The following is a 57137-nucleotide window of genomic DNA, read 5'->3' as shown; positions in this document are numbered from 1 at the left end:
CCGGCGAGAACCTCCGGCTCGGTCGCGCCCTCCTCGACTCCGAGGGGGTCACGCCGACCACGGTGATGTTCGTTTGCAAGCCGTACATGGAGAGGCGCGTCCACGCCACCGTCCTCAAGCAATGGCCCGAGGTGGAGACCCTGTGCGCCTCGGCCCCTCTCGACTTCGACGCCTACCTGCCGACCGTGGGCGACGACCGGCTGGTCCTGGACACCATGGTCGGCGACCTGCAGCGGGTCATGGAGTACCCGGCACGCGGCTTCGCCGTCCCCCAACCGGTCCCCGAGGACGTCCGGGAGGCCTTCCATGGCCTGGTCGCCGCCGGCTTCGACCGCCACCTGCTTCCCGGCTCCCGAGGGTGACTCGGTGGTCCACTCCCCCGGTGGGCGATAGCCTGCGGCCGACGTCGAAAACGAGAGGTTCCCCCATGGACGAGGTCGAAGCGTTGCCCGAGCGAAGCCGCCGTGTGGTCGAGGTTCTGGACGGGCTCGGTCTGACCGGACGGGTGCGGGAGCTGCCCGCCTCCACCCGTACCGCCGCCGAGGCCGCGCGGGCCCTGGGTTGTGAGGTCGGCGCGATCGCCAACAGCCTGGTGTTCATCGCCGACGACGCACCACTGCTGGTGATGACCAGCGGACGGCATCGGGTGGACGTGGACCTCCTCGCTCTGCGGCTGGGAAGGAAGAGGATCCGCAGGGCCGAGCCGAAGGAGGTGCGGGCCGCGACCGGTCAGGTGATCGGCGGGGGCGCGCCCGTCGCCCACCCGGCGCCGGTGGAGACCGTGGTGGACACCGGTCTGGCCGAATACCCCACGCTGTGGGCGGCGGCCGGCACCCCGAACACCGTCTTCCCTCTCACCCACGGCGAGCTGGTCGAGATCACCGGCGGCGTCGAGGTCGCCGTCAACTGACGGAAGGCGCGCTCACCCGCCCTATCGCGTGGTCGCCGGTTCCGGCAGGGCCTTGCTCACGCCCCAGGCGACCAGTCCGCAGACGGCGCCGACGACGGCACCGGTGACCAGACCGCTCAGGGCCGCGAAGACCCGGATGACGACCTGCTGGACCAACGGGGACAGGTCGGCGAGGTCACCGCCGAGCGTGGGCGGATCACCCTCATGGGCGACGGTCCATAGGAGCTGGTGGCCGAGCATGAGCACCACCCCGTACAGAACTCCCACCACCAGGAGGGTGCGGAAGGGGTCGGGGACGCGGCGCCACAGGACCACCGCGATCCACACCAGGGGCGGCACGAACACGAACAGGGCGTTGACGAAGGTGCCCTCCTGGATGAGACCGAGATCGTGCAGGACCACGCGCGGCGCGGCGATCAGCGCGAGGAGGACCAGGGCCGGCAAGGACAGGCCCGGGGTGGGACGATCATGTACGTTCATGCCGCCATCGTGCGTGGCGGCCATGGGACACCGCGTCGGCCCGGGGTCGCGTTCGGGTACGTCCGATCGCGTATCCGGGGTGGGCCGTGATCATGTGCTCACTCCCTGTGCGGTACCGTCTTCGATGACGCCGGGCGGACGTCCGGCCCCGGGAAGGACCCCCTGCGCATGACCAGAACCGGATGGATCGCCGCCGTGGCCGCGTTGATCGTCGGCTTCGGCGCCGGGTGGATCACCCACGGGAACACCATGGGGCCGCCCGTGGCCGAACCCGAACCCACCGCGCAGGAAACCCTGCGGCCCACCCCCACCTTCGACCCGGTGACCGTGGACCTGGAGGAGACCCACGACTTCGGCGATGGGTTCACCATCGGGCTGAGCGACTTTCGGCGCGAGGTGGAGAAGGGCGGGGTCGACCCGGTCAGCGGCGAGGAGGAGGACCTACCGTACGTGTCCTGGCGGGTGGAGGTCTCCAACGACGGCCCCGAGCCCGTGCAGACCGGCTCGTTGACACGCACCTGCGAGGTGGGCGATCCGCCCCGGGAGTCGGGCGCGCCCGCCCTGGGTTCGCAGGTCAAGCCGCCCGAGACCCTGGAACCGGGGCAGAGCGGTTCCTGGGACGAGGACTGCTGGGCCGAGGAGGACGAAACCCGACTCCAGTACACGGTGGAGTTCCACGACCAGGACTTCGTGCCGCTGTACCCGCCGGTGACCTTCGCCGGTGAGGTGGACTGAGCCGGGTTCCGTAACGCCGGTGCCGCTTCAGCCGGTGAAGAGGGTGGCCGCCTGCAGGGCCGTCTGTGTCACCCCGTATCCCAGGGCCACGATCACGGCCACCCACAGGAGGACGGCGGCGGCCTTGGCCGAGACGTTGCCGGAGCTCTTCTGTTCCATGTGCTTCTCCTCGGGTTGCGGGGCCGGGCTCACGCGGACTGCCTGGACTTCGCCGGCGCGTCGGAGGCGCTCTCGTCGAGCTGACGCTCGCTGAGTGGGCGGACCAGCATGTTGGCGGTGAACCCGATCGCCATCACGATCACCATCAGGTACAGCGACAGCGTGTACAGGTCCGCGCCGGTACGACCCGCGGCGAGCTGGTGGTCGGCGATCACGTTGACGATGAGCGGCCCGGCGACGCCCGCGCACGACCAGGCGGTGAGCAGGCGACCGTGGATCGCGCCGACGTTGAAGGAACCGAACAGGTCCTTCAGGTAGGCGGGGACCGTGGAGAACCCACCACCGTAGAAGGACAGGATGATCCCGGTGACGGCGACGAAGAGCACCACCGAGCCGGTACCCGCGACCGCGATGAGCAGGTAGAGGACGCAGCCGACGCCCAGGTAGCCGATGTAGGTGCGCTTGCGGCCCAGTGCGTCGGAGGTGGAGGACCACACGAAGCGGCCCAACATGTTGCACAACGACAGCACACCCACGTAGCCGGCGGCCTCGGCCGCTCCCACGTCGGCGAAGAAGTCCTGGATCATGGGGGCGGCCTGTTCGAGGATGCCGATCCCCGCGGTGACGTTGCAGAACAGCACGATCCACAGCAGCCAGAACTGGCGGGTGCGGAAGGCCCGTTCCACGCTGACGCCCTCGGTGGCCAGAACGCTCCCGGCGATCGGGGCGGGCGGCTCCCACCCTTCGGGCTTCCAGCCGGGCGGCGGCACCTTGACGGTCATCGCGCCGAGCATCATGGCGACGAAGTAGACCGCGCCCAGGGTGAGGAACGCGGGGACGATCGCGTCGGCCGGGGTGTCGGCGAAGCGCTCCAGCAGTGCCGCGGACAGCGGTGAGGCGATGAGCGCGCCACCGCCGAAGCCCATGATGGCCATCCCCGTGGCCATGCCGGGACGGTCGGGGAACCACTTGATGAGGGTGGACACCGGCGAGATGTATCCGATGCCCAGGCCGATCCCGCCGATGACCCCGTAACCCAGGTAGAGCAGCCACAGTTGGCCGGTGGCCACACCGAGCGCGCCCACGAGGAACCCGGCTCCCCAGCACAGGCCGGAGACGAACATCGCCTTACGGGGGCCGTTGCGTTCGACCCACTTGCCACCGAAGGCCGCCGACAGGCCGAGCATCACGATCGAGATGCTGAAGACCACGCCGATGGCGGTCAGGGTCGTGTCGAACCGTTCCACCAACGGCGTCTTGAAGACGCTGAAGGCGTAGACCTGGCCGATGGACAGGTGTACGGCGAGCGCGGCGGGTGGGATGAACCACCGGCTGTAGCCGGGCGGGGCAACACTCTTCTCACGGTCCAAAAACGACAGCACGAACCATCCTCGCGATCCTCAGGATTGCTTTCCGTTCGGAATACAGGCCTTTTCCACGCCACTTCCGCAACACCGGAAACAAGCATGGAACATCGTCACACCAGGTGTGAGCGGAATCAAATACGAATTTTCTTTCACGCGATAACGGAGGCTTATCGAAGGGGCCGGGGTTCAGCCGGTCAGCGCCGCCCCTCCGGCGGAGTCGCGTCCGGGCAGGTATTCCTCCAGGTCGACCCCGGTGACGCTGTCGAACAGGGCGCGGGCGAGCACCGGTTCGGGATCGCGGTCGGCGATGACCAGCCCGATCTCCTGGCCGATCTCGGGCCGCACCAGGGGGATGGCGCGCATGCCGTCGGGTATGGCGTGCAGGTACAACCAGGCGTGCGGCATCACGGCCGACCACTGACCACCACGGACGTGGGAGCACAGCGCGCTGACCGAGTTGGTCTCGACCCGGGGCACCGGTCGGGTGCCGGCCTGCCGGAAGGCGCCGTCGATGATGCGCCGGTTCTGCATGTCCGGGGTGAGCAGGCACAGCGGCACCTCCGCCGCTTCGGCCCAGCTGATGCTCGCGCGGTGCCCCAGTGGCCCGTCCTCGGCGGTGAGCAGGACGTAGTGCTCCCGGTAGAGGTGTTTTCGGCGCACGTGGTCAAGGGGTTCGTTGGCGATGTAGGTGACGCCGACGTCGATCTGGAAGTCGGCCAGGGCCTGTTCGATCTCGGTGGAGGTCATCGAAACGATCGACAGGGTGACCTGGGGGTGGCGTTCACACAGCCCACGGGTGATCAGGGACAGGGAGCTGAGGGTGGTGGGGATGGCGCCGATGCGCAGTCGCCCGCTCAGCCCCTCGCTCCCGTTGCGCACGCTCTCCATGAGGGAGTCGTGTTCGGCGATGACCCGTTGCGCCCAGGTGACGATCTGTTCGCCCTCGTGGGTGAACCCGATGAACCGGTTGCTCCGTTTGACGATGGGGACGCGGAACTCCGCCTCCAGCTTGCGGATGGCGGAGGACAGAGCGGGCTGGGATACGTGGCAGGCCTGGGCGGCGCGTGCGAAATGACGTTCCTTGGCCAGCGCGGTCAGGTACTTCAGCCGGCTCAACAACATCGCCCGAGCGTACAGGGACCAAGGTCCCCTCAACAAGAACGGTCAATCGCTTGATAGTGATCTCTTCTTTTGGCATACGCGAACGCATCCGCCTCCTGCGCTTCGCTCCGTGGGGTGAAAGAATGGGCGGTGTGAGACACCATGATTCGCAGATGCCCGATCCCGCACAGGACGCGCCGGAGGTCGGATCACCCAAGGAAAGCGCCGCGGGGATCCCCGCGGTGCTCAGCAGCGTGCGTCACGTAGGCGAACAGGCCGGTGTGATGCGCGGGCTGCCGGCGATGCTCGCCGTGAACCAGAAGCGCGGCTTCGACTGCCCGGGGTGTGCCTGGCCGGACCCGGACAAACGGCACACGGCGGAATTCTGCGAGAACGGCGCCAAAGCGGTCGCGGAGGAGGCCACACGCCGCGAGGTCGGCGCGGACTTCTTCGCCCGGAACCCGGTCGGTGAGCTGGCCCGGCGCTCCGGCTACTGGCTGGGGCAGCAGGGCCGGTTGACCGGGCCGGTGTACCTGCCCGAGGACGGCACTCACTACGAGCCCATCTCGTGGGAGGCCGCCCTGGACCTCATCGCCGAGGAGCTGCGCGGGTTGTCCTCCCCCGACGGCGCGGAGTTCTACACCTCGGGGCGTACCAGCAACGAGGCGGCGTTCGCCTATCAGCTGTTCGCCCGGCAGTTGGGCACCAACAACATGCCGGACTGCTCGAACATGTGCCACGAGTCGTCCGGTTCGGCGCTCACCGAGACGTTGGGCGTGGGCAAGGGCAGCGTGTCCCTGGAGGACATGTACGAGGCGGACCTGATCATCGTGGCCGGGCAGAACCCGGGCACCAACCACCCGCGGATGCTCTCGGCCCTGGAGAAGGCCAAGCGTTCGGGGACGCGGATCGTCACGGTCAACCCGCTGCCGGAGGCGGGTATGAAGGCGTTCCGCAACCCGCAGAACGCGCGCGGCCTGGTGGGCCGCGGCACCGAGCTGACCGACCTGTTCATGCAGGTCCGCCTGGGTGGTGACCTGGCGCTGTTCAGCGCGGTCAACCGGCTGCTGTTGGAAGCCGACCAACGTGGCGAGGACGTGCTGGACCACGGGTTCGTACGGGAGTTCACGCACGGGTTCGAGGAGTTCTCCCGGGCCCTGCTCAAGGAGCCCGAGGACGAGTTCTGGGAACGCACCGAACGCGACTCCGGGCTGTCCCGGTCGTTGATCGAGGAGCTGGTCACCATGGTGACCTCCTCCCACAAGATCGTGGTGTGTTGGGCGATGGGTCTGACCCAGCACAAGCACTCGGTGCCGACCATCCGCGAGGTGGTCAACTTCCTGCTGCTGCGCGGCAACGTGGGCCGGCCCGGCGCGGGCGTGTGCCCGGTGCGCGGCCACTCCAACGTGCAGGGCGACCGCACCATGGGCATCTTCGAGCGGCCCGACGAGTCGTTCCTGGACGCCCTGGGCGCCGAGTTCGACTTCGAGCCGCCGCGTGAGCACGGGCACGACACGGTCAACGCGATCCGGGCGATGGGCCGCGGCGAGGTGGGCGTGTTCTTCGCGATGGGCGGCAACTTCGTGTCCGCCTCCCCCGACACCGAGGTGACCGAGGAGGCGATGCGCCGGGTGGGTCTGACGGTGCACGTGTCCACCAAGCTGAACCGTTCGCACGTGATCACGGGTACGCGGGCGCTCATCCTGCCGGCGTTGGCCCGCAGTGACCGGGACGTGCACGAGGGCCGGGCCCGGTGGATCACGGTGGAGGACTCCATGGGAGAGGTGCACGCCTCGCACGGTGTGCTCGCGCCGTTGTCGGAGGACATGTGGTCGGAGGTGGACATCGTCCGCGCGCTGGGCCGGCGGATGTTCCCCGACGGCACGGTGGACTGGGAGGCGATGGCCGACTACGACCGGATCCGCGACCACGTGTCCCGGGTGGTGCCGGGGTTCGAGGACTTCAACGCCAAGGCCAGGCGGCGCGGTGGTTTCCGGTTGCCGCACGCTCCCCGGGACGACCGCAGGTTCCCGACGGCGACGGGGGCGGCCAACTTCACCACCAACGGCACCTACGCGCCCGAGATCCCCCAGGGCCGGCTGCTGTTGCAGACGCTGCGTTCGCACGACCAGTACAACACCACCGTCTATGGGCTGGACGACCGGTACCGGGGTATCAAGGACGGTCGGAGGGTCGTGCTGGTCAACCCCGAGGACGCCCGTGAGCTGGGGTTGGCCGACGGCGCCTACACCGACATCGTGGGCGAGTGGTCCGACGGACGTGAGCGGCGGGCCCCGCACTTCCGGGTGGTGCACTACCCCACCGCGCGGGGCAGCGCGGCCGCCTACTATCCGGAGACCAACGTGCTGGTGCCGTTGGACTCCACCGCCGACGTGAGCAACACCCCCACGTCCAAGTCGGTGGTGGTGCGGTTCGAGCCCTCCGCCGTACGGAACTCTCCCGTTCGCGATTAGGCGACGCCTGAATGGACCGGCCCGGCATCGGGCCGGTCATCCGCGTCCGCGGAACCGGCCGACACGGATGTCGGGCAGGCGCGGTCGCCAGCGCAGCCACGGAAGCCAGGGTTCCTGGGCCGGGGCCGGGATCGTCGGGTCCTCCAGTTCGCCCAACAGGATGTCCTCGACCTCGTCGAAGCGGATCCCGGCGAACACCATGATGTCGGTGGCGACCATCTCCACGGCCAGGTGGGTGGCGTGGGTGACGGGGTCGTCGTCGGGGGTGCCCGCACCGTAGCCGCGCGCCGCCGTCAGTGCCTGGTTCACGGCCTGTTCCCTGGTTTCCCGGCTGCTGAGGTCGTCGGCGAGGGTGCCGAGGACGTCGGCCATGCCCCGCACGATGGGGGCGAGTTCACGGCGTTCCTCGCTGTCCATGGCCACGGTGGTGCGGGCGAGGAACAGGCAGCTCTCGCCGAGCAGGATGAGCCGTTCGATGACCTCGTCCTCGTCGAGGACGGGTCCGGGGTCGCCCCAGCGGATGGTGGAGAGCCGGATCGTGGTCATGCTCGCCTCACGGGCCTTGCTGAGGTCGGCCATGGGTCTGCTCAGGTCACCGAGACGGTTGACCACCTGTGCGCTGGCGTCGTCTCCGTCGGAGGTCAGGGACAGGCCCACCTCGTCGAGCATGCGGGCCATCTCGCCCAGGGCCTCCTCCTCGATGCGCCGCATCATCGCCACGAGGCGGGCGGGGAAGAACAGCTGGCTCAGCAGCAGGGCCACCCCGGCTCCGATGAGCGCGTCGACGAGTCGGTCGATGCCGGGGCTGCCGTCGCCGACGAAGATCGTGGTGAGGATGGCGCTGGCGGCCGCCTGCCCGACGACGGCGCGTTCGGAGGTGATCGCGGCGGCCACGATCATGGCCAGTCCGGTGCCCACCGTCAGGGCGAGCAGGCCTCGGTCGGTGAGCAACAGCGCGGCCTCCCCGGCGAGGATGCCGATGAAGACACCGGTCAGCATCCGGACCGCGTTGACTCCTCGTTCGCTGCCGGCGGCGTTGAGCGCGATGAGCGCGGCGATGGGCGCGAAGAAGGGGCTGTGGTCCTGGACCAGCCCTCCGGCGATCGCCCAGGCCAGGGCGGCGCCGATGACCGCCAGCACGATCTGGGACACGTAGGAGGACAACCGTTTGCGTGCTTCGAGGAAGGCCGTCCGAATCAGTCGCCGCACGGAGGTGCCCCCCGAGAAAAGTGCTCCCATGGTCTCCTCGTCGTGTGGGACGCCGGAGGTCTGGGGGGACCGGCCCTACTTTTCTACCGGCCGGGATGGTCGAAGTGTGTCAACGCCATGCCCGGTGGGTGCACGCGAGGGGCGTCCCCGTACATTGTGCGCATGCCGACGATCTACCTGATCCGCCATGGAAAGGCCTCCCCCGAGGCAGATGACTACGACCTGCTGAGCCCCACCGGGTACGAGCAGTCGCGACTGTTGGGCGCCGAACTCAAGCGACGTGCCCTGTCGGTGGGCGCGGTGGTGACGGGGTCGCTGCTGCGCCAGCGCCAGACCGCCACCACCGTCCTGGCCGAGGCCGGGATCGACGTGGAACCCACCGTCGATGAGCGGTGGAACGAGTACGACCACCTGAACCTGCTGAGCCGTTTCCCGATCGAGGAGGGCTCGCTGCAACAGCGGTTGGACGCCTGCCTGACCTCGTGGACCACCACCGAGGAGGTGGGGCCGGGTTCGTTCCCGCACTTTCGCGAAGGGGTGCGCGCGGCGCTGGCCGACGTGGCCGCGGACCTGGGCCGTGGGCGGACCGCTCTGGTGTTCACCTCCGGCGGGGTGATCGGCGCCGCCTGTTCCACGCTGATGAACGCTCCGGACTCGGCGTTCGTGATGATGAACCGGGTGACGGTGAACGCCTCGGTGAGCAAGGTGGCGCACGGGCGGGGCGGGACGCAGTTGCTCTCGTTCAACGACCACGCCCACCTGGAACAGGGCGGCCCGGAGCTGATGACCTACCGCTGATCCGGGCCTTTTCACGCCCGTGGCATACCGACCGGTCGGTCCCGATCGTCGGGTGCGGCCCTCGGGTGTGGTCAGGCGCGACGTTCGGCGGCGCGGGCCAGGACGGCCCGCAGCCCCAACTCGTAGCCCACGATCCCGCATCCGGCCACGTAACCGGCGGCCACCGGCGCGGTCACCGAGGTGTGCCGGAACTCCTCGCGGGCGTAGACGTTGGAGATGTGCACCTCGACGACGGGCGCCTCGACGGCGTCGATCGCGTCGCGCAGCGCGATGCTGTAGTGGGCGTAGGCGCCGGGGTTCATCACGACCCCCGCGTAGTGGCGGGCGGAGTGGACGTGGTCGACCATTGCGCCCTCGCTGTTGCTCTGCGCGCAGACCACCTCCACACCGAGTTCCTTGCCCAGGGCGACCACGCGTTCCTCGACCTGGGCGAGGGTGGTGGTGCCGTACTGCCCGGGGTCGCGGGTGCCCAGCAGGTTGAGGTTGGGGCCGTTGAGCAACAGGACGGTGGCGGTGTTCTCGGGCATCGGCGGCTTCCTGGTCGTATTCGGTGTTCGGTGGGACCAGCGTAGACCGTTCCCCTCCGGCGGCCCCGAGCGCGCTTGGGGTATTCGGAGGCGGGTAGCATACCGACCAGTCGGTTCTCATCTTGGAGGCATCCCGTGGCGTCCACCCTGCTGTCCGCGCGCGATCTGCGGTTCCTGCTCTACGAATGGCTCGACGTCGAGGCCCTGACCCGGCGGACCCGGTACGCCGACCATTCCAGGGAGACCTTCGACGGCGCCCTGGAACTGGCCGAACGCGTGGCCACCGACCACTTCGCCCCGCACAACAAGACCAACGACGCCGAGGAGCCCCGCTTCGACGGCGAACGCGTCCACGTCAACCCCGAGGTCAAGAAGGCCCTGGAGGTCTACGCCGAGACCGGCCTGTCCTCCATCGCCATGGACGCCTCCGTGGGCGGCGACCAGATTCCCCGGGTCGTCTCCAGCGCCTGCAACGCCTACTTTCAGGCCGCCAACCTGGGCACCTCCGCCTACCCGTTCCTCACCTCCGGCAACGCGTCCCTGCTCATCGAATACGGCACCCCCGAGCAGATCGACACGTTCGTACGCCCCATGGTGGAGGGCCGCTACACCGGCACCATGTGCCTGTCCGAACCCCAGGCCGGCAGCTCTCTGTCGGACATCACCACCCGGGCCGAACCCGCCGGCGACGGCACCTACCGGCTCTTCGGCAACAAGATGTGGATCTCCGCCGGCGACCACGAACTCACCGAGAACATCGTCCACCTGGTCCTGGCGAAGATCCCCGGCGGCCCGCCCGGGGTCAAGGGCATCTCCCTGTTCATCGTGCCCAAGCACCTGGTGAACGAGGACGGCACCCCGGGCGAGCGCAACGACGTCGTCCCGGCGGGCCTCAACCACAAGATGGGCTACCGGGGCACCGTCAACGCGCTGCTCAACTTCGGCGAGGGCAGGCACACCCCGGGCGGCGAGCCCGGCGCGGTCGGTCATCTGGTCGGCGAGCCCCACCAGGGGCTGCGCTACATGTTCCACATGATGGACGGCGCCCGGATCGGGGTGGGCGCCGGCGCGATGGCGGTCGGCTACACCGGCTACCTGAAGTCGCTCGCCTACGCCCGCGAACGTCTCCAGGGCCGCGCCCTGGGGGCGAAGGACCCGCGTGAGCCGCAGGTGCCCATCATCGAACACACCGACGTGCGGCGGATGCTACTCGCGCAGAAGAGCTACGTGGAGGGCGCTCTGGCCCTGGTGCTGTACTGCGCGCGGCTGATGGACGACAAGCTCAGCGCGGAGTCGCCCGAACGGGTGCGCGAGGCCGGGCTGCTGTTGGACGTGCTCACCCCCATCGTCAAGAGCTGGCCCTCCCAGTGGTGTCTGGAGGCCAACAGCCTGGCCATCCAGGTCCACGGAGGCTACGGCTACACCCGCGAGTACGACGTGGAACAGCACTACCGGGACAACCGGCTCAACGCCATCCACGAGGGCACCCACGGCATCCAGGGGCTGGACCTGCTGGGCCGCAAGGTGGTCCAGGACGGCGGGTCGCGGTTGACGCTGCTGGTGGAGACCGCGCGCGCCACCGTGAAGCGGGCACGAGGGTTGGGCGGAGCCGAGGCCGAGTACGCCGAGCTGTTGGACGCGGCCCTGGCACGCACGGCCGAGACGGCCGCCTCGGCCTGGGCCGAGGGCGACCCGGCCGTGGCGTTGGCCAACGCCACGACCTACCTGGAGGCCGTGGGACACGTCGTGGTGGCCTGGCTCTGGTTGGAGCAGCTGGTCACCGCGCACGGCCGGAACGAGGGTTTCTACGACGGCAAGCGGGCCGCGGCCGCCTACTTCTTCCGGCACGAGCTGCCCAGGACCGGGCCCTGGTTCGACCTGGTCGCCTCCCGCGACCGCACCGTCCTGGACGTGTCCCCCGACGTCCTGTGAGCGCGCGAGGGCCCCGCCTTCCCTATGGAGCGCGGGGCCCTCGGCGGGCGGGATCAGCGCGATTCCCCCAGCACGTGACGGGCGTAGTCCTCCATCGCCTCGCACTGGTAGTCGGCCAACCCGGGCGCCACCTTCTCGTACACCTCGCGCCAGGGCCCCGGCTCCGCGTAGACCCGCCCCAGCTGGACGAACGCGTCGGCGTCCGGAGTCCACATCCGGCACACGCCCTCGTAATGAACGGCGACCTCGGCGCGCACGGCCGGGTCGTCGACCGGACGGCCCGCCCTCAGGTGTGCGGCCATGCGCTCCAGCTGGGCCGCGGTCTCCGCGCGCATCCGCTCCCCCTCCTCGGGGGTCAGGTCACGACCGGCGGCAGCGGCCTCCTCCCACTGCTCGGGCCACTGGGTACGGGCACGGTCGTCGTAGTGGGTGACGTCGAAGCCCTCGAAGAGCTCCTCGGGTCGGATGGTGGTCATGCCGTCTCCTTCCATCGTGTCGACGGTGCGTCGCACGGTCTCGATGAGGGAACCCAACCGGTCGCGTTCGGCCTCCAGGTCGAACAGGTGCCGGCGCAACGCGGCGACCTCGTCGCGTTCGGAGTCCAGGGCACGCCGGATGTCGGCCAGCCCCAACCCCAGCTCGCGCATGACCAGGATCCGTTGCAGTCTGCGCAGTTCACGATCGCCGTAGCGGCGCTGCCCTCCGGGGCCCAGACTCTCGGGCTCCAAGAGACCGATGTGGTGGTAGTGGCGCAGGGTTCGGGAGGTCACGCCGCTGACGCGGCAGACCTCGGCCATCGACCAGGACATCGGGTTCCCTTCGTCGGGCCGGTCCGTCCGGCCTCGGCACGACCGTAGGCGTTGACGTCGCGTCAACCGCAAGTCCGGGCCCCGGCCGAACCCGGGTGCGACCGAATCCACTCCGGAGCGAATTCTCGGGCAATGGTCGTGCAAGGTTTCCGCACGATCTCCACTGAGAAGGGATGAAAGCCCTCAAAAGGGAACACAGTGAGGGTGAAGTCCTGCAGAAAGGCGTGACGTGTTGCCCCTTTCGCCCCACGATCCCGACCGAATCGGACCATATCCGCTGACACATCGGCTCGGCACCGGTGGCATGGGTCAGGTGTACCTGGGACGGGCCGACGACGGCGCGCACGTGGTGGTCAAGGTGGTGCGCTCGGCGCTGGTGGAGGACGACCGGCTGGACGGCACCGACTACCGCGCACGTTTCGCTCGTGAGGCCGAACTCGCCGCGCGGGTGGGCGGGCGCTACACCGCCGAAGTGGTCGACAGCGACCCCCACTCGGAACGGCCCTGGATCGCCTACGAACACATCCCGGGTCCGTCGCTGAAGGCCGCGCTGGCCGAACACGGGCCGCTCGACGCCGCCTCGCTGCGGGCGATGGCCACCCTGCTCGCCGAGGCCCTGGGCACCATCCACATCCGTGACCTCATCCACCGCGACATCAAGCCGAGCAACGTCATCCTGGCGCCGGACGGGCCCCGGGTGATCGACTTCGGTATCGCCCGTCCCACCGAGGGCAGCACGATGACCGGCACCGGGCACGTGTTCGGCACGCTGCCGTACATGTCGCCCGAACAGGCGGAGGGGTCGGCGCTCTCACCGTCCTCCGACGTGTTCGCGTTGGGGACCACCCTGGCCCAGTCGGCGACCGGTCACTGTCCCTTCGACGGTCCCTCCGAGCCGCGCATCCTCATGCGGCTGATCTCGTCGCCGCCCGTGGAGGTCCTGTCCGGGCTGCCCGCGGACCTGGAGGCGCTGATCCGGGACTGCTGGGCGCACGATCCCGCGCTGCGACCCACCCCCGCCCAGGTGGTGGAGCGGTGCGCCGGCCCGCGCCTGGAGCACACCTGGCCGCCCCGCCATCTGGGCGTGCCGGAGACCGCGCCGCCCCTGCCCGAACCCGAACCGACGAAGCCTCAGGTCACCCTGCTCAGGTCCGTGCCGTCCCCGACACCGTCCGAGGAGTCGGTCCGGCGGCGCTACCAGGTCACCATCGTGGCCCTGTTGGGTCTGTTGCTGTTCCTGGGTGTCCTGCTGCTGGTCTGAGCTAGATGGCCTCGCGGCGTTGCAAATGGTTGAACGACAGCCAGCCGGGCAGCACCGGGAACCAGAACGTCAGCACCCGGAACAACAGCACCGCGGGCAGCGCCACCGCCGCCGGGACACCCGCCACCGCGGTGAGTCCGCCGATGAGCGCGGCCTCCACCGCGCCCAGACCACCCGGGGTGGGCGCGGCCGAGCCGATGGCGTTGCCGGCCAGGAACACCACGGCGACGGCGACCAGGCTCACCTGGATCTCGGGGCCGGCGAACGCCAGGACCGAGAAGTGCAGGCACAGCACGAACGCGACGGTGAGCAGCAGCGTGCCGCCCACCCCGAGCAGCAGGCTCATCGGGCGCTGGAGCATGTCCAGCAGTCGGGGCAGGACCCCGCGCAGGTAGGGGCGCAGACGTTCGGCGACCGCCCGGCGCATGCGGGGATGCAGCAGGACCGCGGCCACCAGGGCCGTGCCGAGGACGCTGATGAGGGCGACGGTCGGTGAGGGGCTGAAGCCCGTCCAGTAGGAGGTGCCGGTGAGGTAGGCGCAGACCAGCAGCAGGGGGACGTGGATCAGGAAGCCCACCAGTTGGGTGAGTCCGACCGCGGACAACGCGAGGGAGGTGGGCACGCCGGCCTTGATGACGAACCGGCTGTTGATCGCGATCGAGCCCAGCCCCGCGGGGGCCGCGATGCGCACGAACGACGCCGCGTACTGCACCAGGATGGTGCGCCACCAGGGCAGCGGCGCGGGTACGAAACCGATCAGCACCATGGCGGCGGCGATCATGCACGTGGTGGCCATGGCGAACGCGGTCAAGGCCCACAGCGGGTCGGCGTGACGGATGGTGGCCAGGTCGACGCCGGCGAGTTGGTAGACCAGGACCAGTCCGACCACGGTGGCGACCACGAAGCTGACGATGGTGCGCGGCCGCATCCGTTCCAGCCGGGCGGGTTCGGTCGGGGCCTCGGGGGCCAAGGACACCATGCGGTCACGGAGTCGTCCCAGGAGCGCGCGGTCGGTGCGTCGCAGTTCGGCGCGCAGCCGGTGCGGCAGGCCTGGGGGTTGTAGCAGCGGAAGCACGGCGGCGGCGGTCTCCACGTCCAGGGCGCGCACGGCCGAGGCGACGGCGCGTTCGACACCCACGCGCAGCGCGAGCAGGGTGAGCATGGCCGCGTGGTCCAGGGAGGTGCGCAGTTGGGCCGCGGCCACCGAGCCGTGGTCGAACCCGGTCAGGGCGGCGGTGGGTGGATCGTCGGGACCGTTCTCGCGGATGCCGACCGTGGCGCCGTGGAGGTCGCCGTGGACGACGCGGCGTCGGTGCAGCGCGCCGAGGAGTTCCCACAGATCGGCGAGGAGGGTGTCGGTGACCTGTTCGGGTTCGAGGGTGTCCAGGCCCCGGACGTGCGAGCGTTCGCGGGCGAGCAGGACGGTGCCCGGGGAGAGTTCCCCCAGGGCCAGGATCCGGGGAGCGGGGACCCCGGCGTCACGTGCGGCGGCGCTCATCAGGGTGGCGTGTTCGGCGCGTCTGCGGACCCCGTAGAGGATGCGGGGGGCGACCGGGCGGCGCAGCAGGAGCAGGGCGCGCAGTCGTCTCCAGAAGCCGCTGGTGTTCTCGGAGCCGAGGACGGTGAGCTCGATCCGGCGCCCGTCGGTGAGGTCGGCCAGGTGGCGGGGGTCCCCGTCCTCGTCGGTGCCGTCGGGGACGATCCGGTCGGCGGTCAGGTCGAAGCGGGCGAGTTCGTCCAGGATGCGTCCGGTGGCGGGGGGAGGTACCCGCACGCCGATGGCGTAGCGGGCCAGGGCCGCGCAGGTCAGGCCGACCAGGACGGTGAAGAGGACGGCGAGGATGCTGTTGACGCCCGCCGTGACCGCGGTGACGGCGACCATGGAGTTGGTCCCCCACAACAGGGAGCGGACCCTGGGCTGCCCGGCGGGCATGGTGCGGGTGAAGGCGATACCGGCGGCCACGTAGCCCAGGGTGGCGGCGGTGAGGACGTCCTCGGGCAGGCCTGGCAGGGGCGCGGCACCGATGGAGGCGATCTCCATCCGCGCGTTGACCCAGGAGGTCATGCCGTAGGCGGCCACCGCCGCGACGAGGGGGCGCAGCAGGTCGCGCACGCTCCCGACGATCAGGGTGCGCAGGACGACGTAGCAGACCAGGACGAGCAGCAGGAGGTTGGCACCGACCGCGACGGCGAGGAGCAGCCCGGGCGGGATCACCGCGCGCAGTTGGGAGGCGTCGTCGATGGGCCCGCCTTCGGCCAGGGCATCGGTGACCAGGAGCAGGACCACGAAGACCAGCATCAGTCCGGCGAAGCCGACGAGCAGGTCGATGGGTCTGCGCGGAGCGCGGGCGGCGAATCGGCCGGGGGTGGTGGCCGAGGAGTCGGTCGGGGATGTCGTCACCCCACAAGCCTGCCCGATTCGTGGGGATGCGGTGATCAGGGGTGGGGGTGTTTCGTCGGTCGCCGGGTGGTGTGCGGGGTTCGGCGCGTGGGTCGGGGCCCGGGTGAGGGGAGCCGGGTGTGCGCCCGGGCCCCGACAGGTGGTGGACTTTCGGGTGTCCTACTCGGGCAGGGGCAGGAGTCCGCGTTCATAGGCGCGGAGCAGGTTGCGGGGGACTCGGTACTCGCGGCCCCGCAGACGCACCGTGACCAGTTCGGGGGGCGTCGCCTTCCACTGGGAGCGGCGGGTGCGGGTGTTGGCGCGCGACATCCTGCGCTTGGGTACGGCCATTGGTGCGTGCCTTTCCGTGCGGGTGGCGGGTCCGAATCGTGTCCGGGCCGCGCCGCCCGCGGATGGTTTCCCTTTACTTGCGCCCGTAGCGGCGCTGGAAGCGCTCCACCCGGCCGGCGGTGTCCACCACACGGGCGTTGCCGGTGTAGAAGGGGTGGCTCGCGCTGGAGATCTCGACGTCGACGAGCGGGTAGGTGTTGCCGTCCTCCCATTGGATGGTCCTGTCACCGGTCACGGTGGACCTGGTGAGGAAGGCGAAGTCGGCGGCCTTGTCCCGGAAGACGACCGGTCGGTACTCGGGGTGGATTCCCTGTTTCATGCGGGCCTCTCTTCGGGGTGTGTCCGGGTCAGCGTTCCTCTCGGAACTCGACGTGGCGGCGCAGCTTGGGGTCGTACTTGCGCAGGACCAGGCGGTCGGGGGTGTTGCGGCGACTCTTACGGGTCACGTAGGTGGTCCCGGTGCCCTCGGTGGACCTGAGCTTGATGATGGGTCGTGCGTCGTTGCGTGCCATGTGGACCTCCTAGGCCGTCGATCTGCGTCAACCAAATGATAACCGTTTTCATTCCCACTCGGCACCACGGCTTCGCACCTTCGGCCGGAAACCCGCCACGACCGCACGATCCACGCATTCGACTACTTTGCGTGATTACATCGGCACAAACCAACGAAGCCGGTGCTCGGAGTGCCCGGCGCCGAGGAGAGCCATGCCGCCCGTACACAGTCGACGCCGGTTCCTGGTGGCCACCGCGGCCATGAGCGCCCTGACCGGATCCACCCTCCTCGGTGACCTCCTCCGAGGCGGTTCTCCCGCGTCGGCCGACCCGCTCGTCGGCTCCTCCCCCACCTTCACCGAGGTTCCCGTCACCCTCGATGACGCCGTCACCGTCCCACCCGGCCACACCGCCCGTGTCCTGTTGCCCTGGGGTGCGCCCCTGCGCACCGATTCCCCCCGTTGGCGCCCCGACGCCGGGAACACCGCCGAGGAGGCGGCGCGCCAGGTCGGCACCGGCCACAGCGGGATCGGCTACCTACCCCTGCGTCCCGGACAGGCCGGAAACCGTCAGGGGCTCCTCGTAGTGACCCATTCCCAGGTCGACCGCGTGCTGCTGCGCACCGACGGAGGGCGGGCCGGCGACGCCGCCCCGACCGCCAAGGAGATGGCCTCCCTCGGCGCGACCATCGCGCGCGTCGAACTCGTCGACGGGCGTTGGCGGGTGCTGGGGGACGAACTCGACCATCGACTGACCGGCGACTCCCCCACCACCCCGAACGGACCCCTGGTCGGCCACCCCGCCCTGGACACCGGGGCCGACCCGGCCGGGGTCCTGAGCGGCCCCGGCCAGGCCACCACCCCCTGGGGAACCTGCCTGACCGCCGACGCCGCACTCGACCGGGAACTCACCCCGAACGAGGCGCGACGGTCCGGTTGGGCGGTGGAGGTCGACCCGTTCGACCCCGACTCCGCTCCCATGAAACGCACCGCCCTGGGCCGGATGGCGCACCACGGCGCCACCGTGACCGAGTCGCGCGGGCGCGCCGTGGTGTACCTGTGCGACGACTCCCACCTCTACAAGTTCGTCGGCGCCCACCCATGGCGCGAACGCCTGCGCGACCGGGCCCTCGGCCCCCTGGCCGAAGGCGCCCTGTACGCGGCACGGACGGGTTCGGACGGTTCGGGGACCTGGTCGCCCCTGGTCCACGGCGGGTCCGGGCTGGGCGAGGGCGAGGGCTTCACCGACCAGGCCGACGTTCTCCTTCGTGCCGGAGAGGCCGCCGAAGCTGTGGACGCGACGAGGCTCCGCGGGCCGGGCACGCCCGCCGTCCACCCGGCGACCGGGGCCGTGTACCTGTCCGAGGCCGACGGTCAGGGCGGCGGTCGGATCCTCTCCCTGAGCGAAGGGGCCGCCGACCACGGCGCGACCCTGTTCTCCTGGCACGAGTCCACTCGGACCGAGGCACCCCCGGGTGGGCTGCACTGCGGTTCCGACGGCCGGCTGTGGATCCACACGGACACCACCCGGATCACCGACCCCCGAGCGTGGGAGCGCGCGGGCAACAGCGCCCTGCTGTGCGCCGACCCCGACGGCGGGCGGGCGCGGCGCTTCCTCACCGGGCCCCGCGGCTGCGCGATCGCCGGAGTGGCCGCCACCCCGGACGGGCGAACCCTGTTCGTGACGGTGCGGGGACCCGGGTCGGCCACCGAACACCTGGGCGCACCGACCGTGGACGACCCGCGCGCGGTGAGCAACTGGCCCGGGTTCGATCCGCGCGGGCGGCCGCGGTCGGCCGTGGTGGTGGTCCGCAAGGACGACGGCGGCGTCATCGGAACCTGAGCGTCCCGGCCTCGACCTCACCGGTGGTGGGGCTCGCCTGTAGTCGCAGGTGGGTCGTGCCCGCTTCACCCCGCGCCGCCGTTCCCGTAACTTGTCGGGGTGAGTACACCGGCGCCGCTCCCCCGCACCACCTTGGAGGCCATGCGGAGCAAGGGCTTCCTGTGGTCGTCCTGGCCGTGGCGGGGCCTGGGTCACCTGGCCGGAACGATGGTGATGGGGCCCCTGGCCGTGTTGCTGCTGGCCCCCTTCTCGGTACCGCTGATCATGCTCGGCGAGCACGTGGAGGCGCTGGCCCGGGGAGAGCCGCAGGGGGCATGGACCCTGGCCGCCCTGTTGCTGTTCGGGGCGGTCCTGTTGCTGCTCGGCGGGCCCTTCGTCGCCCTGGTGGTCGCGCCGATCGAACGGTGGCGGCTGCGCCTGGTCCACCCACCGATCGACCACGGGCACCGGGCCACCGGCCCCGGCCTGTGGCACCGGGCACGGGTGCGCTACACCGAGGCGGCCACCTGGCGCGAGTTCGCCTACCTGCTCCTGCTGGTCCTGCTGCTGGACAACCTGACGTGGGCGCTGCTGTTCCTCTTCCCCGTCATGGGCCTGTTCCTGGTCGTCAGTCCGCTCATCCCCCTGTTCGGGGAGACCGTCACCCTCGGGTGGTGGCACTTCGAGGACCCGCTCACCGCCCTGCCCCTGGTGGCACCCGGGGTGCTCCTCTTGCTGCTCACGCCCTACGTGTGCACCCCGGCGGCGGGCGTGCACGCCCTGGTCGCACGGGTCCTGCTCGGCGGACGCGGGGAGACCGAGGAACTGCGCTCGGAACTGGTCGAGGTGACCCGTTCCCGCGCCCGCCTGGTGGACGCCTTCGAGACCGAACGCCGACGCATCGAACGCGACCTGCACGACGGTGCCCAGCAACAACTGATCTCCCTGGCGATGCGTCTGGACCTGGCCAGGATGGACGCGCCACCGGGCAGCGGGATGGAACGCACCTTGAGCGAGGTGCACGGCCAGGCCAAGGAGATCATCGGGTCGCTGCGCGAGATCGTGCACGGCATCCACCCCAAGGTGCTCAGCGACCGGGGGCTGGCCGCGGCCCTGCCGGAACTGGCCGATCGCTCCCCCGTCCCCACCCGCGTGCGCGTCGACCTACCGCGCAGGCCTCCCGCGCACCTGGAGAGCGCCGCCTACTACGTGGCCGCCGAGTCCCTCACCAACGTCGCCAAACACGCCGGGGCCACCGAGGTCCGGTTGAACACCCGATTGGAGGAGGACATCCTGGTGTTGGAGACCATCGACGACGGACGGGGCGGCGCCGACCCCGCAGGCGGCACCGGACTGACCGGTCTGGCCGACCGGGTCACCGTCGTCGGCGGCAGGATCCTGTTGTCCAGCCCACCAGGTGGTCCCACGAGATTGAGAGCGGAGTTCCCGTGTCCCCCATCCGAGTAGTCCTGGCCGAGGACGGCGCCCTGCTGCGTGAGGGTCTGTCCGACCTGCTGCGCAGGTTCGACTTCGAGGTGGTCGCGGCGGTCGGTGACGCCGAGGCGCTCAAGGCGACGGTCGCCGAGTACGCCCCCGATCTGGTGGTCACCGACATCCGGATGCCGCCCGACTTCACCGACGAGGGACTGCGCGCCGCCGTGGAGCTGCGCCGGGAACACCCGCGTCTGCCGGTGGTGGCGCTCAGCCAGTACGTGGAAGCCGGTTACGCGTCCGACCTGTTGGACTCCCACGAGGGGGTCGGTGTCGGTTACGTGCTCAAGGAACGGGTGGTGGACGTCGCCGAGTTCTCCGACGTGCTGCGTCGGGTACACGCCGGGGGCACCGTCATCGACCCCGAGGTCGTGCGGCGACTGGTCCGGCGGCGCAGCACCCCACTGGAGCGGCTGTCCGAACGCGAACTGGAGGTGCTGGCGCTGCTGGCCCAGGGCGTCTCCAACGCCCGGATCGCCCGGGAGCTGGTGGTGTCCGAACCCACCGTGGGCAAGCACATCACCAACATCCTCGCCAAGCTCGACCTTCCGCCCGAAGGGACCGACGTGGACCGTCGCGTCATGGCGGTCCTGACCTACCTGCGCGAACAGCCGGACTGAGAGGGCGACCGGACCGGGTGGGCCCACGCGAGGAGGGCGGTCACGGAACCGTGTCCATGACCGCCCTCGACGGGCATATCCCACTCGCCGTCAGGCGACCGCTCCGTCGCGCTCGGCGAAACGCTCGGCGCGCAGCCTGCGGGCCTCGTCGGGGTCCAGGACCGGGGCGGCGGTGAGCAACTGCTGGGTGTAGTCGCTCCGCGGGTTCTCGTAGACCGAGTCGCTGTCGCCCATCTCCACGACCTCGCCCTTGCGCATGACCGCGACGCGGTCACTGACCTGCCGCACGACCGCCAGATCGTGGGCCACGAAGATGTAGGTCAGACCGAAGTCGTCCTGCAACTCCGAGAGCAGACGCAGCACCTGGTCCTGCGTGGACACGTCCAGCGCGGAGACCGGCTCGTCGCAGATGATCAGCTTGGGCTTGAGGATCAGCGCGCGGGCGATGGCGATGCGCTGACGCTGACCACCGGAGAACGCGTGCGGGAACCGGTTGTAGTGGTTGGGCTCCAGGCCCACCCTCTCCAACAGGTCCTGCACCTGACCTCGGATCTTCTTGCCGTCGCGCTCACCCTGCACCTTCAGCGCGGTGCCGATGCTCTCACCGATGGTCAGGCGCGGGTTCAGCGAGGAGTAGGGGTTCTGGAACACCATCTGCACGTCGCGGCGGAGCGGTCGCAGCTCGCGCTCGCGCATGTGGGTGATGTCCTTGCCCTCGAAGTGGACCGACCCCTTCGTGGGCTCCAGCAGACGCATGATCATGCGCGAGACCGTGCTCTTGCCCGAGCCGGACTCGCCCACGATGCCGAGGGTCTCGCCCTTGTACAGGTCGAAGCTCACACCCTTGACCGCCCAGAAGTCGCTGGATCGGCCCCACATTCCCCCACGGACCTTGAAGCACTGGGCGATGTCGCGCACGCTCAGCAGCGGCTCGCTCTCGGAGGTGGCGGGGGTGAAGGCCTCGAAGTCACCGGGCTTGGTGACGGTGCCCTCGCGCTTGTCCCGATCGATACGGTCGGCGCGGTCTCGGGCACGGCGCTGGGCCCGAGAGACCTCCACACGCGGCACCGCGTCCAGCAGCGCCTGGGTGTAGGGGTGCTCGGGCTTGGAGAGGACCTTGCGCACGTCGCCGCGCTCGACGGCCTGACCGTGGCGCATCACCACGACCTCGTCCACCGAACCGGCCACGACGGCCAGGTCGTGCGAGACGAGGATGAGCGCCATGTTCAGGTCACGACGCAGCTCGTCGAGCAGGTCCAGGACCTGGGCCTGGACCGTGACGTCCAGGGCCGTGGTGGGCTCGTCCGCGAGCAGCACCTTGGGGTCGCACATCAACCCCATGGCGATCACCACGCGCTGGCGCATACCGCCGGAGAACTCGTGCGGGTAGGAGTTGATCCGCTTCTCCGGCTCGGGGATGCCGACCCGGCCCAGGGCCTCCACGGCACGCTTGCGCGCAGCGCTCTTGGAGGCCTTGGGGTTGTGCACCTGGTAGGCCTCGATGAGCTGGTTACCGATGGTGTACTGCGGGTGCAGCGACTGCATCGGGTCCTGGAAGACCATCGCGATGTCGTTGCCGCGCATCTGGCGCATCTTCTTGTCGCTCGCGGTCACCACGTTCTGCCCGGCCACCTCGATGGAACCGGTGATCTGGGCGCGGCTGCCCCGGTGCAGACCCATCAGGGCCAGCGAGGTCACGCTCTTGCCCGAACCCGACTCGCCCACGATGCCCAGGGCGCCACCGGCCGGGACCTCGAAGGACAGTCCCTTGACGGCGTGGACGTCTCCATCCATCGTCGGGAACGTCACCCGCAGGTCGTCCACGCGCACGACTGCGTCGGAGGCAGCCGATCCGGTCGAGGCCATGTCACTTTTCCTTCGGTAGAGCTGGTCTGGTGTTCACGCTGACACGCGTCACGCGGTGATCCGCACCCGCGGGTCGACGACCGGGTACAGGAGGTCGACGATCAGGTTGCACACCACGATGAACACGGCGCCCAGGAGCGTGACCCCCAGGATCACGGGCAGGTCCTTGGAGACGATCGAGTCGATCGCGTAGGCGCCCACACCGTTCAGGGAGAACACCTTCTCGGTGAGGATCGCGCCGCCCAGGACCATGCCGATGTCCAGGCCGAGGATGGTGAGGATCGGGGTGAGGGTGGGTCGCAGGGCGTGCTTGAAGATCACCTTGCGCTCGCTCAGGCCCTTGGCCCGCGCGGTGCGGATGTAGTCCTCGTTGAGCGTTTCCAGCATGCCCGCGCGAGTCTGGCGGGCGTACTGGGCGGCGTGCAGGAACGCCAGGGTGATCCAGGGCAGGAGCATGACCTGGTACCAGGCGACGGGGTCCTCGGTGAAGGGGACGTAGCGCGACACCGGGAACAGGCCCCACTGGTGGACCAGGAAGGCCAGGGCCAGCAGACCGGTGAAGTAGATGGGCAGGGACACGCCCGCGAGGGCGGCACCCATGGCCAGACGGTCGAAGATGCTGCCCTTCTTGACCGCGGAGAGGACACCGACGCCGACACCGCCGATGACCCAGATGACCGCCGCGCCCAGACCCAGGGACAGGGTGACGGGGAGACGGTCGAGGATCTGGGGCAGCACCGGAGAGTTGGTGCTGAAGGAGTAGCCCAGGCAGGGGGCCGCGCACTCGACGGTCTGACGGCCGAAGGTGAACTCCTGACCGAAGAGCAGAGTGCGGAGGAACTCCACGAACTGGACCGCGATCGGCTGGTCGAGGCCAAGGCGTTCCACGGTGGCCTGGATCGCCTCCGGGGTGGGCGCCTTGCCCACGTACATCGCCGCCATGCCCTGCGGGGTGACGCCCGCCCACCTGGGCAGGACGTAGAAGATCCAGAAGGTCACCGCGGTAACGACGACGAGAAGCAGAAGACCCGCCCCAAGGCGGCGAAGAATATAGTTCAGCATCGCAGTCGGCGGACGGGGCACCCAAGGGATCACCTCGGGTGCCCCGCCGCTCTCACCTGCCTTTTCGTACTAGTTCAGGCTGGTAGTCAGGACTGCTAGTCCCGGTCGACGCCCAGCGGCATCAGGTCGTACATCATGAACGCGGGCTGGTAGAACACGTTCGTCAGCTCGTCCGAGCGGTAGATCAGCGACTTGTCGAAGACCACCGGCAGGATGGCGGCGTTCTCCATGACGAGGGTGTCGATCTGCTCGTAGATGGCCGCGCGCTCGTCGGGGTCCTCGGTGAGCAGGGCGTCGTCCCAGAGACCGTTGATCTCGGGGTCGTCGAGCTCGGAGGTGTTGAAGTTACCGGTCTCCATGATCGCGTCGCCGTGGGTGATCTTGGAGGCGAAGCCGTAACCGCTGGGCCAGTCCGGACCCCAGCCGGAAAGGCTCAGGCCGATGTCGTTCTCACGGACGAAGTCCTGGGAACCGGCGTACTGACCGAAGAAGTCGGCCGTGGGGTAGGACTCGATGGTCACGTCGATGTTGACGCGGGCGAGGGCCTCCTTGACGGACTCCGCGGTCTGCACCTCGTTGTCGTTCTCGGCGCGGACGGCGAGCGTGGTGCTGAAACCGTCCTCCTCGCCGCAGGCATCGAGCTTGGTCTGGGCCGCGTCGAGGTCACCCTTGCCGTCCTCGGACGGGTACAGGTTCGACTCCGGGTTGGAGCCCGGGATCGCCGGCGGCAGCAGGTTGGTGGCGATGTCACCACCGGGCTCGCCGCCCCAGGCGCGCCACATGCTGTCGCGGTCGACCGCGTACATGATGGCCTGGCGGCAGGCCACGTCCTCAATGATCGGGGTGTGGATGTTCATGTAGCGCAGGGCGCCGGTGTACGGGTTGTCCAGGTTGCCCTGGACGGCCTCGTCGTCGAGCAGGGTGGAGCGCATGGCCGGGCCCACACCGGTGCCGCGAGCGTCGACGTCGATGTCGCCGTTGACCAGACGCTGGTCGATCTCGTCCTGGGCGACACCGATCTCGAGCTCGACGCGGTCCGGAAGAGCCGGACGGACATCGTCGGTCTCGGGGTCCCAGTGCTCGTTGCGCTCAAGGTGCAGCTGGACGCCGGGCTGGTAGTTCCCGTCGAACTTGTACGGACCCGAGGAGAGCACGTGCTCCTGGTAGAGCTCGCCCTTGTCGGCCTCGATCGGCACGGGGGCGGTCTGGAGCTGGGTCAGGACGTTCGGGAACTCGGAGAAGGAGTCCTTGAGGTGGAAGACCAGGGTGTGGTCGTCCGGGGTCTCGATGGAGTCGAAGCCCGCGAGCGGGTCCGAACCCTCGTAGACGTTGTGGTCGTCCTGGTCCAGGTGCGCGGCGAAGTACTGCGGGCCCAGAGAGAGCGTGCCACCGTTGAAGTTGGAGCGCGCGATGGCGTACTTGATGTCCTCGGCGACGATCTCGGAGCCGTCCTCGTACTTGAGGCCCTCCTGGATCTCGATGGTCCACTCGGTGAAGTCATCGTTGGGCTCGGGCATCGCCTTGGCCAGGTCGGGCATCAGCTCGGTCGCGGCCTCACCCGGCTCCGGGGTGAAGGACAGCAGTGTACGAGCGTAGTAGCGCTGGAAGTTCCAGCTCCACCCGTAGTAGGTGTTGCCCGGGTCGGCGGAGTCGAAGTCGGCCTCGATGGCGTACTTCAGGGTGCCACCGCTCTTGTCCGAAGCGTTGACGAGCTCGGTCGAGCCCTGGTCGAACTCGAACTCCGATTCGGCCGCGCCGCCGCCGGTGGCGGAACCGCCACAAGCGGACAGCAGCAGGGTGGCCGCCGCGCCGAGCGCGACGAAGCCGAAGGTGCGTTTCCTCAAGGAACTACCTCTCTGGGAACCTGGTGTGGGGATGATTGGACCCGCGGGTTGATCCACGCCCGCGCGGGGGGAGGATGATCGCCCCGCACGAGCGCGGGTCAATCGGAGGTCTTGGGGTCGAAGGCGTCACGGAGGCCGTCACCGAACAGGTTGAACGCGAGCACGGTGATGAAGATGGCCATACCGGGGAAGATGATGAAGTAGGGCGCCTCACGGAAGAACGGCACCGCTTCGGAGAGCATCTTGCCCCAGCTGGGAGTGGGCGGGTTGATACCGACGCCCAGGAAGCTCAGAGCCGCCTCGAACAGGATGTTCGTGGGGATCAGGAGCGTGGCGTAGACGATGACCGGCGTGATCAGGTTCGGCAGGATCTCCTTGAGGAGGATGTGCCGGTTGCCGGCGCCCAGGCTTCTGGCGGCCTCCACGAACTCCCGCTCGCGCAGGGCGAGGGTCTGACCGCGGACGATGCGCGCGATGTAGGGCCAGTTGAAGAAACCGATGATGAAGACGATGACGCCGATTCGGAGCCCGTTGCCGGTCAGCCCCAGGACCCCGTCGGGGATGACGCCGACCAGGGCGATGGCGAACAGCATCAGCGGGAAGGCCAGGAAGATGTCCATGGCCCGGCTGATGAGGGTGTCGACCCAGCCGCCCACGTAACCGGCGATGATGCCCAGGATGGTGCCCAGGGCGACGCAGACCAGGGTGGCCAGGAAGGCGACCAGCAGGGAGATCTGGGCGCCGTAGAGGATCCGGCTGAACAGGTCGCGGCCGGTCGTGGGCTCGACACCGAGCAGATGGTCGCCACTGATCCCGCCCCAACGGTCGACGCCCGCGTCGGGATTCTCGGGGTCGATGTAGGGAAGGCGTCGGCTGGGCTCGATCAGGTCCTGGTGGAACTGGGTGGGCGGATGCCCGAACCACTTGGCCAACAACGGCGCGAAGATCGCCGCCAGGATGAGCAGCACCACGACGATGCCGGAGATCATGGCGACCTTGTCGCGGCGTAGGCGCTGCCAGGCGATCTGCTTCAGGGACCGGTTGTCGGCGTCACTACGACCTTGGGTGGCCGCCGCTGCGACGTCCGCGGTGTCGGCGTCCTCCGCCGACTCAGGGACTTGCGAGGGCGCACTCATCAGGCCACCACTCTCCACTCTTGCGCTTCTGACCGAGAGGACAGAACCCACACGTGAGCACTCAGGGGGGGTCGACCCTGCGAGGTCTCACGGTGGGGCCGGTCGGATCTCGACACTGGCTGGTTGGGCTTCACGCTCTGCGAGGAGGGAGGATCACCCACCCCACCGGCGCCGGATCACGGGTCCTGGATCACTTGGTGATCTTGGACACCCGGTGGCCCGTTTTGCCCTGGATGTTACACAACGACCAATTTACTCGCCTACGACGAGCTCACCGTCCAAACCAAGTCCATGTAGCTAAATCGTAACCAAAGCTAACAATGGATCTACATGGAGACTAAAGCACACAAAGTAGGACTCTACCGACCATGAGGCCTGAACAGGGGCGATGCGCCGCCACGACCCCCACACCATACGAGGAGGAACACGAGGAAGGGAACGCATAGCCGCGCACTATGCGAGATGCTATGAACCGGTAAGTAATCAGACGAATCCGGTACGTAATGGTAAAGAAATGAAAAACGGCGGCCCCGCCTCAGCGGAACCGCCTTCGTGATGCCGACCTGACCGACGCTTCGCCGATCGCGGCGTGCGTCGGCCCTGGGTCACTCGATGCCGTGCTTGCGCAGCAACGCCTCGATGTCGTCGAAGTCCTCGTCGCCACCGGACTTCTTCTGCGGTGGCGCCTTGACCTGACCGGCGGTGGGCTTGGCCGGTCCCGCCGCGGGAGCGCCCTGCCCTCCGGCCGGCGCGTCCCCGCCCTCGGAGGTCTTGTCCTTGGCCCCCGACTGCTTCACGCCGATCCCCCGCGCCTTCATGAACCCGGAGGCCACGTACAGGATCACCATCAGCGGCACCAGCGCCACACCGGCCCACACGATCGGGTTGAACACCAGACCGGCCAGTACACCGAAGAGTCCGAGCACGAACTGCATGATGACGTTCATCAGGCCGAGCAGACCCGCCACCAGCGGGAGCATCGACCAGGCCAGGCCGCGCAACCCGAAGGCCAGGCCCTTGCGTCGCCACACGAAGAACGTGATGATCAGGCCCACCGCCGCGAGGGCCGCTCCCAAGGTGAGGCCGGAGGTCATAGTCAGTGTCTCAGGCATAGGGCCAGTCTCCCATCCCGGGCCCGAACACACATCCGGCTCATCCCCTAGGGCGGGTCACCCACCGCTCTCTCGGCGGGTACACGGCGTGCACGGGCGCGACTTCTCCTCGATTCACCACGCTACCGCGCGCCCCGCACGTCCACGGTCCGGGAGTGTCAGCGGTCGGCGACCAAGGACTCCAACCAGTCCAGGTCGACCCCGACCAGGCTGTCGCGGAACACCACGCCCTCGCGGGGCGGAACCTCGATGTGGTTCGGAATAGCGATGGTGACGCATCCGGCGTCGGCGGCCGAGGCCACCCCCACCACGGAGTCCTCCACGGCCACACACCGTCTCGGGTCCACCCCCAGGCGACGCGCGGCCCTGAGGTAGGGATCGGGGTGGGGCTTGTTGGCCTCCACCTCGTCACCGGCCACCGAGTCGTCGAAGCTCTCCAGGCCGATCCCACCGATGGCGGTGGCCACCAGCTCGCGTTCGGTGGAGGTCACCAACGCCACCGGAACGCCCGCCTCCGACAGCATGGTGACCAGTTCCTTGGCCCCAGGACGCAGTTCCGCGCCCTGCTCCAGTTTGGCGCGGAACCGGTCGTAGAGCCGATCGGCGACCTGTCTCGGTGTGAGGTCGGCCCCGGTCAACTCGATGATGTAACGCCCCACCGGGGTGGCGGCATTACCCACGTTGGCCAGGTGGTCCTTCTCGGTCCACACCCCGCCCAGTTCGGCGACGAGTTCCGCCTCCGACTCGTTCCACAGGTGTTCGCTCTCGATGAGGGTGCCGTCCATATCCAACAGGACCGCCTGCAGACGGCGACCGGACTCCTGGGCGGCGGGGGCTCGAAGGGACTCGGACGGTTCGGAACTCACAGTGCTCATGACTCTTCTCGACTCGTGGGTGTCGGACCCGACATGGGGAGAGGCCCCACCTGCGCCGGAACGCCGGTGGGGCCTCACCTGAGCCGGTCAGACGTTGAAGTATGTCGCCTCGGGGTGATGAATGACGATCGCGTCGGTGGCCTGTTCGGGAACAAGCTGGTACTCCTCGGACAACGTCACCCCCACCCTCTCCGGCGCCAACAGCTTCGTGATCTTGGCGCGGTCCTCCAGGTCGGGGCAGGCCCCATAACCCAGGGAGAACCGGGCGCCCCGGTAACCGAGCTTGAAGAAGGCGTCCAGCTCGGCCGGGTCCTCCCCCGCGAAGCCCAGCTCCGCGCGGACCCTGGTGTGCCAGTACTCGGCCAACGCCTCGGTCAGCTGTACGGACAGGCCGTGCAGCTCCAGGTAGTCGCGGTAGGCGTTCTTCTGGAACAACTCCGCGGTGGCCCGGCTGATCGCCGCGCCGACCGTCACCACCTGGAAGGAGACCACGTCCAACTCTCCCGACTCCTTGGGCCGGAAGAAGTCCGACAGGCACAGGTGCCGGTCGCGACGCTGACGCGGGAACGTGAAGCGGGTGCGCTCGGTGACCCCTTCGTCGTCGAGCACGACCAGGTCGTCACCCTCGCTGTAGCAAGGGTAGTGGCCGTGCACGACCGCGGCCTCCAGCAGGCCCTCGGTCTGGATCCGGTCCAACCACATCCGCATGCGCGGACGCCCCTCGGTCTCCACCAGCTCCTCGTAGGTGGGACCGTTGCCGCCTCGGGAGGCCTTCAGCCCCCACTGCCCCATGAACGTGGCGCGCTCGTCGAGGAAGGAGGCGTAGTCGGCCAGCGGGATGCCCTTGCTGATGCGGTCGCCCCAGAACGGCGGCGTGGGCACCTTGTTGGTGGTGGACACGTCGCTGCGGGCGGGCATGTCCTCGGGTTCGGTGACCTTGAGGGTGGCGCCCCGCTTGACCCTGCGCTGACGCAGTTCGGGCAGTTTGGCGCCCTCCTCACCGCGTTTGACCGCCATGAGGGTGTCCATCAGGCGCAGACCCTCGAAGGCGTCCTTGGCGTAGCGGACCTCACCGCCGAACATCTCGGCCAGGTCCTGCTCCACGTAGGAGCGGGTGAGAGCCGCGCCGCCCAACAGCACGGGGAAGTTCGCCGACATCCCCCGGGAGTTCATCTCCTCCAGGTTCTCCTTCATGACCACCGTGGACTTGACGAGCAGACCCGACATCCCGATGACGTCGGCCCGCTTCTCCTCGGCGGCCTCCAGAATCGCCGACACCGGCTGTTTGATGCCGAGGTTGACGACCTCGTAGCCGTTGTTGGACAGGATGATGTCGACGAGGTTCTTGCCGATGTCGTGGACGTCGCCCTTGACGGTCGCGAGCACGATGCGGCCCTTGCCGTCGTCGTCCGTCTTCTCCATGTGCGGTTCGAGGTAGGCCACGGCCGACTTCATGACCTCGGCGGATTTGAGGACGAACGGCAGCTGCATCTGGCCGGAGCCGAACAGCTCACCGACGGTCTTCATGCCCGAGAGGAGGGTGTCGTTGACGATGGCCAGGGCCGGGCGCTCGGCCAGCGCCTCGTCCAGGTCGGCCTCGATGCCGGTGAGCTCGCCGTCGATGATGCGACGCTCCAGGCGCTCCCACAGCGGCAGCGCGGCCAGCTCCTCGGCGCGGGAGGCCTTCATGGACTGGGCGTCCACCCCGGTGAACATGTCGATGAAGGTGCCCAGCGGGTCGTAGTCGCCCTCACGCCGGTCGTAGATCATGTCGAGGGCGACCTTGAGCTGGTCCTCGGGGATCTGGTTGATCGGCAGGATCTTGGAGGCGTGCACGATCGCCGAGTCCAGACCCACCTGGACCGCCTCGTGCAGGAACGCCGAGTTCAGCACGATGCGGGCGGCCGGGTTCACGCCGAAGGACAGGTTGGACAGACCAAGGGTGGTCTGCACGTCCGGGTAACGACTCTTGAGTTCACGGATCGCTTCGAGGGTCTCGATCCCGTCCCTGCGGGTCTCCTCCTGTCCGGTGGTGATGGGGAAGGTGAGGCAATCGATGACGATGTCACCGGTGCGCATCCCCCACTCGCCGGTGAGCTGATCGATGAGACGGGAGGCCACCCGCACCTTGTGTTCGGCGGTGCGGGCCTGGCCGTTCTCGTCGATGCACAGGCCGACCACGGCGGCGCCGTGTTCGGAGGCCAACTCCATGATGCGGTCGAACCGGGTGCCGGGGCCCTCGCCGTCCTCGTAGTTGACGGAGTTGATCACCGCGCGACCGCCCATCGCCTCCAACCCGGCCTCCAGGACCGGCGGTTCGGTGGAGTCGAGCATGACCGGCAGGGTGGAGGCGGTGGCGAAGCGGGTGGCGAGCTCGTGCATGTCGGCGACGCCGTCACGACCCACGTAGTCGATGTTGAGGTCGAGGATGTGGGCGCCGTCGCGGATCTGGTCGCGGGCCAACTCCACGCAGTCGTCCCACCGCTCGGCCAGCATGGCCTCACGGAACTTCTTGGAACCGTTGGCGTTGGTGCGCTCGCCCACGGCCAGGTAACTGGCGTCCTGGCGGAACGGCACGCTCTGGTAGAGCGAGGAGACCGAGGGCTCCACCAGGGGCTTGCGGTTCTTGATCCCACGTCCCTGGACCCGCTCCACGACCTGACGCAGGTGCTCGGGGGTGGTTCCACAGCAGCCGCCGACCAAGCTGAGCCCGAACTCGGAGGTGAAGGTGTCGTGGGCGTCGGTGAGCGCCTCCGGGGAGAGGTTGTAGACCGCCCCGTTGGGCCCCAGCTCCGGCAGACCGGCGTTGGGCATGCAGGAGATGGGGATCGTGGAGTGGTGCGACAGGTAGCGCAGGTGCTCGCTCATCTCGGCCGGGCCGGTGGAGCAGTTGAGCCCGATGACGTCGATGCCCAGCGGTTCCAGCGCTGTCAGCGCGGCGCCGATCTCCGAACCCATGAGCATGGTGCCGCTGGTCTCGATGCTGACCTGGGCGATGATCGGGATGTCCTTGCCCAGTGCCTTGCGGGCCCGTTTGGCGCCCACCACCGCGGCCTTGACCTGCAGCAGGTCCTGACAGGTCTCGATGAGGATGGCGTCCGCGCCACCGTCGATGAGTCCTCGTCCGGCCTGTTCGTAGTAGTCGCGCAACAGCGCGTAGGGGTTGTGGCCCAGGGTCGGTAGCCGCGTTCCGGGGCCGACGGAGCCCAGTACGTAGCGGGGTTGGTCGGCGGTGGAGTACTCGTCGGCGGTCTCACGGGCGATACGGGCGCCCGCTTCGGCGACCTCGTAGGTACGGTCCTGGATCCCGTACTCGATCAGCCCACCGAAGTTGGCGGAGAAGGTATTGGTCTCGACGCAGTCGGACCCGACCTCGAAGAAGGCGGCGTGGGTCTCCCGGATGATGTCAGGCCGGGTGAAGTTCAGGATGTCATTGCAACCCTCGTGCCCCTCGAACTGGTCGAGGTCGAGATCGTGCGCCTGCAACATGGTGCCCATCGCCCCGTCCGCAACGACCACGCGCTGGGACAGTGCTTCACGGAATGTCCGTCGATCTCTCATAATCGGCAACTCTAATCTCGGGGCCTCGTGGAACCCTGGCGAGTCGCTCGTGACGAACGGCACCGGCGGGGACCACGACGCACGACAGTGGAAGCGGCCTGGGACATCGGTGTCCTGGTCAGTCGCTGCTGCGAGGCTACCTCATCGCCTGTTTCGCCACGTGAGACCGGTGTCCCAAAGTCAGACGCCCGAGCACCTCCCGCGAGGTCCGCGGAACGGTTTCTCGGTTCTGGCGCCACCCCATAGGGTAGGACGCGTCCGCGTTCAGGAAGGGGCCGTGCATGATCCAGCTCGACCGAGAGCTCGTCGAGCCTGTGATGGTGGCGGCGTTCGAGGGGTGGAACGACGCCGGCGAGGCGGCGAGCCTTGCCGTGGAACATCTGTCCGAGCAGTGGGACGCCCGTGAACTGTGCGCCCTGGCTCCGGACGACTACTACGACTTCCAGGTCACCCGACCGCGCATGTCCGTGGTCGACGGGCGGCTGAGCGAGGTCGAGTGGCCCACGACCCGGGTGAGCGTGGTCCGCCCGCCCGGTTCGTCCCGCGACCTGGTCCTGGTGAGCGGCCCCGAACCCAACGTCCGATGGCGTTCCTACGCCGCCGACCTGTTGGCGATCGCCCGTGAGTTGGGCGTGCGGCGCGCGGTGCTGTTGGGTTCCCTGTTGGCCGACGCCCCGCACACCCGCCCCGTCCCGGTGACCGGTATGTCCTCCCCGCAGCAACTGGGCGAGCGCCACGGCATGGAGGCCTCCACCTACTCCGGCCCCACAGGAATCGTCGGCGTGGTGCACGAGGGGTTCAGCGCCGCGGGTATCGAGACGGTGTCGCTGTGGTCGGCCATCCCTCACTACGTGGCCCAGCCCCCGTGCCCGAAGGCGACCATGGCGTTGCTGGGCTGGGTGCAGGAGTTCACCGGGGCCCGGGTCCCGCTCGGCGAACTGCCGGAGGAGTCGGTCAAGTGGGAGGCCGGGGTCGACGACCTCACCGCCGAGGACGAGGACATCGCCGCCTACGTGCGCGGCCTGGAGGAGGCCAAGGACACCGTGGAGCTTCCCGAGGCCTCCGGTGACGCCATCGCCCAGGCATTCGAGCGTTACCTGCGCCGCCACGACGACGATTGACCCCGGGGCACGCGTGGAACGACCAGCCGGACGAGCGACCTGTGAACGGCGACACGCCGGGCCCGGCCTCGCTGTTACGCGTATTTTAGCCCCCGGGCGATAGGTTCCGAGAACACGGCTCGCGGACCGGAGGTGACGCGAGTGGGGCACCCGTCGCGCCGGGGGGAACGACGGGACGTCTCCACATCCGCCCTGCCCCGATGGCGGCGCCTCCGGTTGGCCGGACCGATCATCCCTTCCTTCCGCGCGGGGAGGGAACGGGGGGTACAACACAGATGAAAATCGCCTTCGTCATCGCCAACGGCTACGCCATGGGTGGCACGGTGAGAACCGTGTACAACCTCGCCCGCGGGCTTTCCGAGCGGCACGAGGTCGAGATCGTCAGCCTGGCCCGCAGGCGCAAGGCGCCCTTCTTCAAGCTGCCCGACGGGGTGCGGCTGTGGCCTTTGCACGATCACACCACCGAGGAACCGACCCTCGGTGCCTTCGGTCGTCGACGCTGGACCCGAAGGGTGGGTTCGGTCGTGCCCGAGTCCGAACTGAAGCGCAACCAGAACTTCAGCCCCGAGGCCGTCTCGGGATTGCACCGGTACCTGCGCACCACCGACGCCGACGTGGTGATCGGTACCCGTCCCGGCATCAACCTGATGTTGGCCGCCTGGGCTCCCAAGCGTCTGTGCCTCATCGGCCAGGAACACCTCAACCTGAACGAGCACAAGCCGGACCTGGTCAAGGCGATCGAGCGGCACTACCGGAACCTGGACGGGCTGAGCGTACTCACCGAGACCGACCGGCACGCCTACCAGCGGCTGCTGGGCCCGGACACCGACTTCCTCACCGTGATCCCCAACGCCGTGGACCCGGGCGAGCCGACCCCCTCGACCCTGGACGAACCGGTGATCGCGGCCGCGGGACGCCTGTCCCCGGTCAAGCAGTACCCGAAGCTGGTGAAGGCGTTCAGCCGGGTGTCCGCCGAGCACCCCGACTGGAGCCTGCGCATCTACGGCAGCGGGGACAGGGCGAGCCAGATCGAGGAGGCCGCCATCAAGCACGGCGTCCAGGACAGCGTCAAGCTCATGGGCCAGACCCGCGACCTGACCTCGGAGCTGTCCAAGGCCTCCATCCTCGGGGTCAGCTCCAAGGTGGAGGGCTTCGGGATGACCATCGTGGAGGCCTTCTCCGTCGGGCTACCTGTGGTGAGCTTCGACTGCCCGCACGGTCCCGGAGAGATCATCGAGCACGAGCACACAGGACTGCTCGTGCCACCGCAGGACACCGAGGCGCTGGGCCGATCGCTACTTCGCCTGGTGGAGGACCGAGAGGAGCGCCACCGCATGGGCGCCCACGCCCTGGAGGCCTCCTCCCGCTACCAACTGGAGTGCGTCATCCCCCAGTGGGAGGAGTTCTTCGAACACCACCGCTCCTGAGGGACCCGAAGGACACTCCCTAGAGTCGCAGGCGGCGCCATTCCCCGCTGGCGAGGACCGCGGCCCAGGCTCCGGCGATGCGGGCCAGCCCGCGGCGGACCTCGTCGACCACGGCCGGGGCCAGCGGGGACTCGGAGTGTCCATCGGGTTCCAGGCGCACGGTCACGCGCAGCCCGTCCAGGACCTTCTGGGCCCGGGCCAGCGTCTCGGGGTCGGGTTCGGTGTCACGGTCCAAGATGGCGCGGATTCCATCGCGCAGGGTGAGGGTCTCGTCCAGGTCCGCCAGGGTGATGGGGATCGCGCCCTCGGTGACCAAGTGGTGTTCGCGCAGGAAGCCCGCGAGCTCGGCCCGGTCGCTGAGGCGACCTCCGGTGGAGACGAAGTCCGCGATGAGTTCCGCCGCGGCGCTGGGCCGCGTGGGGGTGTTGGTCGTGGTCGTGGTCATGCGCGACATCCCATCACGCGGGGGCGACCTTTGGGGGTGTTTCGGCCATGTCGTGGCCACAGGTGGACACGACGAATCCACATCGATCCCCGCATAACGGACGTCGGAGCCGGGTGCCGGCGTGGCACCCGTGCCAGAACGACCTCGCCTCACTACCATCGGGCCGTTCCGACCCCCGGCCCAGGAGGCACCATGACGCATCCACTACCGGCGCACGAGCAGGCACCGCCCGACACCCCGCTGGGGCGGTCCGTGCTGCGCACCCCGATCTGGCTGTACCGACTCGGGTTGGGCGGCCTGATGGGCGGCCGTTTCGTCCTGCTCACCCACCGGGGCCGCAGCACCGGCGAACCCCGCCAGGCGGTGTTGGAGATCCTGGACACCAACTCCGTCACCGGGGCGGTCCTGGTGGCCTCCGGGTTCGGGGACCGCGCGCAGTGGTTCCGCAACATCGCGCGCGAACCACGGGTGTTGTTCCAAGTGGGGCGGGAACGCAAGCGAGGCACCGCGGTTCCGCTGCCACCGGCGGAGTCGGGGCGGGTCCTGACCCATCAGGCGCAGAAGCACCCCGAGGCGGTCGAGGCGCTCATGCGGGCGCTGGGGCACGACGTCGACGGGGACCCGCACGTGTACGAACGGCTCGGCGCCGACCCGCGCCACGGGGTCCCTGTGGTGCGATTGCTACCCGAACAGCCGCCGGGCCCGCGCTTTCCCGATCATTGCGCGCCCTGAGGGACCGTTGACGGGTCCGGACCCTTCCGTGCCCGCCACGATCGGGCGGGCACGGAGCGGATCAGAGCTTGACGCCCAGGAGGGTGTCGACGGTGGCGCGGACCAGCGCCGGGGCACCGGTGTCGGCGCCTCCCTCCGTCAACGCGGCGGTGGCCCAGGTGTCCACCGCGGCCGATGCCGCCGGGGAGTCCAGGTCCTCGGCCAGGGCGGCGCGCACCGCGGCGAGCACGGGGGCCGCGTCGGGGCCCGCGCCCAGGGCGAAGGCGGCCCGCCAGCGCTCGGCGCGTTCGGTGGCGGCGGGCAGCTCGACATCGGTCCACTCCCACGCGTCGCGGTAGTGGTGGCCGAGCATGGCCAGGCGGATGACGGCCGGATCCACGCCCTGTCGGCGCAGCTTGGAGACGAACACGAGGTTGCCCAGTGACTTGGACATCTTCTCGCCGTTCAGACCGACCATGCCCACGTGCAGGTGGTTGTGGGCGTTGGGGCCGCCGGTGACGCAGCGGGTCTCGGCCGCGCCCATCTCGTGGTGCGGGAAGATCAGGTCGTTGCCGCCACCGTTGATGTCGAAGCCCGGGCCCAGCCGGTCCAGGGCGATCGCGCTGCACTCGATGTGCCAACCGGGTCGGCCGCGGCCCAAGGGGCTGTCCCAGGCGGGCTCGCCGGGGCGCTCGGCCTTCCACAGCAGCCAGTCGAGTGGATCCTTCTTACCGGAACGCTCGGGGTCGCCGCCGCGCTGCCCGAACAGCTCCAGCATCTGCGCGCGGTCCAGGTTTCCGATCTCGCCGAACTCCTGAGCCTTGGCCACGGAGAAGTACAGGTCGCCGTCGATCTCGTAGGCGGCACCGGTCTCCCGAATGCGTACGGCGAGTTCACTGATGAGGTCGACCGACTCCACCACGCCGACGTAGGAGGTCGGCGGGATGATCGACAGGGCCGCCATGTCCTCACGGAAGACGTCGATCTCGCGATGGGCGAGATCCCGCCAATCCACCCCGGTGGCCTTCGCGCGTTCCAGGAGCGGGTCGTCGATGTCGGTCGTGTTCTGGACGTAGTTCACGTCGTGTCCGGCGTCCCGCCAGACCCGGTTGACCAGGTCGAAGGTCAAGTACGTGAACGCGTGACCCAGATGGGCGGCGTCGTAGGGGGTGATCCCGCAGGCGTACACGCCCGCGGTGGGACCCGGTGTGGTCGTCCGTATCCGGCCGGTCGCGGTGTCGCGGATACGCAGGGGGCCGCCGGTACCCGGCAGGGGGACGATGTCAGGCGCAGACCATGAACGCATGAGGGCAGACTATCCGCACGTCCGGTCGACGAACGCACCCATATCGGGTGGGGCCCCGGGTGATGATGACCGCAGATCGTGTGGGAATACCTCGCCGCTCACCGCTGCTGGGCGGCGAAGGGGAAGGATCCACGACCGATGAGGAGCGCGCTGAGAACGGCGGTGGCGCCACAGACCGCGGCGAGGATCTCGTTCCCCAGTCGCCAGTGCAACAGCGCTCCGCTGACGGAGACGACGTACAGCAACCAGTACGCACCCGACTCCAGATAGTGACCACTGCGGTCGGTCATGGACACCCCCCACCTGTCGGCTCGCGCCGCGACGACCGTCCGGTCCGTCACACAGAGAGACGCCTCGTCCGCACTGGCGGTTTACGTGTGCTTTAGGCGATGACTCACAGTCCCCTGGCCGCCCGCGCCCGGCGACCAGGGAGGAAGGGGTGCTCAGGGGTGGGCGGCCAACTGCAGGTCGAGGAGGTCGAGGTCCTCCGAGGCCGGGAACCCGGGGTCGTCCATCATCGCGCGCAGCCGCCGACGGACGGGCTTGGCCGGAGACCGCTCGGTCACCGGTTCGGCGGCCAGACGGCCCGTCCCGGAGCGGATCCCGGTGGGGGTGCGCATGCTCCAGAAGGTGTTGTCGGCGGCCAAGAGCAGGCCGACGGTGCCGTCGTCGTACACCCGGACCCACTGTCCCACCAGTTCGGCGGGCTCGCCCATGGGACGCAGGGCGGAAGTGGAAACGGGGCGGGCGCTCATCATGACTTGTTCCTCGAGAAGTGATCGGTGTTGACTGCTGTCTCAGAGGAGACTCTCCCGCACCTCACCTATGACGCGCTTTCGGAAAACTTCTACGAGAAGGATTCTCCTACCCGTCGACCCGGGCATGACGTCCCGCGATCGGTCGACCACCGAGGGCCCGTGAAGCGCCCCCTGTGGTTCCGACCGGACCCTTGGGGATGGGGCATAATGCGGCCATGGAAGACACTTTCACCCCCTTCAAGACCGGCGATGACCAGCGTTTCCGGTCCAACGCCCTCCTCGCGATCATCGCCTTCGTGACCGTGACCGTCATGGTGGCCGGGTTCTTCCTGGTCCTCTGACCGGGTGGAGCTCCACGGGAATCCGCGCCGCGGACGCGCCCGAGGTCAGGTCGGGATCATCCGCCAGGCCTCCGGCCGGTCCGGAGCGTCGGTGAAGGCGTAACGCACCCCGTCCCGGGCCAGGGCCAGCAGGGTGACCGATCCGGTCCCCCACACCTGGCCCTCGCCCAGGTCCGCGTGGGCGACGAGTCCCGACGGGTCACCCTGGTCCGGCCCCACACCCGGCGTCCTCGGCTTCGCGTGGGCGGCCTCGGTGACCAGCTCCGGCCACCGCCCCCAGATCCGCCGGACGGCCTCCTCCCCTGTGCCCGTAACGGGGGTGTCGAGTGCGGCCAGGTCGGGATCGGGGCGGGTCCGAGCGAACTCCGGCGTGTGCCGGGCGGCTCGCGGGTCGGCCGGATCCAGCCCCGTGTTGACGATGGTGGTCACCCCCGTGGGCAACGAGCGGGTGTCCGGACAACGCCCGTCCCAGCTGTGCAGCGTGGCGTGGCGCGCGTCGGCGTCCAGCAGGTGGAAGGGCGCGTACCGGGTGGGGTCCTCCCCCTCCAACGGGCCCCGGCCGCCCCTGGGATCGCGCGCACGGCGCGCGAGCGTGCGCAACGGCAGGTCGCCCCTGCTCGCCGGGTAGGCGCCCTCCCAGGGCATGCGACCGTCCCAGGGCCACCCGTTGAGCAGCGCCGCCGTTCTGGGCCCGGTGGGCTCGACGGCCAACCAGGTCCCGCCGGCGAGCCGGTCACGGCCACCGATCAGCGTGGGACGCTCGGGCCAGTGGTGGGCGGGCCCCTCCCAGGGACGCGATCGCATCTCGTCCCGCAACGCGACCACGACCAACGGTGTGGCCGCGTCCGGATCGAACCCGACGATGACGGTGCACATCCATCCCCCTGACGTCGTCTGCTCCAGGGCGAACCCCGCGAGCCCACGATGGTGGTTCCTCCCCCGCTCCGGTGGTGATCGCTCCCCCCGCGCGAGTGGGGCGCGCATCCCTTGGGATCGGGTGGCCGACTTTAGCGCCTTCCCACCGGGACTCTTCTATTCTGGGTCGTTCTACGCTCGTTCTCGTTGACAGAGGGACCGGTGGGACGGGGCGCCCGATGACGCCGTCACGGTTCCTTCGTACTTCCTTGCCCGACCAGGAGTCACGCGTGCCCGAAGAAGCAGACCCGAACCACCGGGGTCCGGCCTCCACAGCGACAGACCCGGGGCCCTCTCCGGGACCGCCGGGGTCGCCGTTGGCTCCCCCGTCCGAGCCCGGGCTCTCGCGACGGCAGGTCGCCGAACGCGTGGCCACCGGACGTACCAACGACGTCCCGGTCCGGGCGAGCCGCAGTGTCGGCCAGATCATCCGGGGCAACGTCTTCACCCGCATCAACGCGATGATCGCGGTGCTGTTCTCCATCATCGCGGTGATCGGCCCCGTCCAGGACGGCCTGTTCGCCATGGTCATCGTGATCAACACGTTCATCGGCATCGTCCAGGAACTGCGGGCCAAGCGGACCCTGGACAAGCTCGCCATCGTCAACGCCGCCCGGCCCCGGGTGGTCCGCGACGGGGCGACGGTCCGCGTGGCCACCCAGGAGATCGTCCTCGACGAGGTCCTGGAGATCGGTGTCGGTGACCAGATCGTCGTGGACGGCGAGGTGACCTGGGCCGGCGGGCTGGAGGTCGACGAGTCACTGCTGACCGGTGAGGCCGACCCGGTGCTCAAGCAGCCGGGCGACACCGTGATGTCGGGCAGCTTCGTGGTGGCGGGCACGGGCCGCTTCCGGGCGACCAAGGTGGGGCGCCACGCCTACGCGGTACGTCTGGCCGAGGAGGCGAGCCGCTTCTCCCTGGTGCGTTCGGAACTGCGTTCGGGGATCGACCTGATCCTGCGCTGGATCACCTTCGCGCTGTTCCCGATCGGCGCCCTGCTCATCTACAGCCAACTCTTCATGGGCGGCCACGTCACCCTGGACGCCGAACCCGTCAGCGGTGGGATCTCCGGTCCCCTGGCCGACGCCCTGCGCAGCATGGTGGCGGCGTTGGTGTCCATGATCCCCGAGGGGCTCATCCTGCTCACCAGCATCGCGTTCGCGGTCGGTGTGATCCGGTTGGGCCGGCACCGGTGCCTGGTACAGGAGCTACCGGCGATCGAGGGTCTGGCCCGCGTCGACGTGGTGTGCACCGACAAGACCGGCACCCTGACCGAGGTCGGGATGAGGCTCGCAGAGGTCCGCGACCTCGGCGGCACCTCCTCTGAGGCCGACGGCGAATCCGCTTCCACCCCCACCGTCGTGTTGGCGGCGCTGGCGGACAGCGACCCCGACCCCAACCCCAGCATGGCCGCGATCGCCGAGGGCCTCACCGCCCAGGGACGACCGGCCCCGGGATGGCGGGTGACGGCGCTGGCCCCGTTCTCCTCGGCGCGCAAGTGGAGCGGGGCGAGCCTGCTCGCCCCCACCGGCGAGGAACACTGGGTGCTGGGCGCGGCCGACGTCCTGGCCCCCTCGGACTCCCCCGCCGCGGCCGAGGCCGCCAGGCTGGGCGCCCAGGGGCTTCGGGTGCTGTTGCTGGCCCGGGCATCGGTACGGGTCGACGCCGAGCTAGCCCCGGGCACCGTTCGTCCGGTGTCCCTGGTGGTCCTGGACCAGCGGGTGCGCGAGGACGCCGGACCGACCCTGGACTACTTCGCCGCCCAGGGCGTGGACGTCAAGATCGTCTCGGGCGACCACGCCGCCTCGGTGGGCGCCGTGGGCCGTGAGCTCTCCCTGCCCGGCGCGGACCGGCCGGTGGACGCCCGGGATCTGCCCGAGGACCCCGAGACGCTCGCGCGCGAGGTGGAGGCCTCTTCGTCGTTCGGTCGCGTGAGCCCCGAACGCAAGCGGGACATGGTGCGCGGCCTGCGCGACCGCGGGCGCACGGTGGCCATGACCGGTGACGGCGTCAACGACGTGCTCGCGCTGAAGGAGGCCGACATCGGGGTGGCGATGGGCGCGGGCAGCCCGGCGTCGCGTTCGGTGGCCCAGTTGGTGTTGTTGGACGATCGGTTCGCCGTGCTGCCGAAGGTGGTGGCCGAGGGTCGTCGGGTGATCGGCAACATCGAACGGGTGGCGAGCCTGTTCCTGACCAAGACCGTGTACACGATGACCTTGGCCATCGTCGTGGGTCTGTTGGCGGTCGCCTACCCCTTCTTCCCTCGGCACGCCACCCTGATCAACGCGGTGACGTTCGGCATCCCCTCGTTCTTCCTGGCGTTGGCGCCCAACACCGACATCGTCCGGCCGGGGTTCGTGCTGCGCACGTTGCGTCTGGCGATCCCGTCGGGGCTGGTGGCGGGGGTCGCGGCGGTGACGACGTACCTGCTGGTGCTGGGTGGGCGCACGGTGCCCGATCCCTCCGACCGCACCGCCGTGGTGATCACGCTGTGCGCGACGACGCTGTGGGTGCTGCTGTTGGTGGCCAAGCCCTATGTGTGGTGGAAGGTGGCGCTGGTCGGCTCCATGGTGGGGCTGTTGACGTTGGCCATGGTGACGCCGGTGGGTCGGTGGTTCTTCGACCTGGACGTGAGCGACCCGACCAAGGTGCTGACCGGGTTGGCCGTGGCCGGGGTGGCGATCGTGGCGATCACGGTGATCCGGGTAGTGGACGATCGGATGATGGCCAAGTCGCGGGCGGCGGCCGACGCGAGGGCCGCAGAGGAGGACGAGGCCGCCCGCGAACGCACTCCGGCCGCCTGAGCCACGTCTTCGAGGGCCCGTGACCGATCGGTCACGGGCCCTTTCCCGTTCCCGACCTGCCCTTCGGTCAGCGTGGGAACTGTTCAGCCACTTCTCTAGCGGCGATGCTGGTCACGCCCTGTGCATGCAAGGACTGGAGCGACTTTGAGCATCCCGAACACGCATATCCGCGCCGTGGTGAGCGACTACCTGGAGCGTTTCCCCAAGGAGGCCGACACGGCCGCTCCCCTGGTCCGGGCCCTGGCCGAGGGCCATGGGCCGGAATCGCCCCAAGGGTGGGGGGTCGAACACGTAACCACGGGAGCCGTGGTCTTGGACCCGTGCTGGCGGGTGCTGATGGTGCGGGACCGGGACCGTGGTCGGTGGATGTTGCCGGGCGGCCCCGTCGTCGAGACCGACGCGTCCCTGCGCGAGGCCGCGCGGGCCCGGTTGGCCGAGGTGGCGGGGCCGGTCGCGGGACAGGTGGAGGAGGCCTCCGGCGACCTGCCGCTCGACCTGGGACCGGGACCGGTGCGCGACTCCCCCGCCTCGGAGGGGTCCGAGCACCGAGGCCCCACCTTCCTGTACCTGTACCGGGCGACGGCCGCGATGATCCCGGCCGGTTCGGGAACCTTCGGCGAACTGGCCTGGCGCCCGCACACCGACGTGCCCTCGGCCCGTCTGGCGGCGAAGATCTCGCAGGCCCTGGCCACCGACCGGGCGACCGCCGGAGTCTGATCCCAAGGCCCGGGCGGCCACCGGCGGGTGGCCGCCGACCGCGTTCAGAGGTTCTTGAAGTAGCGGACGACGGGCAGCGGACCTCCCCGGCCCTCTCCTGTCGGTCGAGTTCGACGGTGGCGAACCCGGCGACCTCGTCCTCGACCACGGCCACACACACCGACTTCCCCGGCGTCCAGGTCGGCCCGCACGTCCCGGCTCTGTGTGGTGCGCCGGTCGCCGACGAGCCCGCCGTAGGGCGGTGTCCCCCAGGACTTGGGCCAGGGAGGCGTGGACGGGTTCCCAGGCCCGCGGGGAGAGGGGCACGACGGCCTCTCGGTCGTCGGGGCTGTACGGTCGGATGCTGATGTCCATGCGAGCGACCTGGCTTCGCGCGGGACCCACCGACAACGACGTTTTCCGGGGGCGTACATGGTGAACGAGACCGATCTGCGGTATCTGGAGCGTGCGGTGGAGCTGGCCGCCGAGGCGCTGGACAAGGGCGACGAACCCTTCGGGTCGGTCCTGGTGTCGGCCGCCGGCGAGGTGGTGTTCGAGGACCACAACCACGTCGCCGGTGGTGACCACACGCGACACCCGGAGTTCGCGATCGCCCGGTGGGCGGCACAGAACCTGACCCCCGAGGAGCGCGCTTCGGCGACGGTGTACACCTCCGGGGAGCACTGCCCGATGTGTTCGGCCGCGCACGCCTGGGTGGGGCTGGGCCGGATCGTGTACGCGAGTTCGTCCGCCCAGTTGACGGGGTGGCTGATGGAGTGGGCCGTGCCCGCCGGCCCGGTTCGCCCGCTGTCGGTGACCGAGGTGGCCCCGGGCGTACCCGTCGACGGCCCCGTGGAGCCCCTGGCCGACCGGGTCCGCACCCTGCAGGCCCGCTTCCACGGCCGGGTCTGACCCGGGCCGGGGCAGAGGACGCCCCCGGCCCGGGCGGGCCGGTCAACCTTCGCGGATGGTCATGCGGGTGATCGTGCCACCGTCCACCTCGAAGGTGAACGCGCTGGTTCCGTTGGCGTGGTCGGAACGCCAGTCTCCGACGACCTGGATCCCGTCGGGGGTGCCCACCACCGACTCCACGGTCAGTACGCCCTGGGATCCGATGAACTCCTGGTCGCTCCAGGTCCTGATCTCCTCGCGCCCGTTGAACTCCCGCCCCCAGTCGTCCACCACGGCGTCGTCGGCGAACAGGTCCAGGGCCCCCTGGTCCTGGGTGTTGACCCGGTCGAAGAACGTGCCCACCGGTTCGGGGATGCTCGTGCTCATGATCGTGGGTTCCTCCCTGTCGTGGCTTCTCGGGAAGGCTTCCCGTTTCCGGTGCGGTCCGGTGTCAAGGGAGGGCAAAGAACGAATTGACGGGGCCCGCCGTGGAAGGTTCCACGGCGGGCCCCGATGGTTCGTGGGACGGGCTCAGGTCTCGTCGTCGGGTTCGAAACGGCCCTGGATGACGCGACCACCCCGGGTCGGGCGGTCGGCGCTCGGGCCGGCCCCTCCCGAGGCTCCCGCAGTTGGCCCCGCCGACGGGCCGCCCGGGGTGAACCCCGGGCCGAAGGGACCACTCTGACCGGGGACGCCGACCCCTCGGGCGGTGAACTCCTCCGCCACCCGTTCCTGCATCTTCGCCATCCGACGGTTCGCCCACCCGGCGAACGCCCAGCGCAGCGCCGGTCGGGTGATCGGGGTGACCATCAGCACGCCCGCCGCCGCGGTGAGGAAGCCCGGGATGACCAGCAGGATTCCACCGGCCATGAGCATGAGGGGATCGAGCAGGCCCTTGCGCGGCTGCTCGCCGGTGCGCATGGCCTCGTCGGCCTGTTGCACGACCTCGCGGAAGGCGCGGCCGGTGTGGCGCAGCACGGCCACGCCCAGGATCATCAGCGAGACCAGCGCGGCCAGGGTCCACGGAACCCCGATCCAACCGCCGACGACGATCATCAGCCAGACTTCGACGAACGGCAGTGCCATCAACGCCAGCACCATCAGCAGCGGCATCGCGAAACCATCCTCAGGGTCGTGGTCCGGGATCGTTCGTCTCCCTGTCCAGAAGAACGTCCCCTCGGGGTGAATGGTTCCCCGGATCGGGTGTCCTCATCTTCGAGGAGGCGTTCAGGGACGGGCACGACGGGCGATCACCGCTGCGGCGATGACGGCGCCCAGGCCCAGGGCTGAGATGAGCGCCTCGGGGACGGCACCGACACGGGTGGCGACGGTGGGCCCGTCCATGGCGGTGAGCTCGGCGACGTGGAAGTCGGGTTCGGCCTCCGGTGAGCGGTAGTCCACGGTGCCGTCCGGCGCGACCACGGCGCTGATGCCGCTGGTGGAGACGACCACCGCGTTTCGGCCGTGTTCGACGGCGCGCAATTGGGTGATGGCCAACTGCTGGTCGGACTGGCCGGTGAAGTTGTAGTTGGCGTTGTTGGTGGGGATCACGATGATCTGGCCACCGGCGGCCACGGACTCGCGTACGGGCGGATCGAAGGCCACGTCGAAGCAGATCCCCACGGCCAGGGTCGTGCCACCGATGTCCAGGGCGCCGGGCTCGGTGCCGGGGACGGCGTCGGAGCTCACCTGCTCCAGCCGGGCGACGAACCGCGTGAAGAAATCACGGTAGGGGACGTACTCGCCGAACGGGACGAGGTAGCGCTTGTCGTAGTGCTCGCCCGGCCCGGTCTCCTCGTCCCACACCACGCTCTGCACGTAGCGGGTGCCGTCGTCGTTGAAGCGGCTCATGCCCCACAGCAGGGGGGCATCGACGTCGGCGGCGGCCGCGTCGATGATCTCGTCGGCCTCCTGGTCGCGGAAGGGGTCGATGTCGCTGGCGTTCTCCGGCAGCACGACCAGGTCGGGTTCGGGGTACTCCCCGGCTCGGACGGCCTCGGCTAGTTCGTGGACGCCGTCGGCGTGGTTGCGCAGCACCTGCATGCGCTCACCCAGGATGGACATCTCACCGACGTTGGGCACGTTGCCCTGGACCATGCCGACGGTGACGGTGTCGGCGGGGGCGGGGCGGCTGATCGCGGGGGCCACCAGACCACCCAGGACGATCGCCGCGCTCGTGGCCAGACCCACGGCGGGCAGCAGGACACGGGCGCGGCCGCGGGCCGCCACGGCGCGCAGGACGGTCCACACCAGCATGGCGCCGGTGAGGGCCACGGCGAAGGTCACCAGGGACGAGGATCCCAGGGCCGCGTAGCCGACGAAGGGGGTGTCGGGCTGGGCGAAGGCGAGTTTGCCCCAGGGGAAGCCTCCGAGGGGCCAGCGTGCCCGTACCGCCTCTTGGGCCACCCACAGGGCGGCGGTCCACAGCGGCCAGTAGGGCAGACGGGTGACGACGGCCAGTCCCATGGCCATGGGGAGGAAGTAGACGGTCTCGGCGGCGGCGATGGCGAGCCACACGTCGACGCCGAAGATGTCCTGCCAGCTCACCAGTGGGACCATGAGGGTGGCGCCGGCCAGGAGGCCCAGCCAGGCGGCGCGACGGGGTCGCGTGCCACCGACGGCGAGCAGGAGCAGGGCGGCGCTGAGCGGTCCGAGCCACCACAACCCGTAGGGCGGAAGCGCCAGGAGTTGGGCCAGACCGGAACCCACCGCGACCAGGGCCCGCCAGAACGGGTCGAGGCGACCCCACCGGTACCCCGGGGACAGGGGGGACCATGTGGTCGCCTCCGTCCTCGTCTCCGGAGCCGTGGCGTCCGCTGAGGATCTCTCGGGGGTCGGGGCGGTACCCGACCCCGTGTGCTCGGCAACCACGTGGGGTGCTCGCTTTCCGCTGGCCGTTGAGGGTCTGCGGTCAGCATATTGGGGGGACGCGGAAAAGGCCCGAGCCACCCTTCGGACCGGCTCCGTCCCGTCGGCGGCGAGCTCGGAAGACCGTTGTCTACTGGATGTTCGGGCCTTTTCCGGGTCCAACCCCCCGCCCGGTCGCGGTACACCGCCCCTCACCCGATCCCAACCGCACCTGGCGCGTGGTGCAGCGTCCAATCGGACGAGTGGGGGCCGCACAACCGGTCCGTCCAGTGCTGGACTGGTCGTTAGGTTACCCAGAGTCCCCGACCTGTTGTCTCAATCTGGAGACCGTGTCGTGGTCGCCGTTTCGAGTGACGGGAGGGGGAATCAGTGATGAACCGTCGGACAGGCTAACGCACCTGGGGCCGACACGCCAGCCGGTCACCGATGGTTTGCACATGACCGCAATCAGATCGAAATAACACTTCCTATGGACATTCCGATCAGGATCCTGTCTGATGTGATCAGCGAAACGACCTGATTCGATCAATTTCGAACATCAGGTCGGCGCGGGGATCACCGGCCACGTGATCCCCTCACCATTGGATATGCCACACCGAGCAGGAGAGTGCCATGGCGGAGATCGTCCTCGAAGGCATCGACAAGATCTACGGCGGCGACGTCAAGGCCGTCGACGACCTGAACCTTCGGATCGAGGACGGCGAGTTCATGGTGCTCGTCGGCCCCTCCGGCTGCGGTAAGTCCACGGCGCTGCGCATGATCGCCGGCCTGGAGGAGATCTCCGCCGGCACCCTGGTCATCGGTGACGAGATCGTCAACGACCGTCCGCCGAAGGACCGCGACATCGCGATGGTCTTCCAGAACTACGCGCTCTACCCGCACATGACCGTCGAACAGAACCTCGCCTTCGGTCTGAAGCTGCGCAAGGTCGCCAAGTCCGAGATCGCCCGCCGCGTCGGCGACGCCGCCGAGATGCTCGGCCTGGAGCCCTACCTCAAGCGCAAGCCGGGCGCCCTCTCCGGTGGTCAGCGCCAGCGTGTGGCCATGGGCCGCGCCATCGTGCGCGAGCCGCGCGCCTTCCTCATGGACGAGCCGCTGTCCAACCTGGACGCGAAGCTGCGCGTGCAGATGCGCGCCTCCCTCAACCAGCTCCACGAGCGTCTCGGTGTCACCACCGTGTACGTCACCCACGACCAGGTCGAGGCGATGACCCTCGGCGACCGGGTCGCGGTGCTGCGCGACGGCCGACTCCAGCAGGTCGACACGCCCAAGCGCCTGTTCGACTCCCCCGTCAACCTGTTCGTGGCCGGCTTCATCGGTTCCCCCTCGATGAACTTCGTCAACGCCGAGTTCAAGCGCGACGGCGACCGCGCCGTGCTGGCCTTCGCCGACCACGAGCTGCCCGTCCCCGACTCGATCCTGGACGCGCGACCGGGCCTGAAGGACTACCTGGGCCGGTCGCTGATCCTGGGCATCCGCCCCTCCGACTTCTCCGACGCCGAGTTCGACGGCAACGACGCCCCGCGTCTGGAGGTCACCGCCAACGTCACGGAGGAGCTGGGCACCGAGATCAACGTGATCTTCGGGGTCGACGCCCCTCCGGTGCGCCACGAGGACGCCACCGCCCTGGCCAAGGACGCCGCCGGCGACGACGAGGAGAGCGCCGAGGCCGCCCTGCCCCTGAATGACAACCGTACGCAGTTCACCGCCCGTGTGAGCCCGCGCAGCAACGTCAGGCCGGGCGTCACCATCAGCCTGTCGGTCGACGTCAGCCAGCTGCACTTCTTCGACGAGGTCAGTGGTCTGGCCATCGGGCACCCCGACAACGTCTGAGACCGCCGGTACCGGTGAGCGGCACGCCCACCGGCATCCAAGACACGAGTCGTGGCCGGCGCCCCGATCCCCCGGGGCGCCGGCCACACCCGTTCCGGCTTCTAGTTCAGCAGCCGGATCGCCAGGGTGAGCGCGGTGGCGAACAGGACCCACGCCAGGTAGGGGACGAGCAACCACATCGCCACCCGGCTGTGTCGCCGGGCCGCCCAGGTCGTCAGGGCCACCGCCACCGCGAGCATCGAGATGTCGACCAGCGCCAGGTCGATCAGTCCGAACCCGAAGAACAGCGGGGTCCAGGCGGCGTTCAACAGCAGTTGGACCGCGAACAGGGTGAGGAAGAGCGCCGAGCCGTCGGCGCCGGCCGCCCGCCACACCAGCCAGCCCGCGACGGCGATCACGACGTAGAGCGCGGTCCAGACCGGACCGAACAACCATGAGGGCGGGGCCCAGGCCGGCAGCTCCAGACCGGCGTAGACGGCACCGGATCCGGTGGCCGCGGTGCTTCCGACCAGCGCGGTGGCCAGCACGGCGGCGGCGAAACAGAGGGCTCCCACCACACTTCCGACAGTGGTGGGTTCCGACGTGGTCCTGCGCTCCATGGGTTCCTTCCCGAAGCGGGGGGCGGACTTCCTCGATCGTTCTCCAGTGGACTTCTCCAGAGTCCTACCCACTCGACCGCTCCTCGGAGGGGTGGTTCGAGCAGGCCCCGACGACAAACCTTCCTCTTGGGTGACAATCCGACCACCCGGGGGTCAGGTATCTGGTGCTTGACCGTCGTGTCGGCCCGCTTGAAACATGTGATGGTGCGTAACCGAACCCCCGGAGCCGCCCTCGCCCCCGATCCGGCGTCGGTCGTGGACACCCTGCATGGTCGTCCCGTCCCCGACCCCTATCGGTGGTTGGAGTCCGCGGACAGCCCGGAAACACTCCGTTGGTTGGAGGAGCGCGCCCGCGAGTACGAGCGCGAGGCCGTGGGCTGGCCCCTGCGCGAACGCCTGGCCGACCGGATCCGAGAGCTGGTCGCCACCGACCTGTGGAGCGTTCCGACGCACCGCCCCGGGGCGGTGTTCGCCACGCTGCGTCCGTCCGGAGGCGAGCACCCGAGGTTGGTGGTCCTGCCCGACCCCTCCGACCAGACCTCCGACCCTTCCGCCCCCGTCACCCCGCGCACCGTCTACGACCCCTGCGCGGAGGACCCGACCGGGCGCACCACCCTGGACGCCTGGGAGCCCGGTCCCGACGGCACGTTGGTCGCCCTGCAGACCTCCACCGGCGGGGTGGAGCACGGCCGGCTGCGCGTGGTCCGGGTGGCCGACGGCACCCCCGTGGGTCCGGTCGTGCCCCGCGTGCGCTACTCGCACGTGGCGTGGCTACCGGCGGACGAGCGCTCCTTCTTCTACGTCCGCCGCGACGGTGCCCAGGGCGTGCGCGGGGTGTGGCTGCGCCGGGTGAGCGACGGCACGGAGACCCTGGTGCACGCCTGCACCGGGCCGGGAACCGTCCCGGGGGTGAAGGTGCTGGACGGGCGTTGGCTGCTGGTGACCGAGAGCCACGGGACCGGGCATCGCACCGACCTGTGGTTGGCCGACCTGACCGCCGGGTCCCCGCGCCGACCCGACCTGCGCCCCCTCCAGGTGGGGCACGAGGCCGAGACCGAGGTGCGCGCGGGCCCCGACGGGCTGCTGTACCTGCGCACCACCCTGGGCGCTCCCAGGCGCCGTGTCTGCGTGGTCGACCCGGAGCGCCCCCTACCCGAGCACTGGCACGAGGTGGTCGCCGAGGACCCCGGTGCGACCCTGGACGCGTTCTGTCCCCAGCCGGGCGTCGACGGCGCGGAACCGGCCGTGCTGGTGGTGCGCACCCGGTTGGGGATCAGCGAGGTCACCGCGCACGACGCGGTCTCCGGGGCGCTGCGGTATCGGGTGGAGCCGCCCGGGGAGGGCATGGTGTCCACCCCCGTTCCCTCCCCCGACGGCTCGGTGTACCTGGGCTACGCGGACGTGTCCACCCAGCAGCGGGTGCTGCGACTGGCGCCGGGCGAACGCGTGCCCGTCCCCTGGCCGCCCGGCACCGGTCGGGCGGCGCCCTCCCCGAGGGTGGAACGCACCGTGGTGTGGTGCCGCTCCCAGGACGGCACCCGGGTTCCGGTCACCGTCTTCGACGCCTCCGACGGCTCCGGGCGGCGTCCGCTGCTGCTGCACGCCTACGGGGGGTTCGGCCGTCCCCGCCAGTTCGGGTTCGGCGCCACCGTGTTGGCCTGGCTGCTCAGCGGCGGCCGCTACGCGGTGGCCCACGTGCGCGGCGGCGGTGACGCCGGACGACGCTGGCACCTGGACGGGTCGGGCCGTAACAAACCACGGGCGGTCCAGGACCTGGTGGCCGCCGCCGACCACCTGGTCGAGACCCGGTGGTGCGCCCGGGACCAGTTGTGCCTGTCGGGCGGATCCGCCGGAGGGCTGCTCGTGCTCGCCGCGACCACCGCCAGACCCGACCTGTGCGCGGCGGTGATCGCCTCGGCCCCGCTCGCCGACATGGCCCGCTTCGAACGCATGGGGCTGGGCCGGATGTGGACGCGCGAGTTCGGCAGCGCGACCGACCCCGAAGACTTCGCCGCCCTCATGTCCTACTCCCCCTACCACCGGGCCCTGGAGAGCGCGCGCCGCACCCCGGGGCTGGGCCACCCCGCCGTGCTGCTCACCGGGTTCGCCGGGGACACCCGGACCGACGCCGCCCACCCGCGCAAGATGTGCGCGGCGCTACTCGCCACGGGTCGGTACGAACAAGGGCGTCCACCCGCCCTGCTGCGATACGAGCGCGACGTGGGACACGGTCCACGCTCGGTCGGCAGGGCCATAGCGCTGGCCGCGGACGCCCACGCGTTCGCGGCGCACCGGACGGGGCTGACCGGCTGCTGAGAGGCACCGGGACGGCCCTGGTCAAGAGGAATCGAACACTTCCACAGAAAGCGAGGTGCGGTATGGACCCCATCGAGGTCGAGGTCGAGGACCTGGCGGAGGTGACCTCCCGCGACATCACCGCGGGCGGCGACAATGACGGTACCGACTCCAGCTCCGACTTCATCTGATCAGGTCCGCCCGGCCCGGCCTACTCTTCCAGCCGGGCCGGGCGGGTCCCCCGCTCGCCCTTGGTGTCCGCGCGCCCAGAATCGTCTCCCCTCCCGTCGAAAGGACCGCCGTGACCGAGCCCGGCCGCCTGTTCAGCCAAGCCCTGTGCGACGTCGTGGGCCGCGACGCCCTGACCACCCGCCTGTCCGAGGAGTTCGTCTTCACCGACCTGGGCGAGGACGCCGTACGTTCGCTGTTCACCCTGGAGGACCTCAACCACGTGCTGGCCGCGTGCGCGCCCGAGCCGCCGCGGTTGCGGCTGCACCGGGAGGGCTCCCCGGTTCCGTTGGACCGCTACACCGAGACCGGCACCGCCTCACGCGAGGCCCGCCGGATCGTGCGCCCGGAGGCGTTGTACAAGGAGCTGCGGGGCGGTTCCAGCCTGGTTCTGGACGGGGTGGACCGGATGCATCCGGCGGTGGGCGCGGCCGCCGACGACCTGATGCGGCTGGTGCGCGAACGCGCGCAGGCCAACCTGTACCTGATCTGGGGCGACTCGCGCGGGTTCGACACCCACTGGGACGACCACGACACGATGATCGTGCAGCTGGCGGGGTCCAAGCACTGGCAGGTGCACGGCCCGGGTACCCGGCCGTTCCCGATGAAGAACGACACCGATCACACCCACACCCCGCCGCGCGACGCCGAGGGGCTACCGCACCAGGTGTGGGAGGGCGTGCTGCGGCCGGGGCAGGTGCTCCACGTGCCGCGCGGGTGGTGGCACACGGTGACCGGCAACGGTGAGATGAGCATGCATCTGACCTTCGGGTTCACCCGGGCGACCGGGATCGACTGGGCGGAGGCGTTGGTGCGCCGGCTCTTCGAGGAGGAGCCGTTCCGGCGCGACCTGCCGCGCTTCGCCGACCCGGAAACGCGCCGAAAGCACCGGCACGAGCTGACGGCCCGGCTGACGGAGCTGGCGGAGGAGGCGGACCTGGACGCCTTCCTGGCCGAACGGGACGCGCGCTTCCCACGCAGGACGTCGTTCTCGCTGCCCTGGCCGGTGGAGGACGTGGTGCCCGGCCCGAAGGCACGGGTGGGGTTCGTGCCGATCCTGCCACCGCCGATGGAACGTGAGGGTGACAAGGTCGCCCTCACGGTCGCGGGCAAGCGGTACCGGCTGCCGGCGGTCACCGAACCGGTGCTGGAGACGCTCGCCGAACACCGTGAGCTGACCGTGGCGGAGCTGGCCGCGGCGGCGGGTGTGGAGGTGGGTTCGTGTGGCCGGGTGGTGGCCGCGTTGGTCCGCCACCACCTGGTTCTGGTGCGTTGAGGGCGGCCGGGGTGTGGCATCCGCGTGCGGGTGCCGCACCCCGGCCCTGTCAGGCTCCGCCGGTGGTGCCGCGGGCGCGCACGTAGGACTCGATGCCGTCGAGTACCCGTCGGATTCCGAAGTCCAGTTCGTGGGTGGGCTCCCCCGCCCTTTCGGTGGCCTGGGCCGTGGGCTGTGGCTCCAGCACCTGTTCATGGAGCATGAGGGCGATGGTGGGGAACTCCTCCTCGGTGACCACCCTGCGCAGGCCCCGGCTGTAGTCGCGTTCGACCTCGGTCAGGGTGTTGCCCGTGGTTCGCGCGGCATCGGCCATTTCGGTCTCCAGCCGCACGTTCTCGCGCAGTGCCGCCGAGAGCAGCATGAGCATCTGGACCGCCTCCCCCACGTCCAGGCCCGAGCCCACCAGTTCGCGTAGCCCCGCCTCCATCCAGCGCAGACCGTTGGGGCCGCCGGGTGGTCCGGAGAAGGCGACCCGCACCACCCAGGAGCGGTGACGGTAGAGCTCCAGGACGCTGTGGCACCACTCCTCCAGTCCGGCACGCCAGTCACCGTCGGCGCGGGGCCCGGGGGGAGCCCCTTCCATCGCGGCGTCGAGCATCAGGACGAGCAGGTCCTCCTTGCTGTCCACGTGTCGGTACAGCGACATCGTCGTGTAGCCCAATTCCTTGGACACGCGCTGCATGGAGACGGCCTCGATGCCCTCGGCGTCGGCGACGTCGAGGGCCGCGCGGATCACGACCTCTCGGCTGAGCCTGGGTTTGGGGCCGCGCCTTCGAGGTGGGGAGTCCAGCCCCCAGAGCAGTTCCACGTCCCGCGCCATCCGGCTTTTGGGCGCGTCCTCTGTCGTCATGGGCCACCAGTCGTCGGGTTCGTCGTTGACACCATCCTAGAACTGTGTATTGAATACACTTATCAGTATGCGGCATACACAGTTCAGGGAGCGCACGCCATGAGCCCAAAACCCCTTGGCGTTCCCCGTCACCATGCTCTCGACCGGATTCTCGCCCGCGGACCCCGCGAGCACCCGAACATCCCAAGGAGACCCGACGATGGCACCCACCCCATCGACCCGCACGACCACACCGCCATCCCGGCGACGCCCGCCCGCGTCACCCGCTCCGTGGTGGCGCCGGCCCTGGATCCTGCCGTTGGCCCTGTTCAGCGTCACGTTCCTGCTCTACTCCGTTCCGCCCTACCTGAGCCTGGACCCGGCCGACTCACGACTTCCCTTACCGGAGAGCCCCTCCTGGTACTTCCCGATGCTCCTCACCCACATCTTCGGCGGAACGCTGCTGACGCTGCTGGTGATCCTCCAGGTGTGGCCATGGCTGCGCACCCGTCATCCGGCCGTGCACCGCTGGAGCGGGCGGGTGTACGTCTGGTCGGGGGTCCCCCTGGTCGGGGTTCCGGCGCTGCTCATCGCGCCGTTCAGCGGCACCGGCGGAAGCGCCCAGATCGGCAACACCGTGTGGGCGGTGTTGTGGCTGACCTTCACACTCTTGGGCTATGTCATGGCTCGACGACGGCGTTTCGCCGAACACCGCGAGTGGATGCTGCGCAGCTTCGCCCTCATCTACGGCATCGCGTTCAACCGCGTGCTCCTCATCGTCTTGATGATGATCATGTCGCCGCGTCTGGAAACGGTCTATGGCGGGGACCTCGACGCCTTGGGGCTGGACGTGGGCACGGCGTCGGGCTTCCTATCGTGGGTCCTGCCGCTGCTCTTCGTGGAGTGGTGGCTCAAGTACCGCCGCCGTCCTCGGCGCGAGCGCGGCCCGACACCGCGAGCCGATCTCGTCCGCCCCGGCGGCCGGAACCACCCACCCGGCCCCTGAACTGGGAACTCTGGTCCCACCTTTGGGCAAACTCGGGTCGCCGAGGATTGCTACCGCGACTTTCGTTAGGGTAGCCTCACTTCATAGGCGCAGATGTACCCGGCCCCGGTGGTAGCTGCGACCACGGCTTCCCCCGGACGAGACTTCGGCTTTCATCTTGCGACGAAGGGCAGGTTCCGCGGTGACCCAAGATCCGCTCAACGCGATCCGCGCCGTCAGTACACGGCTCAAGTTCGCGCCGCTGCCCGAGATCGTCGACTTCGAGACCCTCCAGCGGCGGCCGTTCGACGGCACCCAGTGCCACAGCGTCACGTCGATGGCCGCCGAGGGTTGGCTGCCCGTGCTGTTCGACAAGTTGCGTACCGAACACGGGCCCGGACACCGGCTGCCCGCCGCCACCAACTTCCTCCGGGTCACCCTGCGCGAGCCCCTCTTCCTGGTGGCGTCCTCGCTGTACCTGACCGGTCGCGCGCCCCTGCTCGACCCGGACACGCTACGTCTGCCGTGGGACACCGCCGAGGCCCGCTTTCGCACCCCGATCGTGGTCGACACCCACATGGTGGTCCTGCCCGACGACCCTGCCGCCGACCACCCCACCACCGTGGTCGCCCGCGACGAGGACGAACAGCTGCGGCTGACCGCCGAGGCGCTGTTCGCCACCCTCGAACCGCTCATCGACGCCCTGCAGGAGCACTCCCGGGCGGGCAAACGCACCCTGTGGGGCTGGGTCATGGACACCCTGCACTTCTACATGCTCAACCCGGCGCGCTACCTGGGACGGGACGCCGAACAGGCCTGGGACCTGGCCACCCGGCTGGGCGACGCGGTGATCGAGGCCGGCGCCATCACCCGCAAGCGGCCCCGCCTGTTCCCCTTCGCCCCGGGTCACCCCCGCGGCACCTGGGCGGTACGAGGCACCTGCTGCTTCGACTACAAGGGCGACCCCGAACACGGCTACTGCACGACGTGTCCGCTCAAGTGCGACAGCGAACGGAAGGAGGACCTGTCGGAGTGGCTGCGCGACCCCGCGCTGGCGCCCTGATCGGACCTTCGTGACCGCGGCCCGTCCCCGCCCTTCGGGGGGACGGGCGCTTCACGTTCCCGGCTCAAAGGAACGGGGCGGCCTCCACCGGGCCGACACCGTCCGGGGCGGGGGCCGTCGAATCGTCGGCCGCCGCGCTGAAGAGCAGCACCGACGCGCATCCGCCCAGGAGCAGGAGCAACAGGAGCAGCACGCCACAGCCGATTCCCAGGATCCTGCCCCAAGGTGTCGGCCGGACCGGTGGCGGCCCGGTCCCGGGGACGTAACCACCGGCGTTGCCGTAGTCGACCGGGCCACTGGGGTAATCGCCATAGCCGGGGGCGTAGCCGGCCTGTTCGGGTCCGGCCCACTCGGGGCCGCTGGGCCCCTGGGACAACTCCCCCGGCTCACCGGACCCTTCGGGTGTTCGGCGCGGCGGCTCCCCCGGTGGCCCATCACCGTCCCCCATCGGGTCTCCCGGCCGCCATTCCTCCGGCGGACGGTGGTTCACCGGATCCCGCTCCGGCCCCTGTCCCGGCCCGTCCCCGGGCTCCCGCTCACTCACTGAGAACACCCCTTCGTCCAACGAAGGTCGGCCCACCCATCGACGGTGGGCGCCCCGAATCCGCAGATTAACCGGGCGCGGGCGCGGGACGGGGAGGTTCGCGGGGTGTTTCCGGTAAAGGTCCGGGTGTCTCACCCACGGCCGGTCGCCCGCGCACGGATCGCGAGGACGAACACGGGGAGCGTGAACAGGGCGGCGAACAGGTTGAGCCCACCGAAACCGGCCACCGACAACACCACCCCGGACAGGGCGCCGGCGCCCGCCCCGCCCAGGTTCATCACCAGGTCGCTGAAGCCCTGCGCCGGGGGGCGGATCTCCGCCGAGAGCGACTCGGCCAACAGCGCGCTGCCCGCCACCAGCGATCCAGACCAGCCCAACCCCAACAGCACCAGGCCGATGGTCACCTGAACCTCGTCGTGCCCGGCCGTACCCGAGACCACGGCGGACACCAACAGCACCCCCTGCCCCACCAACATCACCGGGACACGACCGAAGCGGTCGGAGAGCCAGCCCACCACCGGTGAGAGCGCGTACATGCCGGCGATGTGCAGGGAGATCGTGAGTCCCACGACGGTGAGCGCGGACCCGTGATGGCTCATGTGGACCGGGGTCATCGTCATGACGCCGACCATCACGGCGTGCCCGGCCACGATCCCCACCACGGCCAACAGCGCCGAGGGGCTGCGACCGATCGCCCGTACCCCCTCGACCATGGTCGAGGAGGGGGACTTCGCACCGTTGACTGAATGGTCGGCGGTGGCCATCCGCAGCGGGTCGGGGCGCAGCAACACCGCGATGAGCGCGGCACCGCCCAGGAAACCCACCGTGG

Annotated in this window: 52 protein-coding genes (1 of these 52 running past the window's edge); 22 read left to right on the top strand and 30 right to left on the bottom strand. The window is 69.6% G+C overall.

Annotated elements, in window-relative coordinates; genetic code table 11:
* Nucleotides 1–362: the 3' portion of a YdcF family protein gene (locus tag ABZ717_RS19510; protein ID WP_358512442.1), read on the top strand. The gene continues 319 nt to the left of window position 1, outside the view; the window shows 362 of its 681 coding nt (coding positions 320–681); its start codon lies beyond the left edge, outside the window; it ends in the stop codon at nucleotides 360–362.
* A gap of 65 nt (nucleotides 363–427) precedes the next feature.
* A complete protein-coding gene (locus ABZ717_RS19505) occupies nucleotides 428–910 on the top strand; it encodes a YbaK/EbsC family protein (protein ID WP_358512439.1) in 483 nt (160 codons plus the stop codon).
* A gap of 21 nt (nucleotides 911–931) precedes the next feature.
* Here the strand turns inward: ABZ717_RS19505 and ABZ717_RS19500 are convergent, their stop codons facing one another.
* Nucleotides 932–1390, bottom strand: coding sequence for a hypothetical protein (locus ABZ717_RS19500; protein ID WP_358512436.1), 459 nt, complete (start codon nucleotides 1388–1390; stop codon nucleotides 932–934).
* A 168-nt stretch (nucleotides 1391–1558) separates the two neighbouring features.
* Here ABZ717_RS19500 and ABZ717_RS19495 point away from each other — a divergent pair, with 168 nt between their 5' ends.
* Nucleotides 1559–2125, top strand: coding sequence for a hypothetical protein (locus ABZ717_RS19495; RefSeq protein ID WP_358512433.1), 567 nt, complete (start codon nucleotides 1559–1561; stop codon nucleotides 2123–2125).
* A gap of 27 nt (nucleotides 2126–2152) precedes the next feature.
* Here ABZ717_RS19495 and ABZ717_RS19490 read toward each other — a convergent pair whose 3' ends face one another.
* The 3 genes from ABZ717_RS19490 to ABZ717_RS19480 form a co-directional block, all read right to left on the bottom strand.
* Nucleotides 2153–2284, bottom strand: a complete 132-nt coding sequence (locus ABZ717_RS19490) for a hypothetical protein (protein ID WP_358512430.1) — start codon at nucleotides 2282–2284, stop codon at nucleotides 2153–2155.
* A gap of 29 nt (nucleotides 2285–2313) precedes the next feature.
* A complete protein-coding gene (locus tag ABZ717_RS19485; RefSeq protein ID WP_358512427.1) occupies nucleotides 2314–3666 on the bottom strand; it encodes an OFA family MFS transporter in 1353 nt (450 codons plus the stop codon).
* Between the two features lie 171 nt (nucleotides 3667–3837).
* Complete coding sequence (locus ABZ717_RS19480; protein WP_358512424.1) at nucleotides 3838–4773, bottom strand: LysR family transcriptional regulator; 936 nt, start codon at nucleotides 4771–4773, stop codon at nucleotides 3838–3840.
* Between the two features lie 152 nt (nucleotides 4774–4925).
* Here ABZ717_RS19480 and ABZ717_RS19475 point away from each other — a divergent pair, with 152 nt between their 5' ends.
* Complete coding sequence (locus tag ABZ717_RS19475; protein WP_358512422.1) at nucleotides 4926–7226, top strand: FdhF/YdeP family oxidoreductase; 2301 nt, start codon at nucleotides 4926–4928, stop codon at nucleotides 7224–7226.
* A 36-nt stretch (nucleotides 7227–7262) separates the two neighbouring features.
* Here ABZ717_RS19475 and ABZ717_RS19470 read toward each other — a convergent pair whose 3' ends face one another.
* Nucleotides 7263–8465, bottom strand: a complete 1203-nt coding sequence (locus ABZ717_RS19470; RefSeq protein ID WP_358512419.1) for an FUSC family protein — start codon at nucleotides 8463–8465, stop codon at nucleotides 7263–7265.
* Nucleotides 8466–8597: 132 nt separating this feature from the next.
* Between ABZ717_RS19470 and ABZ717_RS19465 the strand changes: the two genes are divergently transcribed.
* Nucleotides 8598–9233 carry a histidine phosphatase family protein gene (locus ABZ717_RS19465; protein ID WP_358512416.1) on the top strand — a complete coding sequence of 212 codons (636 nt, stop codon included), beginning with the start codon at nucleotides 8598–8600 and terminating at the stop codon, nucleotides 9231–9233.
* 71 nt (nucleotides 9234–9304) lie between these two features.
* On the opposite strand, the gene aroQ is transcribed toward ABZ717_RS19465, so the two are convergent.
* Nucleotides 9305–9760 (bottom strand): type II 3-dehydroquinate dehydratase, encoded by a 456-nt coding sequence (gene aroQ / locus ABZ717_RS19460; protein WP_358512413.1) that lies wholly within the window; start codon nucleotides 9758–9760, stop codon nucleotides 9305–9307.
* Nucleotides 9761–9895: 135 nt separating this feature from the next.
* On the opposite strand from aroQ, the gene ABZ717_RS19455 reads away from it, so the two are divergent.
* Nucleotides 9896–11692, top strand: coding sequence for an acyl-CoA dehydrogenase (locus tag ABZ717_RS19455; RefSeq protein ID WP_358512410.1), 1797 nt, complete (start codon nucleotides 9896–9898; stop codon nucleotides 11690–11692).
* A 53-nt stretch (nucleotides 11693–11745) separates the two neighbouring features.
* On the opposite strand, the gene ABZ717_RS19450 is transcribed toward ABZ717_RS19455, so the two are convergent.
* Nucleotides 11746–12501, bottom strand: coding sequence for a MerR family transcriptional regulator (locus tag ABZ717_RS19450; RefSeq protein WP_358512407.1), 756 nt, complete (start codon nucleotides 12499–12501; stop codon nucleotides 11746–11748).
* A gap of 229 nt (nucleotides 12502–12730) precedes the next feature.
* Between ABZ717_RS19450 and ABZ717_RS19445 the strand changes: the two genes are divergently transcribed.
* The gene (locus ABZ717_RS19445) at nucleotides 12731–13762 is read left to right on the top strand and encodes a serine/threonine-protein kinase (RefSeq protein WP_358512404.1); all 1032 of its coding nucleotides are present in this window, start codon (nucleotides 12731–12733) and stop codon (nucleotides 13760–13762) included.
* A 1-nt stretch (nucleotide 13763) separates the two neighbouring features.
* Here ABZ717_RS19445 and ABZ717_RS19440 read toward each other — a convergent pair whose 3' ends face one another.
* The 4 genes from ABZ717_RS19440 to rpmG form a co-directional block, all read right to left on the bottom strand.
* Nucleotides 13764–16163 carry a lysylphosphatidylglycerol synthase transmembrane domain-containing protein gene (locus ABZ717_RS19440; protein WP_358512401.1) on the bottom strand — a complete coding sequence of 800 codons (2400 nt, stop codon included), beginning with the start codon at nucleotides 16161–16163 and terminating at the stop codon, nucleotides 13764–13766.
* Between the two features lie 159 nt (nucleotides 16164–16322).
* Nucleotides 16323–16493, bottom strand: a complete 171-nt coding sequence (gene rpmF / locus ABZ717_RS19435) for a 50S ribosomal protein L32 (protein WP_358512398.1) — start codon at nucleotides 16491–16493, stop codon at nucleotides 16323–16325.
* A gap of 73 nt (nucleotides 16494–16566) precedes the next feature.
* Nucleotides 16567–16812, bottom strand: coding sequence for a type B 50S ribosomal protein L31 (locus ABZ717_RS19430; RefSeq protein ID WP_358512395.1), 246 nt, complete (start codon nucleotides 16810–16812; stop codon nucleotides 16567–16569).
* Nucleotides 16813–16840: 28 nt separating this feature from the next.
* Complete coding sequence (rpmG, locus tag ABZ717_RS19425) at nucleotides 16841–17005, bottom strand: 50S ribosomal protein L33 (protein WP_067607916.1); 165 nt, start codon at nucleotides 17003–17005, stop codon at nucleotides 16841–16843.
* Nucleotides 17006–17198: 193 nt separating this feature from the next.
* Between rpmG and ABZ717_RS19420 the strand changes: the two genes are divergently transcribed.
* The 3 genes from ABZ717_RS19420 to ABZ717_RS19410 all read left to right on the top strand — a co-directional run bounded on the left by ABZ717_RS19420 (nucleotide 17199) and on the right by ABZ717_RS19410 (nucleotide 20917).
* Entirely contained in the window at nucleotides 17199–18827 is a 1629-nt protein-coding gene (locus tag ABZ717_RS19420) for an alkaline phosphatase PhoX (protein WP_358512392.1), read from the top strand.
* A gap of 99 nt (nucleotides 18828–18926) precedes the next feature.
* A complete protein-coding gene (locus ABZ717_RS19415) occupies nucleotides 18927–20273 on the top strand; it encodes a sensor histidine kinase (protein ID WP_358512389.1) in 1347 nt (448 codons plus the stop codon).
* Nucleotides 20255–20917, top strand: a complete 663-nt coding sequence (locus ABZ717_RS19410) for a response regulator transcription factor (RefSeq protein WP_358512385.1) — start codon at nucleotides 20255–20257, stop codon at nucleotides 20915–20917. The genes ABZ717_RS19415 and ABZ717_RS19410 overlap by 19 nt, the downstream gene beginning before the upstream one ends.
* A 90-nt stretch (nucleotides 20918–21007) precedes the next feature.
* On the opposite strand, the gene ABZ717_RS19405 is transcribed toward ABZ717_RS19410, so the two are convergent.
* The 7 genes from ABZ717_RS19405 to metH all read right to left on the bottom strand — a co-directional run bounded on the left by ABZ717_RS19405 (nucleotide 21008) and on the right by metH (nucleotide 32373).
* Nucleotides 21008–22783 (bottom strand): ABC transporter ATP-binding protein, encoded by a 1776-nt coding sequence (locus tag ABZ717_RS19405; RefSeq protein WP_358512382.1) that lies wholly within the window; start codon nucleotides 22781–22783, stop codon nucleotides 21008–21010.
* 48 nt (nucleotides 22784–22831) lie between these two features.
* Complete coding sequence (locus ABZ717_RS19400) at nucleotides 22832–23845, bottom strand: ABC transporter permease (protein ID WP_358512379.1); 1014 nt, start codon at nucleotides 23843–23845, stop codon at nucleotides 22832–22834.
* Between the two features lie 95 nt (nucleotides 23846–23940).
* Complete coding sequence (locus ABZ717_RS19395; RefSeq protein WP_358512376.1) at nucleotides 23941–25689, bottom strand: ABC transporter substrate-binding protein; 1749 nt, start codon at nucleotides 25687–25689, stop codon at nucleotides 23941–23943.
* Nucleotides 25690–25787: 98 nt separating this feature from the next.
* Entirely contained in the window at nucleotides 25788–26825 is a 1038-nt protein-coding gene (locus ABZ717_RS19390; RefSeq protein ID WP_358512373.1) for an ABC transporter permease, read from the bottom strand.
* 605 nt (nucleotides 26826–27430) lie between these two features.
* A complete protein-coding gene (locus ABZ717_RS19385; protein WP_358512370.1) occupies nucleotides 27431–27937 on the bottom strand; it encodes a cellulose synthase in 507 nt (168 codons plus the stop codon).
* A gap of 158 nt (nucleotides 27938–28095) precedes the next feature.
* Nucleotides 28096–28812, bottom strand: coding sequence for an HAD family phosphatase (locus ABZ717_RS19380; RefSeq protein ID WP_358512367.1), 717 nt, complete (start codon nucleotides 28810–28812; stop codon nucleotides 28096–28098).
* Nucleotides 28813–28899: 87 nt separating this feature from the next.
* Nucleotides 28900–32373 (bottom strand): methionine synthase, encoded by a 3474-nt coding sequence (gene metH, locus ABZ717_RS19375; RefSeq protein WP_358512364.1) that lies wholly within the window; start codon nucleotides 32371–32373, stop codon nucleotides 28900–28902.
* A gap of 281 nt (nucleotides 32374–32654) precedes the next feature.
* Between metH and ABZ717_RS19370 the strand changes: the two genes are divergently transcribed.
* Both ABZ717_RS19370 and ABZ717_RS19365 read left to right on the top strand, forming a co-directional pair.
* The gene (locus tag ABZ717_RS19370) at nucleotides 32655–33494 is read left to right on the top strand and encodes a PAC2 family protein (protein WP_358512361.1); all 840 of its coding nucleotides are present in this window, start codon (nucleotides 32655–32657) and stop codon (nucleotides 33492–33494) included.
* A gap of 275 nt (nucleotides 33495–33769) precedes the next feature.
* Nucleotides 33770–34921 carry a glycosyltransferase family 4 protein gene (locus ABZ717_RS19365; protein ID WP_358512358.1) on the top strand — a complete coding sequence of 384 codons (1152 nt, stop codon included), beginning with the start codon at nucleotides 33770–33772 and terminating at the stop codon, nucleotides 34919–34921.
* A gap of 19 nt (nucleotides 34922–34940) precedes the next feature.
* On the opposite strand, the gene ABZ717_RS19360 is transcribed toward ABZ717_RS19365, so the two are convergent.
* On the bottom strand, nucleotides 34941–35366 hold the full coding sequence (locus tag ABZ717_RS19360; protein WP_358512355.1) for an ABATE domain-containing protein: 426 nt from the start codon (nucleotides 35364–35366) through the stop codon (nucleotides 34941–34943).
* A 192-nt stretch (nucleotides 35367–35558) separates the two neighbouring features.
* On the opposite strand from ABZ717_RS19360, the gene ABZ717_RS19355 reads away from it, so the two are divergent.
* On the top strand, nucleotides 35559–36098 hold the full coding sequence (locus ABZ717_RS19355; RefSeq protein WP_358512352.1) for a nitroreductase family deazaflavin-dependent oxidoreductase: 540 nt from the start codon (nucleotides 35559–35561) through the stop codon (nucleotides 36096–36098).
* 61 nt (nucleotides 36099–36159) lie between these two features.
* Here the strand turns inward: ABZ717_RS19355 and mshC are convergent, their stop codons facing one another.
* The 3 genes from mshC to ABZ717_RS19340 form a co-directional block, all read right to left on the bottom strand.
* On the bottom strand, nucleotides 36160–37383 hold the full coding sequence (gene mshC / locus ABZ717_RS19350; protein WP_358512349.1) for a cysteine--1-D-myo-inosityl 2-amino-2-deoxy-alpha-D-glucopyranoside ligase: 1224 nt from the start codon (nucleotides 37381–37383) through the stop codon (nucleotides 36160–36162).
* 98 nt (nucleotides 37384–37481) lie between these two features.
* Nucleotides 37482–37673, bottom strand: coding sequence for a hypothetical protein (locus ABZ717_RS19345; protein WP_157091114.1), 192 nt, complete (start codon nucleotides 37671–37673; stop codon nucleotides 37482–37484).
* A gap of 153 nt (nucleotides 37674–37826) precedes the next feature.
* Nucleotides 37827–38141 carry a hypothetical protein gene (locus ABZ717_RS19340; RefSeq protein ID WP_358512346.1) on the bottom strand — a complete coding sequence of 105 codons (315 nt, stop codon included), beginning with the start codon at nucleotides 38139–38141 and terminating at the stop codon, nucleotides 37827–37829.
* Between the two features lie 215 nt (nucleotides 38142–38356).
* Between ABZ717_RS19340 and ABZ717_RS19335 the strand changes: the two genes are divergently transcribed.
* Nucleotides 38357–38482, top strand: a complete 126-nt coding sequence (locus ABZ717_RS19335) for a hypothetical protein (protein WP_358512343.1) — start codon at nucleotides 38357–38359, stop codon at nucleotides 38480–38482.
* Nucleotides 38483–38527: 45 nt separating this feature from the next.
* On the opposite strand, the gene ABZ717_RS19330 is transcribed toward ABZ717_RS19335, so the two are convergent.
* The gene (locus ABZ717_RS19330; protein WP_358512340.1) at nucleotides 38528–39358 is read right to left on the bottom strand and encodes an NRDE family protein; all 831 of its coding nucleotides are present in this window, start codon (nucleotides 39356–39358) and stop codon (nucleotides 38528–38530) included.
* 356 nt (nucleotides 39359–39714) lie between these two features.
* Here ABZ717_RS19330 and ABZ717_RS19325 point away from each other — a divergent pair, with 356 nt between their 5' ends.
* From ABZ717_RS19325 to ABZ717_RS19315, 3 genes are all read left to right on the top strand, one after another.
* A complete protein-coding gene (locus tag ABZ717_RS19325) occupies nucleotides 39715–42201 on the top strand; it encodes an HAD-IC family P-type ATPase (protein ID WP_358512337.1) in 2487 nt (828 codons plus the stop codon).
* Between the two features lie 144 nt (nucleotides 42202–42345).
* On the top strand, nucleotides 42346–42918 hold the full coding sequence (locus ABZ717_RS19320; protein WP_358512334.1) for an NUDIX domain-containing protein: 573 nt from the start codon (nucleotides 42346–42348) through the stop codon (nucleotides 42916–42918).
* 411 nt (nucleotides 42919–43329) lie between these two features.
* A complete protein-coding gene (locus tag ABZ717_RS19315) occupies nucleotides 43330–43809 on the top strand; it encodes a nucleoside deaminase (protein WP_358512332.1) in 480 nt (159 codons plus the stop codon).
* A gap of 42 nt (nucleotides 43810–43851) precedes the next feature.
* On the opposite strand, the gene ABZ717_RS19310 is transcribed toward ABZ717_RS19315, so the two are convergent.
* From ABZ717_RS19310 to lnt, 3 genes are all read right to left on the bottom strand, one after another.
* Nucleotides 43852–44175 (bottom strand): nuclear transport factor 2 family protein, encoded by a 324-nt coding sequence (locus tag ABZ717_RS19310; RefSeq protein ID WP_358512329.1) that lies wholly within the window; start codon nucleotides 44173–44175, stop codon nucleotides 43852–43854.
* A gap of 144 nt (nucleotides 44176–44319) precedes the next feature.
* A complete protein-coding gene (locus ABZ717_RS19305) occupies nucleotides 44320–44901 on the bottom strand; it encodes an FxsA family protein (RefSeq protein ID WP_358512326.1) in 582 nt (193 codons plus the stop codon).
* A gap of 114 nt (nucleotides 44902–45015) precedes the next feature.
* Nucleotides 45016–46659 (bottom strand): apolipoprotein N-acyltransferase, encoded by a 1644-nt coding sequence (gene lnt / locus ABZ717_RS19300; RefSeq protein WP_358512323.1) that lies wholly within the window; start codon nucleotides 46657–46659, stop codon nucleotides 45016–45018.
* Nucleotides 46660–47268: 609 nt separating this feature from the next.
* Between lnt and ugpC the strand changes: the two genes are divergently transcribed.
* Nucleotides 47269–48489 (top strand): sn-glycerol-3-phosphate ABC transporter ATP-binding protein UgpC, encoded by a 1221-nt coding sequence (gene ugpC, locus ABZ717_RS19295; protein WP_358512321.1) that lies wholly within the window; start codon nucleotides 47269–47271, stop codon nucleotides 48487–48489.
* Nucleotides 48490–48590: 101 nt separating this feature from the next.
* On the opposite strand, the gene ABZ717_RS19290 is transcribed toward ugpC, so the two are convergent.
* Nucleotides 48591–49088, bottom strand: a complete 498-nt coding sequence (locus tag ABZ717_RS19290) for a TspO/MBR family protein (protein ID WP_358512318.1) — start codon at nucleotides 49086–49088, stop codon at nucleotides 48591–48593.
* Between the two features lie 201 nt (nucleotides 49089–49289).
* Here ABZ717_RS19290 and ABZ717_RS19285 point away from each other — a divergent pair, with 201 nt between their 5' ends.
* Nucleotides 49290–51404, top strand: a complete 2115-nt coding sequence (locus tag ABZ717_RS19285; RefSeq protein WP_358512315.1) for a prolyl oligopeptidase family serine peptidase — start codon at nucleotides 49290–49292, stop codon at nucleotides 51402–51404.
* A 280-nt stretch (nucleotides 51405–51684) separates the two neighbouring features.
* Entirely contained in the window at nucleotides 51685–52887 is a 1203-nt protein-coding gene (locus ABZ717_RS19280; RefSeq protein WP_358512312.1) for a cupin domain-containing protein, read from the top strand.
* A 49-nt stretch (nucleotides 52888–52936) separates the two neighbouring features.
* Here the strand turns inward: ABZ717_RS19280 and ABZ717_RS19275 are convergent, their stop codons facing one another.
* Complete coding sequence (locus ABZ717_RS19275; RefSeq protein WP_358512309.1) at nucleotides 52937–53737, bottom strand: TetR/AcrR family transcriptional regulator; 801 nt, start codon at nucleotides 53735–53737, stop codon at nucleotides 52937–52939.
* 199 nt (nucleotides 53738–53936) lie between these two features.
* On the opposite strand from ABZ717_RS19275, the gene ABZ717_RS19270 reads away from it, so the two are divergent.
* Together ABZ717_RS19270 and ABZ717_RS19265 are read left to right on the top strand one after the other, a co-directional pair.
* On the top strand, nucleotides 53937–54722 hold the full coding sequence (locus ABZ717_RS19270; RefSeq protein WP_358512306.1) for a DUF2306 domain-containing protein: 786 nt from the start codon (nucleotides 53937–53939) through the stop codon (nucleotides 54720–54722).
* Nucleotides 54723–54903: 181 nt separating this feature from the next.
* A complete protein-coding gene (locus ABZ717_RS19265; RefSeq protein WP_358512303.1) occupies nucleotides 54904–55764 on the top strand; it encodes a (2Fe-2S)-binding protein in 861 nt (286 codons plus the stop codon).
* A 64-nt stretch (nucleotides 55765–55828) separates the two neighbouring features.
* On the opposite strand, the gene ABZ717_RS19260 is transcribed toward ABZ717_RS19265, so the two are convergent.
* Both ABZ717_RS19260 and ABZ717_RS19255 read right to left on the bottom strand, forming a co-directional pair.
* Nucleotides 55829–56308 carry a hypothetical protein gene (locus ABZ717_RS19260; protein ID WP_358512300.1) on the bottom strand — a complete coding sequence of 160 codons (480 nt, stop codon included), beginning with the start codon at nucleotides 56306–56308 and terminating at the stop codon, nucleotides 55829–55831.
* Nucleotides 56309–56439: 131 nt separating this feature from the next.
* Nucleotides 56440–57137, bottom strand: a 698-nt coding sequence (locus ABZ717_RS19255) for an MFS transporter (RefSeq protein WP_358512297.1), incomplete at its 5' end; no start/stop codon positions are given.

The organism is Nocardiopsis sp. NPDC006832, assembly GCF_040635885.1.
Lineage (GTDB): Bacteria > Actinomycetota > Actinomycetes > Streptosporangiales > Streptosporangiaceae > Nocardiopsis.
Note: the sequence above shows the minus strand (reverse complement) of the source record. Positions and strands in the feature narration are given on the sequence as shown.

Coding starts and splice junctions, on each gene's coding strand:
- ABZ717_RS19505 (WP_358512439.1), top strand. CDS start 428: ATGGACGAGGTCGAAGCGTTGCCCGAGCGAAGCCGCCGTGTGGTCGAG.
- ABZ717_RS19500 (WP_358512436.1), bottom strand. CDS start 1,390: ATGAACGTACATGATCGTCCCACCCCGGGCCTGTCCTTGCCGGCCCTG.
- ABZ717_RS19495 (WP_358512433.1), top strand. CDS start 1,559: ATGACCAGAACCGGATGGATCGCCGCCGTGGCCGCGTTGATCGTCGGC.
- ABZ717_RS19490 (WP_358512430.1), bottom strand. CDS start 2,284: ATGGAACAGAAGAGCTCCGGCAACGTCTCGGCCAAGGCCGCCGCCGTC.
- ABZ717_RS19480 (WP_358512424.1), bottom strand. CDS start 4,773: ATGTTGTTGAGCCGGCTGAAGTACCTGACCGCGCTGGCCAAGGAACGT.
- ABZ717_RS19475 (WP_358512422.1), top strand. CDS start 4,926: ATGCCCGATCCCGCACAGGACGCGCCGGAGGTCGGATCACCCAAGGAA.
- ABZ717_RS19470 (WP_358512419.1), bottom strand. CDS start 8,465: ATGGGAGCACTTTTCTCGGGGGGCACCTCCGTGCGGCGACTGATTCGG.
- ABZ717_RS19465 (WP_358512416.1), top strand. CDS start 8,598: ATGCCGACGATCTACCTGATCCGCCATGGAAAGGCCTCCCCCGAGGCA.
- aroQ (WP_358512413.1), bottom strand. CDS start 9,760: ATGCCCGAGAACACCGCCACCGTCCTGTTGCTCAACGGCCCCAACCTC.
- ABZ717_RS19450 (WP_358512407.1), bottom strand. CDS start 12,501: ATGTCCTGGTCGATGGCCGAGGTCTGCCGCGTCAGCGGCGTGACCTCC.
- rpmF (WP_358512398.1), bottom strand. CDS start 16,493: ATGGCCGTACCCAAGCGCAGGATGTCGCGCGCCAACACCCGCACCCGC.
- ABZ717_RS19430 (WP_358512395.1), bottom strand. CDS start 16,812: ATGAAACAGGGAATCCACCCCGAGTACCGACCGGTCGTCTTCCGGGAC.
- rpmG (WP_067607916.1), bottom strand. CDS start 17,005: ATGGCACGCAACGACGCACGACCCATCATCAAGCTCAGGTCCACCGAG.
- ABZ717_RS19420 (WP_358512392.1), top strand. CDS start 17,199: ATGCCGCCCGTACACAGTCGACGCCGGTTCCTGGTGGCCACCGCGGCC.
- ABZ717_RS19405 (WP_358512382.1), bottom strand. CDS start 22,783: ATGGCCTCGACCGGATCGGCTGCCTCCGACGCAGTCGTGCGCGTGGAC.
- ABZ717_RS19400 (WP_358512379.1), bottom strand. CDS start 23,845: ATGCTGAACTATATTCTTCGCCGCCTTGGGGCGGGTCTTCTGCTTCTC.
- ABZ717_RS19390 (WP_358512373.1), bottom strand. CDS start 26,825: ATGAGTGCGCCCTCGCAAGTCCCTGAGTCGGCGGAGGACGCCGACACC.
- ABZ717_RS19385 (WP_358512370.1), bottom strand. CDS start 27,937: ATGCCTGAGACACTGACTATGACCTCCGGCCTCACCTTGGGAGCGGCC.
- ABZ717_RS19380 (WP_358512367.1), bottom strand. CDS start 28,812: ATGAGCACTGTGAGTTCCGAACCGTCCGAGTCCCTTCGAGCCCCCGCC.
- metH (WP_358512364.1), bottom strand. CDS start 32,373: ATGAGAGATCGACGGACATTCCGTGAAGCACTGTCCCAGCGCGTGGTC.
- ABZ717_RS19370 (WP_358512361.1), top strand. CDS start 32,655: ATGATCCAGCTCGACCGAGAGCTCGTCGAGCCTGTGATGGTGGCGGCG.
- ABZ717_RS19365 (WP_358512358.1), top strand. CDS start 33,770: ATGAAAATCGCCTTCGTCATCGCCAACGGCTACGCCATGGGTGGCACG.
- ABZ717_RS19360 (WP_358512355.1), bottom strand. CDS start 35,366: ATGACCACGACCACGACCAACACCCCCACGCGGCCCAGCGCCGCGGCG.
- ABZ717_RS19355 (WP_358512352.1), top strand. CDS start 35,559: ATGACGCATCCACTACCGGCGCACGAGCAGGCACCGCCCGACACCCCG.
- mshC (WP_358512349.1), bottom strand. CDS start 37,383: ATGCGTTCATGGTCTGCGCCTGACATCGTCCCCCTGCCGGGTACCGGC.
- ABZ717_RS19345 (WP_157091114.1), bottom strand. CDS start 37,673: ATGACCGACCGCAGTGGTCACTATCTGGAGTCGGGTGCGTACTGGTTG.
- ABZ717_RS19340 (WP_358512346.1), bottom strand. CDS start 38,141: ATGATGAGCGCCCGCCCCGTTTCCACTTCCGCCCTGCGTCCCATGGGC.
- ABZ717_RS19335 (WP_358512343.1), top strand. CDS start 38,357: ATGGAAGACACTTTCACCCCCTTCAAGACCGGCGATGACCAGCGTTTC.
- ABZ717_RS19330 (WP_358512340.1), bottom strand. CDS start 39,358: ATGTGCACCGTCATCGTCGGGTTCGATCCGGACGCGGCCACACCGTTG.
- ABZ717_RS19315 (WP_358512332.1), top strand. CDS start 43,330: ATGGTGAACGAGACCGATCTGCGGTATCTGGAGCGTGCGGTGGAGCTG.
- ABZ717_RS19310 (WP_358512329.1), bottom strand. CDS start 44,175: ATGAGCACGAGCATCCCCGAACCGGTGGGCACGTTCTTCGACCGGGTC.
- ABZ717_RS19305 (WP_358512326.1), bottom strand. CDS start 44,901: ATGCCGCTGCTGATGGTGCTGGCGTTGATGGCACTGCCGTTCGTCGAA.
- ugpC (WP_358512321.1), top strand. CDS start 47,269: ATGGCGGAGATCGTCCTCGAAGGCATCGACAAGATCTACGGCGGCGAC.
- ABZ717_RS19290 (WP_358512318.1), bottom strand. CDS start 49,088: ATGGAGCGCAGGACCACGTCGGAACCCACCACTGTCGGAAGTGTGGTG.
- ABZ717_RS19285 (WP_358512315.1), top strand. CDS start 49,290: ATGGTGCGTAACCGAACCCCCGGAGCCGCCCTCGCCCCCGATCCGGCG.
- ABZ717_RS19275 (WP_358512309.1), bottom strand. CDS start 53,737: ATGACGACAGAGGACGCGCCCAAAAGCCGGATGGCGCGGGACGTGGAA.
- ABZ717_RS19270 (WP_358512306.1), top strand. CDS start 53,937: ATGGCACCCACCCCATCGACCCGCACGACCACACCGCCATCCCGGCGA.